Raw genomic sequence first — 42,878 nt, forward strand, 5'->3', positions numbered from 1 at the left:
AGAAGTGTTAAATCGAGCAAACTTAAGTATCCCGTTAAAAAGAAAAATGCCGGTCAGCTTAACTGACCGGCATTACGGATATTCCGGCTTTTTTATGTCTGCAATTTAGTACATGGTGTTGAAATAATTAAAAAACTAAGCGGATCACACAGTATCCGCTTGCGGTGTTTTACAGCTTAACCTTAATTGCTTGCTTGTTGCTGTAGCGCTTCAACTTTACGTTTTACCTCTCTATCTGCACTGTTTACAGTATCAAGAATAACTCTGGCTTCATCGCTACGCTTGGCTGTTAATAAGGCTTCTGCATAGATCAGTTTAATGTCTGTACTGTCGGGCTTCAGTTTGTAGGCTTTTTCCAGTTGTATTAACGCTTCTTCGGTTTTGTTTGTCCGCAACAGTGCCGCGCCGTAAGTGTCAAGCACATCAGGGTTATCTGGTGCCAGAGCAATAGCCTTTTCGGCGTAGGTGATGGCTTCAGCGTAATTTTTGTTTTGCAGCAACAACCAGGCATAGTTATTCAGCAGTATAAAATTTTCTGCATAGGTGTTTAACAATGTGCTGTAAATTTGCTGCGATTTTTGCGGATCTGATGACACCAGCATATTGGCATAGTAAGACATCAGCATTTCCGTCGGCTCGGTTTTAGCGATATGTTGCTCTATAAATTCAATACCTTTACGTAGCGAATATTCTTTAGCATATAAATCAGCAATAAGGGTAGCGGTGGAGTTTACTGGCTCCTTATCATAGCTGCCAAGCAAAGCCTCCAGTGCCGGTGCTGGTTTTTCTAATAGCAATAACAAACGACCTTTAAGCGCCAAAGTCAGGGCAGTGTCAGAGACGCTGGCTGGCAGGCTATTGATCTCGGCTAATGCTGCGTCATATTGCTTTAGCATTTCCAGTGCGGCCGCTGTCAGTAGTGTTAGCTGAACATGGCCGGCGTGATTATTCTTCAACAGGTTTAACGTGCGTAACGCGTCCTGCGGTAGTTGTTGCCGCAGCAGTAAATTGGCATAGGTTAACCCTGGCTGGGCAATATTGGGTTGCTGTTCAAACCAGCTCTGGCTAATACGCAGCGCATCTTTAGGTTTATTTTGTTTTAGTGCTAAGTCAATCAGCATAACCCAATGTGAAGCCTGCCGGTCACTTAACAGGGGAGGCTGCTGCTCTAATAACTTACTGGCTTCAGTAAACTGAGATTCAGTTAACAACATTCTGGCCAGTGTAAGCCTCAACACATAATTGCCGGGATTGGCCTGCTCAGCCTTTTTTGTTGATGCCAGCACTGCTGCTGTGTTGTTGTCTTCCTTTGCCAGCATATAGGCCAGACGTATAGCAGGGATATAGTCGGGGGCTTTTTGCAAGATGGTGCCGGTAAGTTTGGCAGCCAATTGCTTATTGTTTTGCTGTTTAGCAATCGCAGCCTGCAGCATTAACGTCAGCGGGTTGTCGGCTTCAGATTCGGCCGCTTTACTTAACCATTGCTCGGCATCCGCAATATTTTTTTGCAGTAAACTGCTATAGGCTTTAACGTTATAGCCCAAATTAGCGGTTTCCGGATTCGCAAGCCAGGTGTCGGCAAGTTGCTCTGCCTGGTCAAACTGATTGTTTTTCAGGTAACTGGCAACCAGCACCAATCTGGTTTGATGCATGTCAGGTGCAAGCAATAACGCTTGCTCCAGGTCACGGATAGCGGCTAGTTCTTCGCCGGGGATCGACATTTTAAGTTGTCCTACCGCACTCAGGCTTTGTGCGGCATCTGACATGCTGCTTTCGTACTTGGCAATCAGTTCGCGTGCAGCAGCATTGTTACCTTGTTTCACTAAATTAAGCGCGGTGCCCGCTACCAGACGAATATCTTCGTCACTCATTTGCATGTCTAACAGTTCTTGCTGCGCAGTGTCAGTTTTGTTTTCTTTAAGCTGCAGGGCAATGTATATGCGCTGCAGTTGAGGAAAGCCATGCAGATGTTGCTCAATACTTGTTAAATGATGCAGCGCCTGACTTTCTAGGCCTAATTTGATCGAGGTAACGGCAGCCAGAATTCTGGCCTGTGTAGTTCTGTAGCCTTTATTCAGGGCTTTTTCTACATATTCTTTAGCAGCGGTGTAATCTTCTTCATGCATTGCCGTAACTGCAGCAAGGTAGTTTGCCAGCGGTTGATCAGGAGAAGCAGCGAAGATGGTTTTTAACTGGCTTTTAGCTTCATTGTATTTTTCCAGTTTAACCGCCAGTTGTGCAGCTTGTAGCCGGGCTTTGAATTGCCTGGGTTGCAACTTAATATAGTTGTTTAGCTCGGTATAGGCTTTTTCGTCTTCGGTCAGGGCTATTAGCAAATTAGCTTTGAGATAAAGCGCTTCCTGCTGATGTGGGTAGTCTTGCGTGACTGATTCTAACAGGTCTAAAGCTTCCTGGTATTTACTCTGTGGGATCAGCAAGTTCGCCTGCGCATAGGCGGCAACGCCGGTTTTTTCGCTATCTGCGACGCTTGAAAACAGGTTTAATGCATCGTCGACAGAGCCAAGCTCCAGCTCTGCCATAGCTTTGTATAAGGTGACGTAATCTGCTATCTCTGCCGGTATGGCGGGGGTGTCGGCAAACAGTGCTAAAACTGCGGCATAGTCGGTAGCCAGATAAGTCGCGCGGATCAGTGGTAAACCGACATCAGTCAAGGCTTTGCCGCCGGCAAGGGCGCGTTGCAGTTCTTTTTCGGCAGAATGTACATCACCAATTTGTAAATACAAAGTGCCCAGAGTAAAGCGATATTCACTATTTTCCGGGGTTTGCTGAATTGCTGACTTTAACTCGATAACGGCAGCATCATACTGTTGCTGATTAATATAATTTAGTGCGTCAGTATAATGTTCTGCGGCATCTTTAGTGCCGCAGCCAGAAAGTAAAGCCAGTGACAAAGCACTGGCTAAAAGGGTTTTTTTGTTCATGTTATACGCTCCCTGTAATGGAAATATAAGCTTGGTTTCTTAGCCGAAGATGCCTCTGGTATCTATAACTACCTTGGTCGCAACATCAGCCGGGTGCAAGGTTTTAAACTGCTTATGATCAACCAGCACCACTAACACATTGGCGCGCTCTAACGCCTGCGGCAGCGGTGTTAACTTGTCGGCATGTGCCGCATATTTGGCTGGCAGTTGCTTGATATTCGGCTCTACCAGCAATATTTCACCAACATTATCGCGTATCAGCGACATGGCAATATCCAGCGCCGGGCTTTCCCGTAAATCGTCAATATCGGCTTTAAATGCCAACCCTAAACAAGCAATAACCGGCTTTTTAAACTGATCCGCCGCTTGTTTAATTTTGTCTGCCACATAGTGTGGTTTACTATCGTTAATTTCGCGAGCTTTACGGATGATTTGCGCCTGCTCGGGCGCCGAGTCAACAATAAACCAGGGGTCAACGGCTATGCAGTGGCCACCGACACCGGGGCCAGGTAATAAGATATTGACCCTGGGATGGCGATTGGCCAGTTTAATCAGTTCCCAGACATTGATCTTAAGATGGTCACAAATCATTGATAACTCATTGGCAAAAGCGATATTGACATCGCGAAATGAGTTTTCGGTCAGTTTGGCCATCTCTGCGGTGCGGGCATTGGTTAGCAGACATTCGCCGCGGACAAATAAATGATATAAATCAACGGCCCGGGCCGCACAGCGCTCGGTAATGCCGCCAATAATGCGGTCATTGCTGACCAGCTCTTGTAATACCCGTCCCGGTAATACCCGCTCCGGGCAGTGGGCTATAAACACATCGGCTTTATCAGGATCCTGATGCGGCATGATTAAATCGGGGCGTAGCTCGGCCAGCCAGGCAGAAATTTGATCGGTAGTGCCAACCGGAGAGGTGGACTCCAGCACGATTAAATTACCTTTGCTGATAACCGGCGCAATGTTTTCGACTGCGGCGCGGATATAACTTAAGTCCGGGCTTTTATTGTCTTTAAACGGTGTGGGTACGGCAATCATAAAGGCTTCTGCCGGTTCTGGCGTTAATGAAGCTTTAAGTTTTCCGGTAGTTACGGCGGCCTGTACCAGCATATCTAAATCAGGTTCAACGATATGAATTTTACCCTGATTAATGGTATTAACCGCGTGCTCGGATACATCTACACCCAGTACGTCAACGCCACGCGAGGCAATAACTGCAGCTGTGGGTAAACCTATATAACCTAAACCGATAACTGAAACCCGTGAGAATGTATGCATACTGTTTCCTATAGCGCTATTGCCGTACTAATTTGTGGTTCCACCAGGATGATGGCGAATCAGGCCGCTTGCTTTTGCTCGATAAACTTACGTAACTGACCAAAGCTTTCAAACACCTCGGCAGAGATTTCATCGTCGTTTACCACTATGCCCAATTGGTCTTCCAGTTCGGTAATCACCGCAATAACAGCCATAGAATCAAACTCAGCTATAGCGCCAAGTAATAAGGTGTCGTCGTTGAATTGTTTATCTATCTGTAAAACGCTGCGAAGTATATCTGCGAGTAACTGCTGGTGAGACATGTTGCATTCCTTAAATAACGAACCAAATTCCCTGCTTTACATCCACGACATGCCACTTCGGTAAAAAGCGGCAAATTACAGTCGGTTTTTTTGCAAAACTGTTTTATTATTGCACACAAAGGGAATAAAAGCGCAAGGTCTGAAGGATGTTATGACCAAAAATATTCATGAACTTATCAGCCAGTCAGCACAGCAGTACGCTTCACGTCCGGCGTTGTACTTTAAGCAGCAGACATTAACTTATACTGAATTGTATCAGGGCGTTATTGCCGCTGCGATACAGCTGCAGCAAGCTGGGATCGGCCGTTTCGAACGCGTTGCGGTATATTTGCCAAAACAATTTGAAACCGTGTTTGGTTTGTTTGCCGCATCTTGTGCCGGCGCTGTGTTTGTACCAGTCAATCCGGCTTTAAAGGCCGCCCAGGTGTCGCACATTTTGCGCGACTGTAATGTACGTTTGCTGATAACCAGCAGCGAACGGCTGGCGGCATTGCAGCATGAGTTACAGCAGTGCCCCGATTTACACACAGTATTGTTAACCGATACGGCTGCTTGCGACACTGCGGCCACGGGTCATTTGCAAATCAAACCATTTTACAGCCAGACTAACGCTGAATTGCGCCAGTATCCGCATGCAACAGATGCCGATATGGCGGCGATACTGTATACCTCTGGCAGCACCGGCAAACCCAAAGGTGTGGTGTTATCGCACCGTAATATGTTAGTCGGGGCGCAAAGTGTTTCCAGTTATCTGGCCAACAGCTGTGATGACGTATTGCTGGCGTTACTACCGCTGAGTTTTGACTATGGCTTAAGCCAGTTAACCACGGCCTTTTTAACCGGCGCCAGTGTGGTACTGCTGGACTTTTTTCTTGTGCAGGACGTGGTGCGCACCGTAGCGCAACATGGCGTTACCGGCATTGCCGCTGTGCCGCCGTTGTGGGCCCAATTGGCCAAAGCCAACTGGACGGATGGCACTGCAGATAGCGTACGCTATCTGACCAACTCCGGCGGGGCTATGCCACAGCCTTTGCTGCAGCAACTGCAACAGATTTTCCACAACGCCGAACCTTATCTGATGTACGGTTTAACTGAGGCATTTCGTTCGACCTATTTACCGCCGGCTGATCTACAGCAGCGGCCGGGCTCTATGGGCAAGGCTATTCCGAATGCCGAAATTGTCGTAGTACGTGAAGATGGCAGTCTGTGCGGGCCAAATGAGCCTGGCGAGCTGGTACATCGCGGTCCGCTGGTCAGTTTGGGTTACTGGAATGCGCCGGAAAAAACCGCAGAGCGTTTTAAACCAGACCCGGTTGCACCTAAAGGCATACAATTGCCACAGCTTGCGGTGTTTTCCGGTGATACCGTGCGCTACGATGAAGAAGGTTACCTGTACTTTATTGGCCGGCGCGATGAAATGATTAAAACCTCGGGTTACCGTGTCAGCCCAACCGAAGTAGAAGAAGCGGTGTATGCAGTAAGCCCTGAGCTGGTAGATGTCGCGGCGATTGGCGTACCACATCCGGAGCTGGAGCAGGCCATAGTGGTACTACTGGCTTGTAAAGCTGGAGCAGAGCCTGATTTGGCCGCCTGGCAGTTGCAATTAAAGCGTAGTTTGCCAAATTTTATGCAACCCAAAGTGTTATTGCTGCAGCAGACATTACCTAAAAATGCTAACGGTAAAATTGACCGTAAGTTATTGTCCGAGCAATACCGTGATTATTTTCAAGTGAGTGGCAGATGAGCAGTGTTGAAAGTGTAAAAGTTGTACACGAGCGGATGGATCAGTTTGAGCAATGCGATAACCAGTTAATGCTTGGCGGTTACCGGCTGGAACAAATTGGCGCTATGCTGGGCAAATCTGTGTTTTATGCCTATGACCGCAGCGTGATCACTAAGCAGGTGCAACGCTTTCGCGCAGTTATTCCCGCGGGTATAAAACTGCATTATGCCATTAAAGCTAACCCTTACTGGCCGGTAGTTCAGCATTTGCGTAGCCAGGTTGATGGCTTTGATGTGGCATCGCAAAAAGAAATGCTGCTGGCATTGCAAGCCGGTATGCCGGTCACTGATATCAGCTTTGCCGGTCCCGGCAAAACCGATGCTGAACTGCTTAGCGCCATTACTGCCGGCGTTACGTTAAATGTTGAGTCGGCTGGTGAGCTTAAGCGCATAGTTAAACTTGGCGAAAAAACTAAGCTGACACCTCAGGTGGCACTTAGGATAAACCCGGCGTTTGAGCTAAAAGCCTCCGGCATGAAAATGGCCGGTGGTGCTAAGCCTTTTGGCATAGATGAAGAACAGGCTTTTGAGCTGTTAGCTGATATTGGCGCTATGGCGGTTAAATTGCGTGGTTTTCATATATTTTGCGGCTCACAAAACCTTAAACCCGAGGCGTTAATAGAAGCGCACCAGCATACCTTTGCCCTGGCGGCAAAACTGGTCGCGGCGTGCCCGTACCGGCCCAATTTAATCAACCTGGGCGGCGGTTTTGGTGTGCCTTACTTTGCCGGTGAAAAACGTTTAGAGCTGGCAGCGGTGGGGCAGTCCTTGCGGCAACTGCTAACACAATATGATGCTGAGCTAAAAGATATAGAACTGGTAATCGAATTGGGCCGCTATCTGGTAGCAGAAGCCGGGGTATATGCCTGTCAGGTAGTGGATAAAAAAGTCTCACGCGGTAGCACTTATCTGGTATGTAACGGCGGCTTGCACCATCACCTGGCGAATTCAGGTAATTTTGGCCAGGTGATCCGCAAAAATTATCCGGTGGCAATAGGTAACAGGTTAAGCAGCGACACCACAGAGCAGGTCACGATAGTTGGGCCGCTATGCACGCCGCTGGATATTCTGGCGGATAAAGTCAGTTTACCCGTTGCAGACGTGGGCGATTGGGTAGTGGTGTATCAGTCTGGCGCCTATGGCCCAACAGCCAGCCCGCAAGACTTTCTCGGCCATCCGGCCGTGGCAGAAATATTGCTGTAAGTTAGCCTTAACATTTTTGCCCGCTGTCGCATAACAGCGCGGGTAACAGCGGGTATGCAGCCAGGCCGGCTTTTTGTCTGTTAGCAAAATGAAAGTTGTCGTTGTCGCGGCTATCTGCCCCAACAATCATATTGTTGACGATCTGCGCCGGTGGCGCTGCATCGTGTGCTTTGTAAAGCAGGTTGCTGCCCTGGCGCTCGAGAATAAATACATTGTCGGAAATATTCACCGCATTTTCGCTGTGTTTAATCCCTTCCAGGCCATAACCAATAGCCTGATGGTTCGCCGAAAAGGGGCCTTGCTGTAGCACTGAGCCCTTAATGCTGAGCTTGCCGCCGTTGGATATATCAACCAGACGGCTGTCCTGGGCGCTAAGGCCGGCAAGGATGCTGTTTTCTATTACCGTTACCGCACCGCGGCTTTTAATACCATGCCCCTGATCTTTAGACGCCACAACAATACTATTACTAAAAAACAAATTTGCCTTGTTAAGGTACATGGCATGAGCCTGACCGGCTTTACCCAGTAGTTCAAACCGGCTATTGGTTATGTATATATTACCGGGCTTTGAGGCTGTTTCCAGAATGCCTTCTTCACTCGAGTGAAAATAGACCTTATTCAGCGTTAAACCTAAACCTTCAAGCCTTATACAGGCGCCATTCTTACTGGGAACGCTAATGTAGCGGCATTCGATATTGTGCACTGTCAGATTGTTGCCGGTGGCCAGTATAAAGCCCTTACCATTCACGCTACCTTTTTCAAATACAACATGGCCATAGCCAATAATGGTGATGTCATCTTTGCTTATTTTGAATGCGTTGTCATAAACGCCGCTGCCAATATGCAAAGTATCGCCGTGGTTAAGCGCTGCTACGGCAAGTGGCAAGCTGTCAAAAGGCTGATTGTTTACCCAAACGCCATAGCGTTCAGGGTAGTTTTTATTATCGGCTTGCCACGGGGTGAATACCGCAGCAATATCAGCGTGTATTTGCTCAGTTGATGGTAATAATGCAGGCGCATCTGCCTCAGAGCCGACGACAAAGTTAACTAACTTTTCCTTAACGACGGGTATTAAAGTCCGATCTTTAACAAGTACAACCAGCAATAACAGATGTGCCGCAATGCCGGCTACGATGAAGTAATACAACAGCAGTTTGAGAGTAAGATTTTTCATCGTCTGCCTATTTTGATAGTAATTGTTGAACGAATTGAAATGTTAGCTGCTCTACTTGCTGGCGCCACAACAAAGTAGAAAAAGTATGGTTCGCATCATTAATGTGGCAGTGTTGGGCTGATGACAGTAAGCTGCGCCAGCTATCATCGTGCTGGCAAAGAGAGAGAAATTCCTGAGCAGTTAAATCGTTGCCACTGGTGATCAGAAGCGTTTTGCCCTGATAGCGTTGCCAACCCTGCAGCATCAGTTGGACATAATTTTGTTCATTGGCCTCAGGTGTCGACGCAGTACGGCTGTGTTTTGCTTTGCGTTGCTGCAGGGTTTGCCAAATGTCTTTTAAGCTGTGGCGCAAAGCCACACCACCGCCAAACATCTTTTGCCAGAACTGACGGCTGAATAAGCGTTTTAAATAGTAGTGCTTTAGCATAACCTCAGCGTGGCTATGCTGCTGCCGTACCCAGGGGTTAAGCAACACTACGCCAGCTATGCGCGGGTCGGGTTTATTAAGCTTTATTAAAATCGCACTGGCGGCATCACACAGCCCCCACAGTACCAGGTTTTTCAGCTGCGGGTTGTGCTGCATAAAGGCTGTTATTGCCGTCTCAAGATCATTATCTTGCTGATAAAATGCCGCTTTGCTACCGCTGCTGTCACCCATGCCGCTGGTATCCAGCCGCATTGACGCTATGCCATTGTCGGCAAGATAGCGGCTGAGTTTGACAAACTGCCGATGGCTGCCGACCCGATATTGTGGGCCGCCAACAATGATAAGTACCCCGGTTTGGCTGGGCTGGGTATTCGTTGGCGTGTGTAAAATCGCACTGAGGGAGGCATTGCCACTGGCTAGGCTGATATAACGCTCTGTCATGCTGCACCTGCGGTTAATTGTTGCACCGTTAGTGTGATAAGTGCATCTGCACTGGCCAACTCCACTGTTTGCCAGTAGGGCTCCGCGTTTAGCTGCACAAAATTAACTTTTTGCTGTTGTTCCAGTTGTTGCAGCATTTTTTGTACCGGTATGGCTATGTTGTCCAGCTGTGAGGTCTCAAACCAGCTCAAGCTAAATTGTGGTAGTACGACAGGCAGGTTAAATTGCATTTGCAGCAGGCTGTGATACCAATCCGGGCTTATTGGATAGCCGCCAATTTCCAGGCTGTGTCCGTCGTTAAGCTGCTGTTCCAGTTCTTTTTGGTTTAATTTCACCCCACTTGCCATTGCTTCGGCCACTTTAATGCGGGCAAATTGCTGCCAAAATTTGGTTACATCAAACATTGGTTGCCACAACACCAGCTGTTTTGTTGTCAGCGGCAGTTCATGCTGGTTTAACAGGTCAAACAGCTGCAGGGTGCCGAAGCGCACGGCAATAAAGCTAACCTGCTCAAAACCCTCATCACGCAGCTTGCTAAGCAGTTGCAGCAGATCTTCGCGCCAGATAGTCGTAGTGGCGGTATCTAAATCGCCTTCGCTGTCACCGGTGCCATAATTATCCAGCATAAAACAGCTAAGGCCTGCGGCGGCCAGTTTGCGCATCGTATCGCTTAGCAAATGCCTGACTTTATTCATCTCTTCAGCAAAGGGCGGCAGGATAACAACGGCGGTATTATCGTTCGACCCTTTGGCAACGTGCAGAAACAAAGGGCCCGATTTCATCGGGTAAAATCCGCTTTGCAAAAGTAGGGCTGTGTTCATTCTTATGCCAATAATTTATTTATTAATATTTCCGCGATGAAAGCTTATTCGGGTGTTTTGTTTTATCACATCACGGAGCTTATATCCCAGTGCTACCACTTTACCTTTCAAGCTTCGTTGATTAATTATTTCGACACCGCTGACGCTGGTTTTACAATCCATCCACAGCGATTTAAAGTCATCATTGCCTAGTAAAAAATCAATAGTACGCACACCGTGATGCTGTGATAATTGCTCTATCATCTGTTTCGTTAATACTGTACCGGGTGAAAACGCATCAAACTGTTTGTCTTGTGCAAGCTTATAAATTGATGCCGTTTTACCTTCTAGCAACCAGAGTTGAAATGCGGCCGGAACATCGTTTATGTACAAGATGCCCAGTTGCAACTTGTGTTGGTCAGCAGCCCAATCGATAAGCCAGTTAATAAAATCCTCTGAAGGCTCTTTTACTTTCCAGCTTTGCTGATAAATCTGCCAGTAAATCTGTTTGATTTTATCGCAGACGGTGCTGTGAACTTCCAGCCTGAAATGTTGCTTGGTAAGCGCTTTTAAGCGTCTTTGATAGGTATTTTGTAGCTTTGATGAACGGCCGGCCCAATAGGAGGCGAAATCGGTAAAGCTGCTGCGATAATTCACTGAATAGCTGTATTGAAACAGTGCTACAGGCAAATCCTTTGCTGCATCTGACAGCGTATTGAACTGCTCTGGATACAACGGCGACACTTCCAGACTCAACCACTTATCGTTGTTGCTTATGAGTTGGTTAAGTAACTCTGACCAGGCTTGCGAATGGTTTAACACTGAGGCATCAAAAAAAATATCGCAAAACGGCGTATAAAAATTAGTGATAATTTTAAGCTTCGTCTTGTCTTGCTCCAGCGCGACTGCGATGCACGGCGCAGCGTTGTCGAAGATAAAAAACCAGTAATAGTTTATCGCTGCAGTCTCCTGATGCTGCTTTTTAAATTGGCTAAGAGAACAGAACCACTCATAAGTTGAGTAAATCGAATGCGCGCTATGCTGCTTAAGCCAGGCTTGCAAATGCTCTGGCAGAGCCTCGTTTGCAGGATAAACTTGGGTGGTGTACAAACGCCGTTCACTCATGATTTAAACATAACCCGTTTCAACAGCGATAGGGATGCCTTAAGAAACGGCCGCAGATCTGACAGTGCGAAGTAGGTGAAAGCTGGCTTCTTTCCAAATGGCCGCAAGGTTTTCTGGTCCCAGCACGTTTTAACAAAACTCAGCGGGGCACGCTCACAATCAAACCAAATTGTTGATGTTAAGTTGGTATAGCAGGGAGCTGGCATGCCCAATGCGATTAGAAACTCTTGATATGGCTGATTGTAGCCCGCTGAGATTATTAACTCGACCAGGAATTCGGTTCGGCCTACAGTCGGTTCGATCAGCCAAAAACTACCATCAGGTGCCATTTTAAATTCAACTGCGACAGGTCCCGATAGCTTGTAAGGTGCGATAAATTTCTCCGCCAACATCGCAACGCTTTCATTTGCGTGGATCTCTGCAATAGTTGCCTGGCCTTGTGCCGGCGGGTGCGATGCGACTTTTCGGCCGGTTAAATTTTGCACCACGGTGCCGTTATCCAGTAACATTTCGGCAAAAAACAGCGTATTGTCTCCACCGGCGATGAATTCCTGACCGACGATAGGAAAATCGTGCTGATAAGTTTCAAGTTGCGTTGCTAAATCTTTAACCGTTTGAACGATGATGGTTTTGAATGATGACATCGGCTTAACGGGCTTTAAGATCATCGGAAACTGCATCGTACTCACTACGTCATCAATATTACTCAAGCTGTTGAAAACTACACTCTTTGGGTAATTGACTTGTTGTTCTCTGGCTGCGGACTCTAAAAAATCTTTTTTCTGTAAATTAAGTATGTGTGTTGCGCAGGCAGACCAGCTTAATAAATAATTGGGTAGCAATTTTTCTAACGCCTCACCGACAATTTTAACGTGATTGTCGTTGGTTGGCATAAGCACTACTTTGTCCCACTTTTTTAATTGCTGACGTATCTGCAGCAGGGCAGGAACCAGATCGGTTGCCGAGAAGCTGTCTACTGAAAATAGTTGGCTGACACTATTGGTAATCACTCCAGGAAGGGCGTTGTTTTGCTCTACGGCAAAAACGGTAACGCCTTCTTTGGCCAGGGCCCTTGTAACAGCAAGCCCATGGCTACATAAACCTATCACAAGCACTGCGCTGGTGTTTGACATAATCAAGCGATTCCTATTGTATAAATTGTTTTATCAACCGCATATGAAATCTTGCAGCTGTTCTATCCCATGGGGTAAAGCGCTTTAACTTCAACAGTGGTGTGTCAGCGTTTGAAACGCCCCAATTAGTTACCACAGCGCTGTTAAAACCAATCTGATTTACCAGCGCCACTGTTGTATCGTCGAAATCGACACCCTCTACACCGTTAGGATAGGCGAAATGTAGTACTGGCTTATCTAACCAGCTTTCAAGCTGATGCTTGGACTCGCTGATTTCCTGCCGCTGTTGTTCGGTCGGTAGTACTTTTAAAATAGGGTGATTAACAGTATGAGCGCCAATGGTAATACCGTATTTTGCCAGCTGTTGTATTTGCGCCGGAGTCATCATTAATGCAGCTTGCTCCCGGATGCTGTTTTGCCGATAAAACTGGTCAATTTTCTGCAATCGCTCTGCAATTGGCAGGTACTTTAAGTTTTTTAACCACTGCTGCGCCTGATTACGCCGGTTTTGCCAGTCGCCAAGTTGCAGCAATTCACCATCAAGCTGTAATTGCTGCCGTTCCGGCTCTGCAAACAGGTGGATTAGCCGGTCATTCCACATGTTAGTGCCATCACTGAAGCCTGTTGCCACATACACTGTGGCCGGTATGCCATATTTGGCAAGGATTGGTTGTGCTACGGTAAGGTTATTTGCGTAACCATCATCAAAGGTAACGCACACTGCATTGGCCGGTAAACTGCCTGTTTGTAAATGCGTAAGTGCCTGATCAAGTGACAATGGCGTAAAATACCGGCTAAGAAGCTGCATTTGCCAGTCAAATACCGCTGCGGTTGGTTCACTTGGGCGCATAGGGTCGGGGCTGGCCAGTACCTGATGATAGATCAGAATACTGAGTTTATTGCTTCCCAGCATCTTACCTGCCAGTTGCAGGCTGTTATGCAGCAGAGCGCTAAGCATTCGCTGCTCCATGCTGTTGCAGCCAAAGTTCCAGTACTACCAGTATCCATACCAGTTCGCCGTAATAGCCGGCATGGCCTTTTTCAAAGGTATGTATTGCCTGATCAATAAACGACGCTTGCAAAATATTACGCTGTTTAAATTGCTGCAGAGCATTAAGCGCGATACGTTGTAAATCGGGCCGCTGTTTCATCCAGACACCAAAGGGTAAACCAAAGCCGTGCTTACTTTTGCTAAGGGTGGCATCAGGTAAAAAGCCGCGAAAGCTGTTTTTATAAAAATCGCGTAGCTTTTGTCCGGGTACTTTTATATCGGCAGCGACAGTGCAGCTAAAATCAACTAACTCCTTTTCTATCAGCGGAAAGCGTACTTCAACGCCTGCCAGCTGGCACATTTGGCGAACCTTAACAAAGTCGTTATCGGCCAGAGTGAACTTCCAGTCCAGATACATCATTTTATCGACCGCGTCATCAGAGACACAGGCGTTATAGCGTGCGCGCTTTTGTGCTGCAGGCAGCTCTGGATCAATCTGCGACAGTAAATCTGAGCTGAACATCTGGGTTAAATTGAAACAGTTGACGAAGTTGTAGCTGTCTAACCGGTCCGGCAGAGGCACCTTAGCCTGCCGCACATAGCTGCTACCTTTTTTTAGCAGCGGGACCTTGTCTGCCAGATGGTTATCTAAACTCAGGCTCAGTAACTTTTGTAACGGGCCGGGCAGGGCAGCAAAACGCTGAAATACTTTTTGTTTTACGTAGCGCTCATTACCGGCAAATATTTCATCACCGCCATCACCGGCTAGCATTACTTTAACACCATCTGTTTTAGCGGCCTGGGCACAAATATAGGCCGCCATAGCTGACGAGTTTCCAAACGGCTCATTAAAATAGCCGGCTACTTTGGTAAAGTGGCTGGCAATTTCATCGGGTTGCAAATAATGAACTTTATGCTCGGTTTTAAAATGCTTGGCGGTAATTAATGCATACTCGGTTTCGTCATAACCTTTGGCTTCAAAGCCAATAGAATAGGTTTTTGCATTTAGGCCATGCTGTTGCTGATGTTTAGCCAGCATGCCTGCGACAGTCGAACTATCCAGACCGCCACTTAGAAACGCGGCGCAATCTTCTGCCATATTGCGCCGCACTGCGTCAGAAATCAGCGTATGACAGCGTTGCATCAATTGTTCAGAACTGTCGTTTGACGGCGTAAATGCCGGTGCATAGTAATTCTGCTGCCTGAGCGATTCGCTGCGGGTTATGCTAGCCAGTACGCCGGGTTCAAGCTTGCTAATGCCCTGATAAATGCTGATGGGAGAGGGGATGCAGTGATAAAACACATAATTAAACAGTGCCTGGGGGTTGAGGTCAGCGCCGCTGGCAAGGTTTGGCAACAGATGCATACTATCGCTGATTGATAAGACGCCGTCATCGCGCTGGTCAATATAGCAAGGAATGCTGCCAACATGGTCGTTTATGATGCTTACATTGCCGGTTAATTTTTCGACAAAAAGCAACAAAAAAAATCCGGCAATCTGGCTTGGTAATTTTTCTAGATCATCTCTGTGCGAGTGTAGTAGTTCGTTTAATGTATCTAAATCCGAGTAATCTTTATTATAAAGTCTTAATCGGTCAACTATGATAATGAAGTCATGCGCAGACTCTTGAAGTTTAACAGGCTGGATAAAACTCAAGCTCAGATTTAATACATTTATCTTACTAAGTTTTATACTATTGATGCCGTTATTGGTCTCTGTGTCACATCGCCAGTTCATTAGGTAATCCTTACGCTATGAATGAGTTTAAAGCTGTAATATCAGGTTATGAAGTTTCTCAGCTTGATATTGGCGTGAAAACTTAACAATCTGCTCTAACGGCAGTGCCTGGTAACAGTTGTTGTCAATACTATAAACAAGCTTGATTATTGATTCTAAAATCATTTCGCTGTTGTTTAAAGGTGCAATCTCAGCCATGTTGCTTTGCTTTATTAAATCAGCCGTGTCGCCTTCTGCATCCGTTAGCGCAAGAATTGGCTTTTGAACTCTTATATACTCGTATGCTTTTGCCGGGGTTTGGTAATTGCAGCTGCTGGCTTGCAGTAATAATAATGCATCAGCTGACAACATTTCGTTGATTGCCTCAACATAATTTAATGATGGTTGCAATGAAACAATGTCTTGTATATTGCATTCTTTAATCATGGGTATAAATAGATGATCATGTCCGGAACCCCGCAATACGATGTGCAGTCGTGATGCTATCTCTGGCTTCTCACTTTTTAATTTTGAAATCGCAATAAATAAATGCTTTGGGTTTCTATCTAAAGGGTAAATAGTACCGCTGTGAACCAAACATATATCTTTCGCATTTTTATGCGTTTCGTTAGCTTGAGCCTGAGAGAAAAGCTTTTCGTCATAACCGTTAGGGAATAATTGCCAAACTGAAGAGGGTACATCTGGATATCTTTCTTTATACAGAGCAACCGCGCCTGGGCTGGTGAGAATAATATGTTTACAATGCTTTATTAACTTTCGTTCTATCCAGGAAAATATCTTTTTGTTTGCTTTGCTCTCTGGATATTCTTTTTGCAGCATGGGATCGCGTAAGTCAGCAATCCATGTGGTGCCGGTGATTTTATGCAGTAAATAACCAATGATGTGAGCGGAGGCTATAGGGTAGGTGCTAATTATAACATCTTGTTTTTGTTTAAGTATTATTTTTAGCCCGCTAAAAAAAGCACCAAAAATCCAACTTTGCCATCTATCGGGCAGCGCTAAAAAACCAAAATATCTTTTTCTTATAGAAAAATGGCGGGCAGAATCTCTGGCAAAAGCGTGAACCACTTTGACACTGGACGGTACTAAATTCTCGTTCTTGTCATCGTAATGTTGATAAGCTTTTTTGTCTGCTGTAAGCACAGTAACATGCTCACCATTTTCAGCAAAATAGCGGCTAAACGCCAAGCTACGATGCACTCCGCTGCTAATTTGAATCGGCGGAAAATGGAATGCGATATACAAAATGTGTTTTGACACAAACGCTCCCTGTTTGCTTGCAAATGTCTATATTAGAACTGTTTATTTAGTGGGTTGCAAGACCTGAGCACCCAGTGCAAAAAAAATGCCTTTAAACACTGTGGTATCGAAGCCTGTCACTCGCTATACTGCTTTTCAAAGCGTTTTTGGACAAGGATAGTGCAACGATGGTTCGATGGATAATTTTGCTATTTTTCTTCGCGTCATGTCATGTAGCGGCTTTTGAGTTTAGCGTGACGGAGAGTGAGTTTAATTCCTGGGATAAGCGCTGCAAAACGGCGTATGCAGGCAGTATTGTCGGTCGTAATTCACGCTTTTTTAGAGACATGACTCCTCAGCAAAGTGCGGAAGCACGAAAGTTTGGCGAAGCGGCGGGCGGTGCCTGGCATTATTGTGCCGGGTTAATTTTGCTGCAACGTGCGGCTTCAACTATTGGTAATGAACGTAACTCGAATTTGCAAAGTGCTTTGTTAGAAATTCGATTTACCTATAACAAGATTAAGCCAGAACACCCTTGGTATGCCGAAGTTCATATAGATTATGCAAAAGCACTGATTACTTCCGGTGATAAACGTGATGGTTTTGCAGTGTTAAACCGACTAATTCAAACGCTGCCTGATAACTCCTTGCCATATACTGCGTTAGCATTCTACTTACGTCGAGAAAACAAGCTTGAACAGGCGATTGAATGTTTGCAAAGCGCACCTGAATTGCTGAAAAATGATTCTGCTGAATTAAACTATTTTTTAGGTTGGTATTCAATGGAAGCCGGAAATATTGGCGGCGCAGTTGATTATGCCAAAAGAGCTTATGCTCTGAATTATCCCGTTCAAGCGCTCAGGCAAAGACTTGCACAGCAAGGGCATAATTTGTAAGGTTTGATTATAACCTTGCTGCATGTGTTTTTACATATATTGTTGATGTGCTGAAATCTTGATATGTAACGTCTATTGTTAGAGGGCTGTATGTTTGATATAAATATTGTACATCGTCTTCCATTTTTTTTTGATGCAAACCTGCTGCTTGAAGATCTGGCAAAAGCAGAAAATCATCAGATGTATACACATCCACTAAAATATCATGATGGTAATTGGAAAACGCTTAATTTGATTTATGCTGGTGGGCGTGTGAATTATGATCACTCAGGTGATCTGGGTTATGGCGATGAACCGGCAATACCTACCATAGTGCTGAACGAGTGCGCTTATTTCCAAAAAGTGCTGGATTCGTTTAAAGCGCCTATTCTTATGGCGCGTTTAAGTGCTTTACCTCCAGGCAGTAAAGTATTGCCTCACTATGATCCGGTGGAGTCAGCTGATTTTGGCTATTTGCGCATACACATTCCAATAAGAACCGATAAAAATGTGAAGTTTAGACTTGGTTTTGTCCGACGAAAATGGCAGCAAGGTGAGTGCTGGTATGGCGATTTCACTTTTCCACATTCAGTAATGAATGACAGTGACATTAGCCGGGTTCATCTAATTGTAGATCTGCAATTAAATGATTGGGCTAAAGCACTATTACCAAAAGATTTTGAAGAGAACAGGCAGTTGAGAGAAAGGTTTAGAAAAATCCATAAAAATATTCTCTGGTATAAAAATAGAATTAAAGGACTGATCTCAAAGTAGAAAATTAATTTTCTATTTACAGCAGCTCCAGCGTTTGCAGAATTTGCCTGACACGCATATCCCAGGTGTTTTGCCGGGCTACAGCCTGACGCGATGCTACCTGCTCAGGGGCGGGCAGAGCGTTTATATGCTGCTCAATTGCGCTTTGCCATTCATCAACACTGTTTGCCAACGTTAATACCGATGCAAACGGAACTACCGCATCCAGTGGTGCGCTAAGTACCGGCTTACCTGCAGCAAGATACTCGTGCAACTTAAGGGGATAACCTGAGATTGCCCAGGTGCTGCCGTCTGCTTTATAAATCATGATGTTAATATCGGCATGTTGCATATAGGCGGCAATTGTCTTTACCGGCTTTGCGCCGAGAAAATGCACATTGTGCAGTGCACTAAGCGCAGTAACAGTAGCGTTGCTATCCAGCTTACCAACAGCACCAATTAGTACAAAGTGCACAGATGGCAGCCGTGTGGCCAGCTCAAGCAATAACTCCAGGTCAACTTTACGGTTTATCGAGCCGGTATAAGCAACACGTGGCTGTGGGATCGCTTTGAGATCATCGGGTTCTGCCTGAGCCTGGGAGAACAGTTCGTAGTCAACGCCATTGGGCAGAAACACGATGTCTTGCCTGCCGGATAACGCAGCAAGGCGCTGTTGGATCCGTTGTGAGGAGGCAAAAACCACATCAGCTTTAGTAAGCAGTGCCAATTCTTTATCTGCCAGCGATGTGTAATCACCTTGCATGGAGAAATCATCGTAGGCGTGATAAACCAGCTTGTGGTGGGCAATATGCTCGATATAGTCAGCATACTCTGGGTGAAACAGGTATAAGCAGCTGTGCGCCTTACTGCCAGCTGCAACGGCGCGGGCAAACTGTTTACATACTGCCTGATCGATCAGCGGCACTTTGGGCAGGCGCAGCATCAGCTTAGATGGCGTAACTAAGCTAACGTTGTCAGCATGCTTGTACTGTGAAAACAGCGGCGCTTGCGCAAATGCAGTACTGCTTCGTTGCCAGAAATATAAAGGCCCAGTTGAGTATGTTACCTGGTGCGTTAACCCTATGCGGCTGAACAGGTGTTGTCGGTTCATCCAGGGGCCATGCCAGTCGTTAGGGGCTAATACGATAAAATGCATGGTTAGCCGCGCTTCAGGGCTGATTTCAGGCTATGTAACAGCCGGTATAGCACTGGATTTTGCTCGGCAAAATTCTCCTTCCAACGTTGCCGTGCCGATTTAGCGTGACGTTGAAACAGGGTGGCATCATATTTACGCGCCTGTTGCTCTGCACCACGCACAGCATCGGCAGATTGGAGCCTGACCTGAGTAAGCCGCTGCGCCAGTTCGGCACTGTTGTGTTGCCAGTTAAAGTGCTGCTCGGCATATTGCCGCGCTTGCCTGGCGTACTGAGGCATGCTGCTGGCGTTATCAACATAGCTTTGCATGGCCGCTGCCAGTGCTGCGATGTTAACTTCGCATTGTGGCCAGTAATAGCCATCCCAGCGCGCCCAGAGCTTATCTATCGCCACTGTGCGGCCGTTGATATCGGCGGAAACAAACTCGTTCATCGGGCCATAATCCGGCACGATAACCGGTAAGCCGGCTGAAGCGGCCTCAAGGATTGTCAGGCCAATACCATCCAGCCTTGACGGGTAAACATACACATCGCCCTTAGTGTACAAACCGGGGGCGGCTACCGTGCCTTCGTGAATAAACAGCTGTTGTTTGGCCAGTAGCTCATCAATGTTGTCAGTTAGCTGTGGAAATGCCGTTTTAAGGGGCACCTGGCTGTGCAAATATAGCTTTGCATCACCGGTTAATAACGCAAAGGCTTGCAGCAGCAAATCGGTGCCCTTGCGATATGGGCTCATGCCGGCAGAGTGAAAAAACGTCACACCGCCAGGCTCGGCGTTTGGCTCGGCTTTGGGCTGATACAGCGATGTATCTGTACCCCAGGGGATAAATAAACACTGCGGATGCCAGGCAAAGACGCTGCGATGCTTAAGTGTATTGCAAATTAAAAAGTCATACAGCGCAAACATATCGACAGTTTGTTCTGTGTAGTAATCGATGTAGGCGCCGGTTTTTATCTTCAGCTCACGGCATAACATAACCGGTGCCCAGATTTTTTGTTCGTTAAAAATAACCAGCTCAATGTTGTTGCTGACTAACCAGCGCTGAAAATCTTCCAGGTTAATGTCAGTAAAGGCAAAGGTAGCGGGCTTTTTGGCCCAGGTAACGTAGTCCAGGTCCCAGTTTGCATCGCCAATAGCGAATTTTTCACCGCCACGGGCATAAATAAATACATCGTGCTCGCTTGCCAGCACATCCCGAAATTGTCTGGACACGTAAGCCGCGCCGCGTTCGAACCAGGTGGTTACAATGCCAATCTTCATTGCTGTCAGCCTTAAATTACCAGTTAAATCCAAGTTTTCGTCTGATCCAGGCTTTTAGCGAGCCGGGCAGCAGCTTATTAAATACCGGGGCTATTGCCACAGCGACGCGCCGGGTCGCCGGGGCGAGCACTAAACTGCGGTACCAATAAGCTGTCAGCGCAACTTTTCTTACAGCAGAGAACGGGGTTTGGCGTGCCAGGCTAAGGTTTATTGCATCACTAAAGCAACCGGCATTTTGTGCTATGGCTTGTTGCAGCAAGTGCTGCTGTGTGGCTGCAGGCGGATGTTGCAGCAGATGCAAAATTTCCTCTGCTGATGCTGACAAAGGCAGCACGTTTTGGCCGTAGCCTACACTGGCTAATACACTGCTCAGTTTAGGATCATAAGACAGCGCCACACAGGGCACTCCGGCCAGAATCGCCAGCAGGTTAGCATGTAAACGCATAGAAATAAGGCCGTGCAAAGCGCTGATAGTGCCAAGTGTTGCGGCAATATTTTGCTCCGTCGACAATTGGATCTTGTCACCGAACTGCTGTTTAAGACTGTGGTACAGCGCGATGTCACTTTTTTCATACGGCATAAAAACGACCGCATACTCATTGTCAATTAACTGCTGTGTCAGGCGTAGCAGCGTGGATTGCTCAAGGCCTGGCCAATGACGGTAACAGAGCCCAACAACTTTTTGCCGGGCTGTGTCGGCCGGCTGCTGCCCTTGTAAAAAAATGCTGTCGTAACCCTGTTTTATCGTGTCGGGCTGTGGCGCCAGGTGTTGTTGTATATATTCAACCGAGTAGCTGTCACGGCAATAGAGTACGTCGTTGGCGTGCAAAAACAGGTTGCTGAGTTTGACACCTTGCGCAGATTTTATCGGGCCGGCGCCGATACCAAATGACATTACCGGTTTATTCATTACTTTGGCGACAGAGGCAATAAAAGCACAGTGCTGGATCAGCTTGGTGCTGTGGGCATCCTGCAATAAGCCACCGCCAACAAACACAATAATATCTGCCTGGCGGATCGCTCGGACAAGATTTAGCAGGCCTTTAGTGTTAAGCGGTTGCCCCGGATAATAGGCTTCAACGTAGTTATAGCTGTTACCGATATAGGTCTGGCTTAATGCCGGTTGGCCAGAGGCTATTGTAATGTTGCTGCTGTAGTGCCGGCTGATATGTGCTGCTACTGCGGCGGTAAGAGTTTCATCACCTACATTGATACCGCCGACATAGCCGGCTAACAAAAAGTGTTTAGGCTGAGCCACTGTCGCTCCGCTTTGTTGTTTAGTCATCCCTGGAAATCCTTTGGCGAACGCCGGGCAATTATTCTGGCCTTTAACGTGTGAAGCAGTTGTAGCCAAAATTCATTTTTCGTGATGTAGCCTAAGTATAATGCAGCCATGGCGACATAACAGAAAACGCCGGTAGCGACTTTGGCCAGCAACAGTACTGCAACGGAGTGTACTTGCTGTTGCTGTAAAACGTAGCCCAGCAGTTTAATTGCCAGGGTCATGATGACAGCGGCAATTATTGGAAAAGCAAACAGCATCACAACCTGGCGCAGCGTGAATTTTAACAGCAGGCTGCAGGTCCAGAAACTGATGGGCAAGGTTATCAGGGATACCGCCAGCACAGTGCCAGCGGCACCCAGTGCACCGTAGTGCGATACGGCGTACAACAGCAATGGCACGATTACAATTAAGCGCGACAGCGAAATATAAGTACTGATATGGGGTTTACCTAAGGCGACGAATACGTTGCCCATATTTTGCACGGCGCAGCGGCTTAAGCCATAAAACGCTAAGATCGACACCATCGGCACTATGTTAAGCCATTTATCACCCAAGAAAAGCGCAACCGCTTCGTGTGCTACAGCATAAAAGCCAAAGCAAATTGGCGCAGCAAAAAACAACACTACGGCAGTAATTTTCAAAAACATGTCTCGTAGTGCATTAATGTCTGACTTAACCAGCGAGTAGCCGGGAAAGATCGCGCGGCTAAGCGGAAATACCAGTTCTGTGGTGGGTAAATTAGAGATTTCATAACTTACGCTGTAATAGCCCAGTTCTGTGGTATTTGCTCTGTTGCCGATAATCAGATCGGTAACTTTATGATTAAGAAAAATCAGTAAGTTATTAAGCAGCAGCCATTTAGAAAAGCGAAATAACTCTGCCGCCTGACTTAGGCCGAAAGCGGGGCGGTAAGAATGCATTGCATAACTTAACAATACGCGCGCTATAGCATTACTAAACATGCCGATAACCAGCGCCCAGTAGTTTTGCCAGTAAAACGCCGCGGCTAGGGTGACGGTGAAAGACAGTAACTTGGCAATGACTTCCAGATTAAACTCTTTTTTCAGGTCAAGATTTTTGCGGTACAGCACAAAGCCGATATTTTCTGCGCTTTTAATCAGCGGAATAAAAGCAACGGCCTGCACCACCAGCGTTAAGCGGGGATCGTTAAAAAAAGCACTGATCCAGGGGCTGGCAATAAACAGCAATATTGCCAGCAACAAACCTGATAGGAGCTTGCAGGTCCAGGCGCTGTTTAAGGTGTCATCGGTCACATTATCTTTTTGGATAATGTTGATATCAAAACTGAAGCTGGTGAATATTTCAAAAAAAGCCACCATCGCCATACAGGCAGCCATAATGCCGAAATCGGCCGGGAACAGCAGCCGGGCCAGAATAATAGTGCTGATAAAACCCAGGCCTTTAATACTAAGCCGGGTGAGCACAGACCAGGCTGCGCCAATTGCAATCTTTTTGCCTAGGCCCGGGGTTGCGTTACTCAAAACTGGCTCCGTGTTTTTGCCACAGCTGTTGCCGGGCGCAGCAGCTGCATCGCCACCACTATGGCTAACACCGCATAGAGTAAATCAAAATAGGCCAGGCTGACGTTGGCGCCGGTAATGCCGTAACCAATAATAGATAAATTAAGCGCGCTGCTTAAATGGTACAACCACAGGTGCTCGGGTTGGTTTCGGCAAAGCTTATTGGTACGAAGATTACTGAAATAAGTGCTGCCCAACATAGCCAGGAAGATTATCAAGCCGACAAAGCCATGATCCCCCAAAACCTGAAAATAGATGTTGTGTGCGGCTTTGGGCCGCAGTTCTGGCGGGATAGCTGGTGTTTGTATCGGGCCAAAATCAGCGGTATATGGGGCATAGTTGCTCCAGACAATCGGATTAGTAACCGCACGAAAACCGCCACCGGTTAAAGGGTGGTCCAGCGCTATCATGCTCGAGATTTTCCAGGCCCACAAACGACCGATAAAAGAGCTATCTTCAGTGGCTGCTGTGGCAACGGTGGTTTGCCGCTCACGCCAGTCTTCCGGCGCCTTTTGGTACAAAATGGGTACCATAAGAAATGCCAGCAGCGCCAGAGGGATTTTGTACTTGGAGCGCCACCAGAAAGCGACCGCCAAAATTGCCAGGCCAATAAAGCCGCCACGCGAATAAGTACCGATAACGGCTATTACATTCAGTGCCGCAAGGCCAAGCAGGCCTAAGCGGATAAGTTTATGCTTAGCGGTAAAATATAAATACGCGATTAACGGCAGTGACATGTTAATTGCAACGGCAAAATCGTTGCGGTCCTGAATAACGCCGGCGCGTCCGACTACTTCATGCCCACCGCCCGACAGTAGGAACTTTAACCCTTCCATACCGGCATAAGAGGAGACGGACAACACAATACACCAAATAAAGGTGTCTATTTGGTAGCGTTTTTTCAGCAGCAGTATTGCAAAGAAGAACAGCATTACCACTTTTATAAAATCAACGAAGTAACCCCATATTTTTGCGGTTTCGTAGGTGATGTGAGTCAGCGACGACAAAAATGTCCAGAAACAAAATAACAGCACCAGCCAGCCAATTTTACTTAAATGGGCCGACTTGTTTTTTTCTGCCACGACGTAGGCAATAAAGGTGATCAAGACAATGCTCAGGTTTAAGCGCAAATGAGTTGAAAAACCAAAAGCCCATAAGGTGGGAGCCGTAAGTGCAATCCATATCCAGGCGCAGACGCCGATAAACGGGCGTTTAAAGGTGAAGTACACCACGACAAAAAAGAAAATAACCAGTAATAAATCGCGCATTATTATTCTTCCTGCTTAGTTGCCCAGTAAAACAGCACAACTAAGGCGCTAATATCAAATAACAAATACAAACTATCTAACATAGCGCTTGCCCTCTGCTAAGCCACCGTTGCCGTGTTGCTGCACTAGGGTATCAAAAGTTTGTTTTAATAAAACTATCGACTGATCCCAGCTCAGTGTACTGGCATAGGCGCTGACATCGTCGCGCGCCGGCATATTTTGCTGCAAAGTTACCAAAGCGCTGAGCAAGGCATCGGCAGAAAAATCTGTACTCAGTACTCCGGCATGCGGATGAGCAACCACTTCCGGTGTGCCGCCGGCTGGGGTTGCCACAACCGGACAACCGCATGCCATGGCTTCTAACAATACATTGGCCCAGCCTTCGCTGCTTGAAGCCAGCACCAGACAGTCGGCTGCGTTGTAGTGCTGATGTAACTGCTGCTGAGATTGGTAACCAAGAAAATGCACGCGCTGCGACAGGCCAAGTTGTTTTACCTGGGCTTGCAATTGTGGCAGCAGCGGCCCCTCGCCGGCGATAAACAGCTGCGCGTCTGGAAGCTGAGTTAACAGCGCTATGGTTTTGTCATGGCCTTTGAGTGCGACAAGATTGCCCACCGATAACAAACAAAAATGCTTATATCCGAGCTCAGATCTTAACTGCTCACGCTCGGGCAACGGATAATACAAAGCGGTATCTACACCGTTTCTTATGGTAATACTTTGCTTTACTGCCGGTTGCAGCTGATGTATTTGCGTTGTCAGGGCCTGACAGACGCCTATGGCGACATCGACCTTAGCCAGGGCCCGGCGTATCAGCGCCCGTGGCCAGGTGTAGCGGGGCAGCAGGTTAATATCGCTACCGCGCGCAGTGGCGGTGATCGGCAGCCCCAGTTCTTGTGCCAGCCAGACTGCGGCGACGGCATCGGGGTAAATATAATGTGCATCGACAATGTCAAACCGTCTGCCTTGTTTGACTAACGCCATGACTTGTTTTTTCAGGCTGCGATACAAGGTCCAGGGATTGCTGTACATGCCTAAACCAGGCAAAGCCAGGTAGGCCGGATGATAAATACTGATACCATGCCTGCTTTGTTGTTGTTCTATCGCACTACATTGTGGATATTTAGCCGGGAAGACCGTTGAAAACGGAAACCACGGAATCGGGGCTAACACGGTAATATTGCACTGCGGGTAGGCTTGCTTCAGTTTACGTAAGCGGGTTTCGACAAAAATACCATGTCGGGGTTGCAGGTTATTGGGGTACAGCGTGCTGACAGTAAGGATATTCATACCGCTTTGCCTGTCAGGCGTCCATAAACAGTGTGGTACCGGCCTACTGAAACTGCCCAGTTACGCTGGGTGTTGATGTAATGATAGGCGTTTTCGGCTATGTCGTGATCACGTTCGCGTTGGGTTAGCGCTCGGATAGCCTGCTCAGCCAGATCTTCAATATTATCGCGCTGAAATAACCAGCCGTTTTTACCATGCTCTATCAGTTCCAGATGCCCACCTACGTCAGAGGCCAGCAGGGTCTTGCCCTGCGCCATGGCTTCAAGTGGCTTAAGTGGCGTGACCAATTCGGTCAGCCGCATGGCTTTGCGCGGATATACCAATAAGTCGATAAGGCTGTAGTACTGCATAACCTGATGGTGCGGCACCCGGCCAGGCATTAGCACTGCATCATCCAGCTTAAGCTGGCTGATTAACTGCTTTAACTGTTCTTGCTGCGGCCCACCGCCTACCAGCAATACCATGGCAGAGGGTATTTTTGCCCGGATCAATGGTAGGGCGCGTAGCAATAAATCTAACCCTTCGTAAGCATAGAATGAGCCGATAAAGCCCAGTACCGGCTTATTTTTTAACTGGTATGTCAGTTCAAGTTCAGTGTTTCTGCTGGTAATAGGTTGAAACTGTGTCGGATCGACAGCATTGGGGATCTCAGTGATTTTGCTGTCATCGATACCGCGGGCGATTAAATCCTGCTTTAACCCCTGACAAATGGTGGTTACTGCATCGGCATGCCTGGCGACGTAAGTTTCGAGCGCTCTGGTCAGGTTGTAACGCCAGCCGAATTCTTTACTGGTACCGTGGTCAACAGCGGCGTCTTCCCAGAAGGCACGGATTTCATAAACCACGGGTAACCTGGCTTTGCGCGCTGCCCATAGCGCGGCCAGACCATTCAGCGCCGGGGAGTGGGCATGCAAAATGTCAGGTTTTTCCTGCTGAATGACGTCGGTCAGACGCCGTTGTAGCGCCAGTACGACAGCAAGCTCTTTTAGCAGTGGCAAACGCCAGAACCAACTGTCATAGGCTTGTGTGCGATAAAAAGTCAGCTGCTCGACCGTTTCAACCGGTTGTACACATTCTCCGTGTTTTGGGCTGGTGACATGGCAGGTAACATATCCCATTTGGCGCTGCTGCTGTAATATTGCGCGCGAGCGGAACGTATAGCCACTGTGTAACGGCAGAGAATGGTCAAATATATGTAAGATTTTCACGATGGGCTCCGCTGTAAAAATGCAGCAAACATCAACAAGCTCCAAAGTGCCGCACTGTTATCTTTTCGACCGCTGCAGTGGTCTGAGACCAGACGTTTTAATTCAGCTGCATTAAAATAACCACTATTAAGCATGGTGTCTGACAGCACCTTATCAGTAAGCTGCTGTTTTAAAGGACCTCGAAACCATTGGGTGAGTGGAACTGCAAAGCCCATTTTTTGCCGGTACAGAACGTCATGTGGTAAATGCGGCTCGAGCGCTTTTTTTAATCCCAGTTTGCCTACGCCGTGCTGTAAATTGGCTTCAGATTCAGCAGTAAAAGCCCATTCAACAAATTTATGATCTAAAAACGGTACCCGCACTTCCAGTGAGTGTGCCATAGATGCACGATCTACCTTGGTGAGGATATCGCCGACCAAATAAGTTTTCATATCCAGATATTGGGTTATTTTTAACGGATCAAGCTCTGCTGCTTTGGCGGCGTGACGGCGAAATACCTCAATTGAATTGTAACCTTTGAGCTTACGTTTGAACTCGTCTGAATACAGCGCGCTGCGCTGATCATCCCGCAAAATGGCGATAGAGTTGTGATAACCGGCAACGGTGTCTAACGCCAGAGACTGAAAGGTGGTTTTGGCGCGTAAAAAGCGCGGTGCCCAGTCGAGCTTAGGATAGAGCTTACCCAACACACCAAATAAAGGTTTGCGCAATGCCAGCGGCAACATATTGCGCAGGCGCTGCTCGTGCATATGCAATTTGTAGCGGCGGTAACCGGCAAAGAGTTCATCTGCACCGTCGCCACTTAGCGCTACGGTAACGCTACGCCTGGCCATTTCGCACACGCGGTACGTTGGTATCGCTGAGCTGTCGGCATAAGGTTCGTCATATAAATCGGCCAGTTTATCGAGCAAATCGAAGTCATTTTCACCGACGATGTTTTCCTGATGGGCGGTGTTGTAGCGCGCAGCGACCTGGCGGGCAAATTCTGTTTCATTGTATTTGGGGTTATCAAAACCGATTGAGCAGGTATTTACCGGCTCAGACTGCAGGCCGGCCATCATGGCGACAACCGCGCTGGAGTCGACGCCGCCAGACAGAAAAGCCCCCAGCGGCACTTCTGCTACCAGCCTGATTTTGACCGCTTCACGTAAGCGGTCAATTAACTGTTGTTGTAAGGCGTCACTGCTGAGCGCGGTGTCCCATTGTGTTGGCAGATCCCAGTATTGTTCTGGCTCGGGTAAGCGGGCGCTGCCATGTTTAAGCAATAATGTATGGCCAGGGCTGAGTTTATAGCTGTGCTGATAAATAGTATGAGGTTCAGGCACATAGCCAAAGGTAAAGTAGTCTTCAATGGCACTGTGACGCAGATTATGCTTAAAGTCAGGATGATGGCGCAGCACTTTTAGCTCTGAACCGAATATAAAGTCGCCGTTATCCAGCAATGAGTAAAACAGCGGTTTAATACCCAGCCTGTCTCGGGCAAGAAACAAACACTGTTGCGTCTTATCCCAAATAGCAAAGGCGAACATGCCGCGTAAATGCTGCACGCAGGCCGGTCCCCATTCCAGCCAGGCGTTTAGAATGGTTTCGGTATCACCATGGGTATTAAACTGATGGCCAAGAGCGCTGAGCTCGGCGCGTAGTTCGGCAAAGTTATAAATTTCGCCGTTAAAAACAATGCAGGCCTGGGCATTGGTACTTTGCATCGGTTGTGGACTGCCAGCAATATCGATAATGGACAGGCGCCGGTGTGCCAGGCCAATAGTTGGCTGGTAAAAGTAGTCACCGGCATCCGGGCCGCGGTGCCACTGGCTATCGTTCATCCGTGATAAAATGCTGTGCTCAGGCGTCGACTGCTCTGTGAGCTGATAAATACCGGCAATACCACACATAGTTAAATTTGCTTCCTTGTCATTTCGTATAACGTCCTGTAACGCTCTACCATCCTAGCGATACTAAAGTGCTGCTGGCAATGCTTTTTTACTAACTGGCTATCGCCGCAGCGCGCTTGCTCTGAGCTGACGTAGCGCAACATTGCTGTGGCCAGTGCCGCAACGTCGTCTGATGCTACCAGGTTAGTTTGGTGCAGCGACTCTGGCAATAACTCAGGATTACCGCCTACGTTTGTTGCGATAACCGGGATGCCGGCGGCCATTGCTTCGAGAATAGTGTTGGAAATACCTTCAGCTAACGACGGCAACACAAATACATCCAGGCACGCCATCAATTGCGCGACATCAGTACGGTTGCCCGCAAAAACAATGCGGTTGTGTAGCTGATGCTGCTTTGCTAATTGCTCCAGCTCAGCCTTGCAAGGGCCATCGCCAACCAACAACAATTTGCACTGTTGCATAAGCTCAGGTTGCTGATGGCATAATAGGGCAAAAGCATTGATCAATAATGCCTGGTTTTTAATCTTGGCCAGCCGGCCAACAGTACCGATGATAAGCGGGGAGGGCGTTGCGACCAAGCCTAAGCTATCCAGCGCTTGGGCTTGTGCCTGGCCGAATTTCTCTGTGTCTACGCCATTGCAAATGCGCAGCAGTTTTGAGCCGGGCACGCCGACCTTATGTATCAGGTAGTGCTCGGATTCCGCCGACAGGCAGATAAACCGGTGCACAAAACGGTGTAACAGGCGCCGCAATATCTGGTATTTTTTACTGCTGCCACCAATATCGTAACTGTCCCAGCCGTGTTCACCATGCAGTCGCAGCGGTACCTTGCGTAACCAGCCAATCAGCTGCAACTCCAGCGTAGCCAGATTCCGGCTATGCAAAACATCGGGTTTAAGTTTTTTCAGTAAAGTATTCAGCCGTGGCAAAATTGCCCAATCATGGCCTTCACGTTTATTCAGACAGTAAAAATGCACATTATCTGTCTGGATCCGGGCAGCAAATTCAGGCTGATGACCGGTCAGGGTAATAATACTGTGTGTAAATTCACCTTCCGGTAAATGATTGATCAAATTTACCACGCCGTTTTCCAGCCCGCCGGTGCCAAAATGCCAGATCAGATGGGTGACATGCACCGGCTTTTTGATGGTCATAATGCTGGCGTACCAGTGTTGATTACAGGCTGTGCCGAAAGTTTTGCCGCCGCCCGCTGCAATTGCCGTTGCATGTCGTCGGTTAACGGGCCCTGGGCTGATACCGCAAAAATACTGGCCGGGCCGGATTTACCCGACAACAAATGCCAGGCCTGATAAAACTTCACCTGCGCCAGGCTACTGGTTTTAATCTGGCCGATTTGGTACCAGTACAACACTGAACGGTATTGCTGCGCCTGATTTTTTAGCTGTAACATGGTGATGCCGTTGTTCGATTGCCGGTCTGTCATAAACCAGACATCAATATTAAACAACCTGTTGTTCCAGCTGACTAATTTGCCTGGTTTTTGGTTGTTGGCGTAAACGGCGACAAAATACTCAGTGTTGGTTTCGTCTGATTGATGGCCCAGTTGCAGGCTGTCAACAAAGGTGATCCCCCAGTCTGACTTGTCAGGTACTACGCTGTTTTCTATCGGCAGTGCTAGTGTTGCCGGCTGCAATGGCGGCTTAACGCTTGGCAGGCTCTGTTGGTACAGCATGGTTGCCAGCAATGCTATGGCTAACATCGGTAATGCCAGCGCATGTTGTTGCTGGTACAGTGGTTTGACTAAGGTGGCGGGGTGCAACTCGGTATTGCTGTCGGCGAAACGGCTTCCGAGCCAAAAGCCAGCCATCAGCACAGCGCCAAAAAACAACCAGCCGTACAGAAAGTGATCGGCACCAAAACCATAAGCCATATTAGTTTTTTCACCAATATAGACCAACATAAAGGCGCGTCCGCCATTGGCGAGGATCGACACCACCACCATCGCTAACACAAACAACAGTTGTTTTACCAGTTTGTTGTAGGTCAGATACGCATACAACACTGAAATAGCAATAGAGGCGATGAGAAAACGCAAGCCGGAGCAGGCCTCAGCTACTTCAAACAGCCCAACCGGCGTCGCCAGGTACAGCCCCTCGCGAAATACCGGAACAGCTGCCAGTTGCAACAAAAACACGGTCAGGTCGGCAGTAAAATACTGCAATAGCGGCGACAGTTCATCACCAAATGGCAGTAGAAATATCAGGTAGCCAATAGCAAAACAATGCAGTTTTGCATTTTGATTGCCAAGTGCCAGCCACAGCAGAGCCTGCAACGACAATACGGCAGCAATGTGCATAAGCAAGGCTATGCCGCTGGCAAAACCTGCCAGATATAACAATTGCAGCAGACACAGCAGCAACAAGGGCCAGCCAAAACCCTTTTTGTTATTGTCTGCAGCTCTTGGCACAGTGCTGGATTTTCGCCGGCTGAATAGCCAAATACTAATTGGTATGATCAGATAACAATGGTTGTACGTTGCAGAGCTGCGCCATACCCGTTCCATATCCAGCCAGGTTTGTGCATATAGCAACACGTAGCTGATCAGCGCTACGGTCAGCATCGATAAATAAGCGATAAGCTGCTTTGGCTTTTGCATCATGCCGCCTCAGGCTGAATAAAATTGTTCAGCTTAGTCAGGGTATATTGCCAGCTAAAATGCTGCATGATCCATTGCCGGTTGCTGCCGTGTTGCCCGGTCTCGGCCAACATAGCTAAAGCAAGCTGAATAAAAGCTTCGGCACCCTCTGCAACCTGAGTCGCTGCGGTCAACGGGGCATTAATACCTTCCATTGCCATTGGCGTGCAGAGGATAGCTTTATTCATCGCCATCGCTTCGAGCACCTTATTTTGTATACCCCGGGCAATTAACATTGGCGCGACGGCAAACAGGGCCGATTTCAGATAGGGCCTGACATCGGCAACCCGGCCGGTAACAACAACACCAGCTAACTGAGACAAAGCTTTAACGTCCGGATGCGGATTGCCGCCAACGATCAAAAATTGTAATGTCGGATACTGCTGCCGTAAGGCTGGCCATACCTGCTGACAAAACCAGCGTACGGCATCAACATTAGCCCAGTAATCCATGGCGCCGGTAAACACCAGATACTGTGCCGGCAAGTATATTTCTGCTTCAGGCAGCAACACTGTAGGGTCAAAAAATTCTGTATCTACGCCATTACTCAGACTCGATACCTTATGTTGTATGGAGGCGGGCAATAAAGCGCGAAAGGCGGTCGCTTCATCTTCTGACACAAACAAGCTGCGGTCAAACTGATGGCAGATGTCTATTTCATAGCGTTGCAGCAACCTGGCTTCGCGTTGGTAAAACCAGCGCTTAATTCCACTGCTGCGCTGTGCATATTGTTGCCACTTGTCTGAGTCTATATCGACAAAATCAATGACTTTAGTCGTTAATTTGGGCTGCTGCTCTACATACTGTGCCATAGCTGAGCTGTAAACCAGTACCTGGTTAATACCGTGTTCTGTCACCGTTTTATTGACCCAGCGCTGTACGTCGCTGCTGTAATAGTAAGGTAGGGTAACGGCTTTATTGGTTAAAAATGCCGTTAAGCCACGTAGCATGGCGGGCTTTTTATGCAATCTTATGCAGCAAACATCTGCGCACCACTGCTGTAGTTCAGGCAGATACTGCTCGTCGTAAGGATCGTCAATAAAGCAGGCCAGATAAATGCTGTAGTGCTGACTGAGGTTTTTTAGCAGATGAAACGAGCGTATTTTATCGCCTTTATTTGGCGGATAAGGGATACGGTGCACTAACATAAGCAAGGGTGGTTTGATCATCGCTGTCATCCCAGATATCTCGATAGTTTAGGCCCCAGCCACTGACTCACACCAAGCGGAAGTTTTTGCCATAGCTTGATAAAATATTGGTAGCGCGGATTGTTCGGGCTAAGGTTCGGCAGTTGTTTTGCCGTGATCAGTTGGTACTGATAGGGCAGTTCTACCGCTTGCATGCCCCAATGTCTTTTATAATGGTAGGCGCCGGAATCGATTTTGCTGCGGCCAAAATCATAGCGATCACAGCCTTTGTCACTGCGGGCATGACACATGAGCTGATAATACATAAAGTCGTTACTTTTCAGCTCTTTTGCCTGCAGAATGCCGCCGCCGTAATAAGGCAGAACTTCGTTTTTATAGTAAAAACTCAGCACAGACGACACAGCCTTGTTGTGTTGTCGTACCGTTAAAATGTCTGCCTGGCCGGCAAACACGGCCATGATTTTGTCGAAGAAGGCCTGACTAAATACCGGTGTCCCAAGGTTGCGTACACTCTGTGAATAAGTGTGATAAAACTCGGTAGTATCACTATCAAGGCTGAATTGCAGATTTTCATTCAGCGCATGTCGCAATACAGCACGTTGTTTTTTCTTCACATTCGCCAGTATTTGCTCAGCTGTATCTGCCAGCTCACAGGCAAAATAAGCGTGGCTGCTGCGGGTAGCTAAGTTATTGTCTTGCGCAGTTTTATAGCGAAACTCAATATGTTGCACCTGCAATCTGGTAGCAAGCTGTATCGCCTGTTGCTCCAGGTAACGTTTTACCGGCGGCGCGCCAACTGCACCGCCGTAAACGCAGAAGGGCGTTGACACCAGGGCGTCGCCAAATAACAGGCTTTTTACCCGTGCTAAAGGTAAAACGCCAACAATATGATTATTTTCAGTAGCATACAGGTAGTAACATTGATGCCCGACATCGGCAAGGACTTGCTGCCAGCCAGATAAGTGAAAAAAAGTAGCATCGTCGCTGGCGTTAACAAAGCTGTCCCACGCCATAGCCTGCTCGTCCCTGAGCGACAATGTATGCAGTTGATACATCCGATTCCCTTACGTTATACAAAATACGGCTGAAATACTTCCCGGATACTACGCCACTGATAGTCTTGTAGCAAACGCACCAGCTTGGCTTCCATCCGATCTAAATTAGTGTAGTGTCTGAACTTAGATTTAAACGGCGCACTGGCAAAGCGCGGTTGCTGTGGATCTATTTCCCACGGATGGAAGTAGAACATATATGGCGAGTCGCTTTGCTTTAAATAACTGTCGATACATTTTTTACTCAACCAATACGGCAATAGGCGGAAATAACCACCGCCGGCAATCGGCCATTGTTTACCGGCTTTATTTAATACCGGCATTGGGCATTCCCAAATACCTTCGGTTCGTTTATACGGTTGCTGAGGCCAGTCCGGCGTACCATACAAATCGTGTACAACTGGGTAAGTGCTTGAGCTGTATAAATAACCTGCTTGTTGCAAGGTGGCGAAAGCCCATTCATTGCTTTTGCCAATAGAAAAACTTGGTGCCCGGTAACCTGTTACAGGGCTGCCAGTGATGTCTTCTAACAGGGCTTTAGCGCGTTGAATATCCTGTAAAAATTCAGACTGGCTTTGTACCGATGCTTTTGCATGCGCATAGCCATGACTGGCCACTTCATGGCCGGCAGCATGGATTTTCTGTACCAGCTGCGGAAAACGTTCTGCTACCCAACCTAAGATAAAAAACGTGGCCTTGGCCTGATGCACTTCAAATTGCTGCAGCAGGATTTCGGTGTTTCTAACTACTCTCTGAGGTAAATCAGGCCATTGTTGCTTCGACACCGTAGTGTCGAAGGCAGCAACGTGAAAATAATCTTCTACATCGACAGTTAAGGCATTATATCGGGTTGACGCTACTACCATTAATGTCAGCGCCCCTTGCCAAACAGCACAATTTCTACCGTTCTAACCAGGATCATTAGATCCAGCATCAGGCTACGGTGTTTAATGTAGTACAGGTCAAATTTCAGTTTTTCCTGTGCATCTTCAGCAGTTGCACCATAAGGATACTTCAGCTGTGCCCAACCGGTAAGACCCGGTTTTACATTATGCCGATGGTTGTAATAGGGGATATCTTTAACCAGTTGATTAACAAATTCTGGCCGCTCAGGTCTTGGTCCGACAAAACCCATATCACCGGCTAGCACGTTGATAAGCTGTGGCAACTCGTCAATACGATACTTGCGGATAATTTTACCAACCCGGGTGACCCGGTCATCATTGGCGCTGGCCCAGCGGGCGCCATTTTTTTCCGCATCAGAGCGCATACTGCGAAATTTTATAATATAAAACGGCTTGCCATCGATACCGACCCGTAACTGGCGGTAAAATACCGAGGTGCCGGATTTCCGGCCGTCTTCCAGATAAATGAGCAGAGCCGTAATTAACATGACTGGCCAGGTTAGTGCCAGCATCAGTACAGCTAACACCGCATTGAGTTTGTAATCGAGGTTGGTTTTAAAGCGCTGATTAAGATCCAGGCCATTGGCATAAATAACCCAACTTGGATAAATCAGGTTAACTGCGATTTGACCGGTTTCCTGCTCTATAAAATCAAGAATTTCAATAACATCAATGCCGCGGGTTTTACACTTAAATAAATGTTCGACCGGTAGCATGTTGCGGCGTTCATCACAGGCAATGACCAGCTGGTCTATCTGGTGTTCCATCACATACTGGAACAATGCGGTCTGGTAATCGAACCGGGCCAGTTTGTGTTCGGCGATGCCGGCGTCTTTATCACCGTCAATTGGCGTAAAGCCGACTATTTCGAAATTGCGTTTATCGACATTACGCCGCATACGCTTTTCGATTATCGAGGCGCGCTCACCGGCGCCCAAAACCAGCACCCGTCGCCGGCTGATTCTGGTGACGTCGTGATAGTGAAACAGCGCTCTGAACGCTGAAATAAGCAGGGCCGCAATTGCTGAAGCTATCGCCAGATATAAACTGCTGATATGCAGTGCCGGAAACAGCTGAAAAACAATAAGTTCCAGTAAGATGGCGTTAAATAGCAGCGTAATAACCACGCGCTTAATAATGCCTTTTTGCCCTTCGCGTAGCTTTTGATCATACAGGCCGACTGACAAAGCACAGAGCATTACCGATGCTGAAAACAGCGCGGCATTAATCAACTGGTGTTCTATTGTCACTGGGATAAAGTACAGGCTTATTGCATAGCTGGCGAGCAGGCTTGAGACAGATAGCAGTATAACTTCGCTGAGTAAAAACAGTTTATCTGCAATCGTATTTCGTCCGTAACGAGTTGCTTTACTCATAACCACATCCTTGTTGCATCCATTGCGTTGAAGCCATTGCCGTTTCAGGTTACTCTTGAACCTGCATAGGTTAGCTCACTAATTATACTGTTTTTAGACCAAAACAAAAATTAAATTTTCATTTTTTGCAGCACAAGGGTAAATTTTTAAGTTATATTAGAAAGGCATCAGAATAAGGATTTGTACTATGATGGCTAGATCTGCTAACGGATATTGCGGTTTCCTCTTGATTATTGCCGGCTTATTGCTGGCTGGGTGTAAAAGCTACTACCTGCCTCCTGCCACAGTGCAAAACTCACTTACGACGTCAGTTGATAATTATCAGTATCTGATCGGACCTAAGGACACAGTGTCTATTTTTGTCTGGCGCAACCCCGAGTTGTCCGGCAGTTTTATTGTCAGGCCAGATGGTAAGATCACCACATCGTTAGTTGAAGACGTTGTCGTCAGCGGTAAAACGCCGACACAGCTTGCACGCGATATGGAAGCGATACTGAGCAAATACATCCGTGATCCGGTTGTGACGGTGTCGGTGAATGGTTTCGTCGGCCCTTATAGTGAACAGGTTAGAGTTATTGGTGCTGCAACCAATCCAAAGTCGATTAACTATAACCAATACATGACATTGCTTGATCTAATGATCGAGGTAGGGGGCTTAACTGAATTTGCCAATGGTAATGGTGCAAAATTAGTTCGCGTCAAAGATGGTCGTCAACTGACTTACGAATTGCGTCTGGATGATTTGATCAGGGATGGAAAAATTGGGGCTAATGTCGATATCTTGCCCGGAGATGTCATTATTATTCCAGAAGCCTGGTTCTAATATTAGTAAGAATCGGGTCTAAGCAGTAACCGTAGTCAGGGAGTGATAAATGAAAGAGTTACAGCAAGCGATAGAGCAACTTTATACCTATCTTCAGGGCATTTGGCTTAGACGCAGGTATATCGTTATTACCGCTTGGTTGGTATGCCCGATTGGCTGGTTTTTTGTCTATAATTTACCGCCAACATACGAAGCTAACGCCAAACTTTATGTCGAAACCAGCACGGTATTGCAACCCTTGTTGCAGGGGTTGGCGTTAAGAACAAATAACGATGATGAAATCAAACTGATGGCTCGCACACTGTTGAGCAGGCCTAATCTGGAGAAAATTGCCCGCGCAACCGATCTGGATATCACTGCAACGACGGATAAAGAGTTTGAAGAGCTGATTGATACCCTGCAAAAAACGATAACCATCTCAGCCTCGGGGCGCGAAAATATTTATGTTATCTCTTACAGTAATCCGCAGCCACAGCTCGCGCTGAAGGTGGTGCAGGAAACGCTGAATAATTTTGTCGAAGGTCAGCTTGGCTCCAGCCGGGCCGATACCCAAACCGCCGAGCGGTTTTTAACCAGTCAGATTACTGACTATGAACGACGCTTGATGGAAGCTGAGCTCAGGCTGTCAGACTTCAAGAAAAACCGGCTAAATTTACTGCCCGGCAATGAAAACGACTATTACAGTCAGATCAATAATGAAAAGAAAAAACTGGAGGAGGCGCGCTTAACTCTGCGCGAGCTGGAGACCCGGTTAGCATCTGCAAAAAGCCAAATGGTAGGTGAAGAGCCGGTATTTGGGGTTATGCCTTTTACCGGCAGTGCCGGCCGGCCGGCTACCCAGTTTGATGACCGCATCCGGGCGCTGCAATCGCAATTGGACAATTTACTCATACGCTATACCGAATTTCATCCGGATGTGCTGGAAACAAAACGTTTACTGCAGCAGTTAGAGCAGCAAAGAGACGAGGAATTGCAGCAACTTGCACAGTTGACGGCTGAACAGCCGGGTAGCAGTGCGAATTTAAACCAAAATGCGGTGTATCAGGAATTACGTATCAGCGTATCCAGGCTGGAAACTGAAGTTGCTTCAGTGAAGGTACGGGTAAAAGCTTATGAAGAAAACGTCGCTGCCTTGGTTAGCAAGTTAAACCTAATTCCTGAAATTGAAGCGGAATTTACTGGTTTAAACCGCGATTACGATATTACCAAATCAAAGTATGAAGCGTTATTGAGTCGTCGTGAGTCTGCTGAACTATCACGCCGTGCTGGTGCGTCAGAGCAAGATGTGCAGTTTAATGTAATAGAGCCGCCCAGAGTACCTTTGGCGCCTTCCGGGCCTAACCGGGCATTGTTTTATACACTTGTGCTGGCTGTCGGTATAGGTGCAGGTATAGTCATGGCATTTTTACGCAGTATGATTTCGCCAGTGCTGACCAGAGCGAGTCAATTGCAGAGCATTTCTGATTTTCCGGTATTTGGTGTGGTGTCACATACAAATAAATCGACGATTTTACGTCAGGTAAGATTGCACTTTTTGTATTTTGCCTTATTGGCAGCGAGCTTGGTGTTTTGCTTTATACTGCTGCTTACTAATGAAATGTTATTTGGTCGTTCTGCTGAGTTGTTATCGAGGTTTGTCGGATGAGTATTATTGAAAAAGCAATTTCGAAACAAACTAAAATACAGCAAACGCCGGTTAGTGAAACCTTTGCAGAACCGACTTATCAGGCCGAAGACGAAAGGACAGCGTCAGATATTGCTAACGCACTACAAGATGCAGCTCCGGCACAACATCAAGAGGCTAAGGTCAGTGTTGAGCTAGATCTGCAGATGCTTGAGCAAAAGAACTTTGTTTCATTGTCCAGTGAGCGGCGGTTGATTAATGAAGAGTATCGCGTGATTAAACGCAAATTAATTAACAATGCTTTTGGAGCGTTAAGTAAAACATTAAAACACCCTAATTTAATTCTGGTCAGTAGCTCACGCTCAGGCGAGGGCAAGACGTTTTCTGCTGTTAATCTGGCCTTGAGTATTGCCTTAGAGCAGGACAAAACGGTGCTGTTGGTTGACAGCGATGTACTGCGTCCGAGCGTATCAAAAACCCTGAATTTACAACATAGTACCGGACTAACTGACTATTTGTTGTCAGATGAAGTGAAGGTATCCGACATTATGCTGAGCACTAATGTTGAACGTCTGAAGATTATTACCGCCGGTAGGCCTCACCATTTGTCGACAGAACTGTTGGCCAGTGAGCGGATGATGCAGTTAGCTTATGAATTTGCCACCCGTTATCAGGATCGGATTGTTATTTTCGATGCGCCACCGCTGCTAGGGGTGAATGAAACAGCAGTCATGGCATCTATGTGTGGTCAGGCATTGATAGTTGTTGAAGAAAACAGGACTAAGCTGGCTGAAATTGAACAGGCAGTAGCGCTACTACCAAAGGATATCGCTGTTGGCTTTTTAATTAATAAAGCGCATCGCAATCAGGCGAAAGGTTATGGTTACGGCTATTACTATGGCGCAACCTGATACCGTACGCAGGGCCTCGCCGCTGCAGATAAAAGGCGTTATGTACAGCCTTTGTCTGACGATGTATTCAACAAGTGGTGTCGCTGATATTACTGTCACGCCGGAAATTGAAACCGCCGCCTATGGCTTTTGGTTACGTGATGAACGGGCAGGCCCTGGTTTGGATAAAGGCCTGGCTTTTATGGCTGTGCCAACAATAACGCTAACGCACAAGGGCCAGCAATCCTCTGCCAGTATCAATGTGAAAAATGAATCTGTCTGGTATGACGATAGTCAACGCAATCATAAAAGTCTGACGACCTTCAGAGGTAGCAGCGGCGTATCAATGTTTGACAACCGGTTATCGCTGCAACTGAACGCACAGTCCGGACATCAGGTACGTAGTGCAGAAAACAATATCTACTCTGATATTATTACCGGCAGTGACAATTTGTCTAAGACCAGCAGTTATGGCGCAAATCTTAGCTTTGCCACTCTCAATAGTGCAGCTATTCAAAGCAAAGTAAATTTGTCTTACAGAAAATTCAGCTCAGATCGGCCTGAAGTTGCTGATGGTATTGATAGTTTTGACAACGACACCCTGCAAGCCAGTGTGCAATTAGCTGCTGGTTCACGCGGTGCAGGCGCTTTTGGTTTGCTCAGTGGCAGTATTAGTAAAACCACCCGGCAGTCGGCACAAGACTTTGAACGTGAACAGGCCAGCCTCATCGCCGGGCTACCATTATTTGGCAATTTGTCGGCTATAGTCCGCGCCAATTATCAGGACAATGCCGGTGATGGTAACAACAATTTTGGTGGTTACTTTGACACCTTCAAATCCTATGGCGCAGGATTGGAGTACCGCTTTGGGGCAGTGTCGTACATTAATGTCACGCAAAATCGCTCTACGCGCAGCGGTGAGCTGGAATTACCAGATGACGAAAATGAAGACGAGAAATATTATGCAACCGAAGTCTATATAGCACCAAGCCGTCGCAGCTCATTGCGTTATCGCTATGACCGCCAGTTTTTTGGTCGTACAACCTCTGTTGCGGGGCAGTATAATATGCGCACGGTATCCGCCCGGGTTACCGTTGCTGAGACGCTACAGGTATTGTCTAATCTGGACCAAATTTTTGAAGATTTGGGAATTTTTGTTTGTCCTACCGGCTCACAAGAAATTGATGATTGTGTTAAACCGCCAACAAACAACTACCAGTTGCAACCGGGCGAAACGTTGCAACAGTTTTTTCAGTCGGGCTTTGATATCAGTGAAGAGTTGGTAAAACGCCGTTCAGCGGTGTTTAATCTGGGTTATAACCATCGGCGAGTGAAATTAAATTTGTCGCTTAGTCAGACAGAAGATGAATACGCCGAGTCTTTACGCTCCAGAAAGACCAAGGCTGTTAGTGCAGTGTCAAGCTGGCAAATTGGCCGGCTTACCCATTTTCAGCTGTCAGCCCGGCACTATGATTTATCGTATTACGATGTACAGCGCACCGACAAAAACTTTTCGGTTGAAACCGGCTTTAAAAGAGAGCTGAATGACCAGGCTACAGTGAAATTAATGTTCAGACGTACCGTTAGAAACTCGTCGCAGCAAGCGTTTGACTTATCAGAAAACCGTGTTTGGCTAAGCTATAGTCACCGGCTGTAAATCACAGGCCGGTGCTAACTTCAGTCATTATTGTCCCTGCTACTTAGTAGTTGTTGTTGCCGCTTTAGCAGGGCATCAAGTTCTTTAACCAGTTTTAATTTTTGTTCCAGTTCGTTATCTATGATGCCGGACAGCTCGTTTAGCAAGCTTGCAGCTTTAGGTGCCGTGTTTGGCCTGGGCTCGGTGCTCGGCTCTGCCTGAGGCCGCAAATTTGCCACTTCCTGTGCAATTTCTTCAAGTACAGCGCTGACATTGTCTGCGTTAATTTGCTGACATTCTTCCAGATAGCCAAATAACAACACCCGGTCCATAACGGTATTAATTTTCCGTGGGATGCCTTTGCTGTAATTTTGGATCAGGGCGTAGCAATCATCACTTAATAAATCCAGCGCGCCGCCAGCTTGCTGTAAACGGTATTGGATATAAGCTTTGGTATCTTCCAGCTGAAAGGCCGATAAGTTAGACGATGCAATAATGCGTTGGCGAAACTGCTCCATATTAGCCGCCTGGATAATGGCGTTTAGCTCGTTTTGGCCCAGCAGAAAGCTTTGGATCAGTGGTTTGCCGTTTATCTGAAAATTGGACAGCATTCTTAGCTCTTCAATTGACGCCAGCGGCAGATTTTGTGCCTCGTCAACCAGCAACAGTGCTCGACGGTGTTGTGAATGCAAACGCTTAAGATAGTTGTATATGGCATCCAGATAACAGGCTTTGGTATGTTCAGTCACCACCAGATTAAAGCTGGAGGCAATCATGCGGATTAAATCATCGGGTTCAAGCTTGGATGTGACGATTTGTTTGGCGATAATTTCATCCTGGCTCAACTGGCTTAGCAACTGATTGGCTATTGTTGTTTTACCTGTACCAACGTCACCGGTAATAACGATAAAACCTTCACCTTGTGATAAGCCATATTGCAGGTAGGCCAAAGCGCGTTTATGCAGCTTGCTGGCATAAAACCAATTTGGGCTGGGGGTTAACTGAAAAGGCCGTTCCCTGAATCCAAAGTACTTTTCGTACATAACTATAATCCTTTACATCAATAACTCAGCATGGCGCTGCTTGGCCGTCTGCTGATAGTTTATACAAAAAACGTCCGGAACAACACACCTTGCATCGTTACATCGGCATAGTGCTTAAATTTGCTGAAATATTTATGCTGCAGATAAACCACCGGCCTTTAGGGCTAAGATGTTCTAAAAACAGCTTTTTCTGTACATTTTTGGCTATATTTGCAGCGTTGTGCTCAAAAAGCGATCGAACGAATAAACTGCCAGAAAAAACTGTTGACACATTTTCAGTGGCACCCTAGAATGCGCCCCGTGTTCAGCGCTAACGTAAGAAAGCAAAGAACATAAAAGTGTGGGGCTATAGCTCAGCTGGGAGAGCGCTTGCATGGCATGCAAGAGGTCAGCGGTTCGATCCCGCTTAGCTCCACCAAGATTTTTTAGTGCGTCCCCTTCGTCTAGAGGCCTAGGACACCGCCCTTTCACGGCGGTAACAGGGGTTCGAATCCCCTAGGGGACGCCAATAAATCTGCACTTTTTGAATGAATGTCTTTGCGTCCCCTTCGTCTAGAGGCCTAGGACACCGCCCTTTCACGGCGGTAACAGGGGTTCGAATCCCCTAGGGGACGCCA

Annotated in this window: 34 protein-coding genes and 3 tRNA genes; 11 read left to right on the plus strand and 26 right to left on the minus strand. The window is 47.2% G+C overall.

From position 1 onward, the window contains the following. Window positions 1–182: 182 nt before the first annotated feature. From prsT to MN202_RS17160, 3 genes are read right to left on the minus strand one after another with little or no spacing between them, the layout of a single operon-like run. On the minus strand, window positions 183–2,942 hold the full coding sequence (gene prsT / locus MN202_RS17150) for an XrtA/PEP-CTERM system TPR-repeat protein PrsT (RefSeq protein ID WP_335737367.1): 2,760 nt from the start codon (window positions 2,940–2,942) through the stop codon (window positions 183–185). Between the two features lie 39 nt (window positions 2,943–2,981). Beyond that, window positions 2,982–4,226 (minus strand): UDP-N-acetyl-D-mannosamine dehydrogenase, encoded by a 1,245-nt coding sequence (gene wecC, locus MN202_RS17155; RefSeq protein ID WP_335737368.1) that lies wholly within the window; start codon window positions 4,224–4,226, stop codon window positions 2,982–2,984. A gap of 59 nt (window positions 4,227–4,285) precedes the next feature. Continuing rightward, window positions 4,286–4,528: an acyl carrier protein gene (locus MN202_RS17160; RefSeq protein ID WP_335737369.1), complete on the minus strand. Its 243-nt coding sequence runs from the start codon at window positions 4,526–4,528 to the stop codon at window positions 4,286–4,288. A gap of 151 nt (window positions 4,529–4,679) precedes the next feature. Here MN202_RS17160 and MN202_RS17165 point away from each other — a divergent pair, with 151 nt between their 5' ends. Next, window positions 4,680–6,272 (plus strand): acyl-CoA ligase (AMP-forming), exosortase A system-associated, encoded by a 1,593-nt coding sequence (locus MN202_RS17165; protein WP_335737370.1) that lies wholly within the window; start codon window positions 4,680–4,682, stop codon window positions 6,270–6,272. Further along, on the plus strand, window positions 6,269–7,513 hold the full coding sequence (locus MN202_RS17170; RefSeq protein WP_335737371.1) for a pyridoxal-dependent decarboxylase, exosortase A system-associated: 1,245 nt from the start codon (window positions 6,269–6,271) through the stop codon (window positions 7,511–7,513). Before MN202_RS17165 ends, MN202_RS17170 begins: the two co-directional genes overlap by 4 nt. A gap of 7 nt (window positions 7,514–7,520) precedes the next feature. On the opposite strand, the gene MN202_RS17175 is transcribed toward MN202_RS17170, so the two are convergent. The 8 genes from MN202_RS17175 to MN202_RS17210 form a co-directional block, all read right to left on the minus strand. Then, complete coding sequence (locus MN202_RS17175) at window positions 7,521–8,687, minus strand: hypothetical protein (protein ID WP_335737372.1); 1,167 nt, start codon at window positions 8,685–8,687, stop codon at window positions 7,521–7,523. 7 nt (window positions 8,688–8,694) lie between these two features. Continuing rightward, complete coding sequence (locus tag MN202_RS17180) at window positions 8,695–9,555, minus strand: hydrolase 1, exosortase A system-associated (RefSeq protein ID WP_335737373.1); 861 nt, start codon at window positions 9,553–9,555, stop codon at window positions 8,695–8,697. Then, window positions 9,552–10,337 (minus strand): serine aminopeptidase domain-containing protein, encoded by a 786-nt coding sequence (locus MN202_RS17185; protein WP_335737374.1) that lies wholly within the window; start codon window positions 10,335–10,337, stop codon window positions 9,552–9,554. Before MN202_RS17185 ends, MN202_RS17180 begins: the two co-directional genes overlap by 4 nt. A gap of 54 nt (window positions 10,338–10,391) precedes the next feature. After that, entirely contained in the window at window positions 10,392–11,480 is a 1,089-nt protein-coding gene (locus MN202_RS17190) for a GNAT family N-acetyltransferase (RefSeq protein WP_335737375.1), read from the minus strand. Next, the gene (locus tag MN202_RS17195) at window positions 11,477–12,613 is read right to left on the minus strand and encodes a hypothetical protein (protein ID WP_335737376.1); all 1,137 of its coding nucleotides are present in this window, start codon (window positions 12,611–12,613) and stop codon (window positions 11,477–11,479) included. Before MN202_RS17195 ends, MN202_RS17190 begins: the two co-directional genes overlap by 4 nt. A gap of 13 nt (window positions 12,614–12,626) precedes the next feature. Next, window positions 12,627–13,571 carry a polysaccharide deacetylase family protein gene (locus MN202_RS17200; RefSeq protein ID WP_335737377.1) on the minus strand — a complete coding sequence of 315 codons (945 nt, stop codon included), beginning with the start codon at window positions 13,569–13,571 and terminating at the stop codon, window positions 12,627–12,629. After that, complete coding sequence (locus MN202_RS17205; protein WP_335737378.1) at window positions 13,564–15,087, minus strand: asparagine synthetase B family protein; 1,524 nt, start codon at window positions 15,085–15,087, stop codon at window positions 13,564–13,566. Before MN202_RS17205 ends, MN202_RS17200 begins: the two co-directional genes overlap by 8 nt. 282 nt (window positions 15,088–15,369) lie before the next feature. Next, window positions 15,370–16,602, minus strand: a complete 1,233-nt coding sequence (locus tag MN202_RS17210) for a glycosyltransferase (protein ID WP_335737379.1) — start codon at window positions 16,600–16,602, stop codon at window positions 15,370–15,372. Between the two features lie 167 nt (window positions 16,603–16,769). On the opposite strand from MN202_RS17210, the gene MN202_RS17215 reads away from it, so the two are divergent. Together MN202_RS17215 and MN202_RS17220 are read left to right on the plus strand one after the other, a co-directional pair. Further along, the gene (locus MN202_RS17215; RefSeq protein ID WP_335737380.1) at window positions 16,770–17,477 is read left to right on the plus strand and encodes a tetratricopeptide repeat protein; all 708 of its coding nucleotides are present in this window, start codon (window positions 16,770–16,772) and stop codon (window positions 17,475–17,477) included. 90 nt (window positions 17,478–17,567) lie between these two features. Then, the gene (locus MN202_RS17220) at window positions 17,568–18,230 is read left to right on the plus strand and encodes an aspartyl/asparaginyl beta-hydroxylase domain-containing protein (RefSeq protein WP_335737381.1); all 663 of its coding nucleotides are present in this window, start codon (window positions 17,568–17,570) and stop codon (window positions 18,228–18,230) included. Between the two features lie 16 nt (window positions 18,231–18,246). Here MN202_RS17220 and MN202_RS17225 read toward each other — a convergent pair whose 3' ends face one another. From MN202_RS17225 to MN202_RS17290, 14 genes are all read right to left on the minus strand, one after another. Further along, window positions 18,247–19,365: a glycosyltransferase gene (locus MN202_RS17225; RefSeq protein WP_335737382.1), complete on the minus strand. Its 1,119-nt coding sequence runs from the start codon at window positions 19,363–19,365 to the stop codon at window positions 18,247–18,249. A 2-nt stretch (window positions 19,366–19,367) separates the two neighbouring features. Beyond that, entirely contained in the window at window positions 19,368–20,624 is a 1,257-nt protein-coding gene (locus tag MN202_RS17230) for a glycosyltransferase family 4 protein (RefSeq protein ID WP_335737383.1), read from the minus strand. 16 nt (window positions 20,625–20,640) lie between these two features. Continuing rightward, on the minus strand, window positions 20,641–21,909 hold the full coding sequence (locus MN202_RS17235) for a polysaccharide pyruvyl transferase family protein (RefSeq protein ID WP_335737384.1): 1,269 nt from the start codon (window positions 21,907–21,909) through the stop codon (window positions 20,641–20,643). Beyond that, window positions 21,906–23,411 carry a lipopolysaccharide biosynthesis protein gene (locus MN202_RS17240; RefSeq protein WP_335737385.1) on the minus strand — a complete coding sequence of 502 codons (1,506 nt, stop codon included), beginning with the start codon at window positions 23,409–23,411 and terminating at the stop codon, window positions 21,906–21,908. Before MN202_RS17240 ends, MN202_RS17235 begins: the two co-directional genes overlap by 4 nt. After that, window positions 23,408–24,718: a putative O-glycosylation ligase, exosortase A system-associated gene (locus MN202_RS17245; RefSeq protein WP_335737386.1), complete on the minus strand. Its 1,311-nt coding sequence runs from the start codon at window positions 24,716–24,718 to the stop codon at window positions 23,408–23,410. The genes MN202_RS17240 and MN202_RS17245 overlap by 4 nt, the downstream gene beginning before the upstream one ends. A gap of 72 nt (window positions 24,719–24,790) precedes the next feature. Continuing rightward, window positions 24,791–26,008, minus strand: coding sequence for a glycosyltransferase family 4 protein (locus MN202_RS17250; protein WP_335737387.1), 1,218 nt, complete (start codon window positions 26,006–26,008; stop codon window positions 24,791–24,793). Further along, window positions 26,005–27,216, minus strand: coding sequence for a TIGR04063 family PEP-CTERM/XrtA system glycosyltransferase (locus MN202_RS17255; RefSeq protein ID WP_335737388.1), 1,212 nt, complete (start codon window positions 27,214–27,216; stop codon window positions 26,005–26,007). Before MN202_RS17255 ends, MN202_RS17250 begins: the two co-directional genes overlap by 4 nt. Beyond that, window positions 27,213–29,108 carry an XrtA/PEP-CTERM system amidotransferase gene (locus MN202_RS17260; protein WP_335737389.1) on the minus strand — a complete coding sequence of 632 codons (1,896 nt, stop codon included), beginning with the start codon at window positions 29,106–29,108 and terminating at the stop codon, window positions 27,213–27,215. The genes MN202_RS17255 and MN202_RS17260 overlap by 4 nt, the downstream gene beginning before the upstream one ends. A gap of 2 nt (window positions 29,109–29,110) precedes the next feature. Further along, window positions 29,111–30,262 carry a TIGR03088 family PEP-CTERM/XrtA system glycosyltransferase gene (locus tag MN202_RS17265; RefSeq protein WP_335737390.1) on the minus strand — a complete coding sequence of 384 codons (1,152 nt, stop codon included), beginning with the start codon at window positions 30,260–30,262 and terminating at the stop codon, window positions 29,111–29,113. Then, window positions 30,259–31,728: an exosortase A gene (gene xrtA / locus MN202_RS17270; RefSeq protein WP_335737391.1), complete on the minus strand. Its 1,470-nt coding sequence runs from the start codon at window positions 31,726–31,728 to the stop codon at window positions 30,259–30,261. Before xrtA ends, MN202_RS17265 begins: the two co-directional genes overlap by 4 nt. Then, window positions 31,725–32,933, minus strand: a complete 1,209-nt coding sequence (locus MN202_RS17275) for a TIGR03087 family PEP-CTERM/XrtA system glycosyltransferase (protein ID WP_335737392.1) — start codon at window positions 32,931–32,933, stop codon at window positions 31,725–31,727. Before MN202_RS17275 ends, xrtA begins: the two co-directional genes overlap by 4 nt. Window positions 32,934–32,938: 5 nt before the next feature. Continuing rightward, on the minus strand, window positions 32,939–33,967 hold the full coding sequence (locus MN202_RS17280; RefSeq protein ID WP_335737393.1) for a FemAB family XrtA/PEP-CTERM system-associated protein: 1,029 nt from the start codon (window positions 33,965–33,967) through the stop codon (window positions 32,939–32,941). Window positions 33,968–33,981: 14 nt separating this feature from the next. Then, complete coding sequence (locus MN202_RS17285) at window positions 33,982–34,830, minus strand: XrtA system polysaccharide deacetylase (protein WP_335737394.1); 849 nt, start codon at window positions 34,828–34,830, stop codon at window positions 33,982–33,984. A 5-nt stretch (window positions 34,831–34,835) separates the two neighbouring features. After that, complete coding sequence (locus MN202_RS17290; RefSeq protein ID WP_335737395.1) at window positions 34,836–36,245, minus strand: TIGR03013 family XrtA/PEP-CTERM system glycosyltransferase; 1,410 nt, start codon at window positions 36,243–36,245, stop codon at window positions 34,836–34,838. A gap of 187 nt (window positions 36,246–36,432) precedes the next feature. Between MN202_RS17290 and MN202_RS17295 the strand changes: the two genes are divergently transcribed. Genes MN202_RS17295 through MN202_RS17310 form a run of 4 tightly spaced genes read left to right on the plus strand, consistent with a single transcriptional unit; the run spans window position 36,433 to window position 41,239 of the window. Beyond that, the gene (locus MN202_RS17295) at window positions 36,433–37,068 is read left to right on the plus strand and encodes an XrtA/PEP-CTERM system exopolysaccharide export protein (protein ID WP_335737396.1); all 636 of its coding nucleotides are present in this window, start codon (window positions 36,433–36,435) and stop codon (window positions 37,066–37,068) included. A 49-nt stretch (window positions 37,069–37,117) separates the two neighbouring features. Then, the gene (locus tag MN202_RS17300) at window positions 37,118–38,713 is read left to right on the plus strand and encodes an XrtA system polysaccharide chain length determinant (protein ID WP_335737397.1); all 1,596 of its coding nucleotides are present in this window, start codon (window positions 37,118–37,120) and stop codon (window positions 38,711–38,713) included. Continuing rightward, the gene (locus MN202_RS17305; RefSeq protein ID WP_335737398.1) at window positions 38,710–39,603 is read left to right on the plus strand and encodes an XrtA-associated tyrosine autokinase; all 894 of its coding nucleotides are present in this window, start codon (window positions 38,710–38,712) and stop codon (window positions 39,601–39,603) included. The genes MN202_RS17300 and MN202_RS17305 overlap by 4 nt, the downstream gene beginning before the upstream one ends. Continuing rightward, window positions 39,572–41,239, plus strand: a complete 1,668-nt coding sequence (locus tag MN202_RS17310) for a porin family protein (RefSeq protein ID WP_335737399.1) — start codon at window positions 39,572–39,574, stop codon at window positions 41,237–41,239. Before MN202_RS17305 ends, MN202_RS17310 begins: the two co-directional genes overlap by 32 nt. A gap of 20 nt (window positions 41,240–41,259) precedes the next feature. Here the strand turns inward: MN202_RS17310 and MN202_RS17315 are convergent, their stop codons facing one another. Then, window positions 41,260–42,261 carry an ExeA family protein gene (locus MN202_RS17315; RefSeq protein WP_335737400.1) on the minus strand — a complete coding sequence of 334 codons (1,002 nt, stop codon included), beginning with the start codon at window positions 42,259–42,261 and terminating at the stop codon, window positions 41,260–41,262. Between the two features lie 342 nt (window positions 42,262–42,603). Here MN202_RS17315 and MN202_RS17320 point away from each other — a divergent pair. The 3 genes from MN202_RS17320 (at window position 42,604) to MN202_RS17330 (ending at window position 42,878) form a co-directional block, all read left to right on the plus strand. Beyond that, a tRNA-Ala gene (locus MN202_RS17320) sits at window positions 42,604–42,679 on the plus strand. Between the two features lie 14 nt (window positions 42,680–42,693). Continuing rightward, window positions 42,694–42,769, plus strand: a tRNA-Glu gene (locus MN202_RS17325). A 33-nt stretch (window positions 42,770–42,802) separates the two neighbouring features. Next, window positions 42,803–42,878 (plus strand) — tRNA-Glu (locus MN202_RS17330).

Origin of the sequence: Rheinheimera muenzenbergensis (assembly GCF_036984005.1) — a bacterium.
GTDB lineage: Bacteria > Pseudomonadota > Gammaproteobacteria > Enterobacterales > Alteromonadaceae > Alishewanella > Alishewanella muenzenbergensis.

Excerpts from the sequence above, each read along its gene's own strand:
- prsT (WP_335737367.1), bottom strand. The coding sequence starts at position 2,942 with ATGAACAAAAAAACCCTTTTAGCCAGTGCTTTGTCACTGGCTTTACTT.
- wecC (WP_335737368.1), bottom strand. The coding sequence starts at position 4,226 with ATGCATACATTCTCACGGGTTTCAGTTATCGGTTTAGGTTATATAGGT.
- MN202_RS17160 (WP_335737369.1), bottom strand. The coding sequence starts at position 4,528 with ATGTCTCACCAGCAGTTACTCGCAGATATACTTCGCAGCGTTTTACAG.
- MN202_RS17165 (WP_335737370.1), top strand. The coding sequence starts at position 4,680 with ATGACCAAAAATATTCATGAACTTATCAGCCAGTCAGCACAGCAGTAC.
- MN202_RS17170 (WP_335737371.1), top strand. The coding sequence starts at position 6,269 with ATGAGCAGTGTTGAAAGTGTAAAAGTTGTACACGAGCGGATGGATCAG.
- MN202_RS17175 (WP_335737372.1), bottom strand. The coding sequence starts at position 8,687 with ATGAAAAATCTTACTCTCAAACTGCTGTTGTATTACTTCATCGTAGCC.
- MN202_RS17180 (WP_335737373.1), bottom strand. The coding sequence starts at position 9,555 with ATGACAGAGCGTTATATCAGCCTAGCCAGTGGCAATGCCTCCCTCAGT.
- MN202_RS17185 (WP_335737374.1), bottom strand. The coding sequence starts at position 10,337 with ATGAAATCGGGCCCTTTGTTTCTGCACGTTGCCAAAGGGTCGAACGAT.
- MN202_RS17190 (WP_335737375.1), bottom strand. The coding sequence starts at position 11,480 with ATGAGTGAACGGCGTTTGTACACCACCCAAGTTTATCCTGCAAACGAG.
- MN202_RS17195 (WP_335737376.1), bottom strand. The coding sequence starts at position 12,613 with ATGTCAAACACCAGCGCAGTGCTTGTGATAGGTTTATGTAGCCATGGG.
- MN202_RS17200 (WP_335737377.1), bottom strand. The coding sequence starts at position 13,571 with ATGCTTAGCGCTCTGCTGCATAACAGCCTGCAACTGGCAGGTAAGATG.
- MN202_RS17215 (WP_335737380.1), top strand. The coding sequence starts at position 16,770 with ATGGTTCGATGGATAATTTTGCTATTTTTCTTCGCGTCATGTCATGTA.
- MN202_RS17220 (WP_335737381.1), top strand. The coding sequence starts at position 17,568 with ATGTTTGATATAAATATTGTACATCGTCTTCCATTTTTTTTTGATGCA.
- MN202_RS17225 (WP_335737382.1), bottom strand. The coding sequence starts at position 19,365 with ATGCATTTTATCGTATTAGCCCCTAACGACTGGCATGGCCCCTGGATG.
- MN202_RS17230 (WP_335737383.1), bottom strand. The coding sequence starts at position 20,624 with ATGAAGATTGGCATTGTAACCACCTGGTTCGAACGCGGCGCGGCTTAC.
- MN202_RS17235 (WP_335737384.1), bottom strand. The coding sequence starts at position 21,909 with ATGACTAAACAACAAAGCGGAGCGACAGTGGCTCAGCCTAAACACTTT.
- MN202_RS17245 (WP_335737386.1), bottom strand. The coding sequence starts at position 24,718 with ATGCGCGATTTATTACTGGTTATTTTCTTTTTTGTCGTGGTGTACTTC.
- MN202_RS17250 (WP_335737387.1), bottom strand. The coding sequence starts at position 26,008 with ATGAATATCCTTACTGTCAGCACGCTGTACCCCAATAACCTGCAACCC.
- MN202_RS17260 (WP_335737389.1), bottom strand. The coding sequence starts at position 29,108 with ATGTGTGGTATTGCCGGTATTTATCAGCTCACAGAGCAGTCGACGCCT.
- MN202_RS17265 (WP_335737390.1), bottom strand. The coding sequence starts at position 30,262 with ATGACCATCAAAAAGCCGGTGCATGTCACCCATCTGATCTGGCATTTT.
- xrtA (WP_335737391.1), bottom strand. The coding sequence starts at position 31,728 with ATGATGCAAAAGCCAAAGCAGCTTATCGCTTATTTATCGATGCTGACC.
- MN202_RS17275 (WP_335737392.1), bottom strand. The coding sequence starts at position 32,933 with ATGATCAAACCACCCTTGCTTATGTTAGTGCACCGTATCCCTTATCCG.
- MN202_RS17280 (WP_335737393.1), bottom strand. The coding sequence starts at position 33,967 with ATGTATCAACTGCATACATTGTCGCTCAGGGACGAGCAGGCTATGGCG.
- MN202_RS17285 (WP_335737394.1), bottom strand. The coding sequence starts at position 34,830 with ATGGTAGTAGCGTCAACCCGATATAATGCCTTAACTGTCGATGTAGAA.
- MN202_RS17290 (WP_335737395.1), bottom strand. The coding sequence starts at position 36,245 with ATGAGTAAAGCAACTCGTTACGGACGAAATACGATTGCAGATAAACTG.
- MN202_RS17295 (WP_335737396.1), top strand. The coding sequence starts at position 36,433 with ATGATGGCTAGATCTGCTAACGGATATTGCGGTTTCCTCTTGATTATT.
- MN202_RS17300 (WP_335737397.1), top strand. The coding sequence starts at position 37,118 with ATGAAAGAGTTACAGCAAGCGATAGAGCAACTTTATACCTATCTTCAG.
- MN202_RS17305 (WP_335737398.1), top strand. The coding sequence starts at position 38,710 with ATGAGTATTATTGAAAAAGCAATTTCGAAACAAACTAAAATACAGCAA.
- MN202_RS17310 (WP_335737399.1), top strand. The coding sequence starts at position 39,572 with ATGGTTACGGCTATTACTATGGCGCAACCTGATACCGTACGCAGGGCC.
- MN202_RS17315 (WP_335737400.1), bottom strand. The coding sequence starts at position 42,261 with ATGTACGAAAAGTACTTTGGATTCAGGGAACGGCCTTTTCAGTTAACC.